This window comes from Streptomyces sp. ALB3 (assembly GCF_044385685.1).
In the GTDB taxonomy this organism is placed as follows: domain Bacteria; phylum Actinomycetota; class Actinomycetes; order Streptomycetales; family Streptomycetaceae; genus Streptomyces.
In genome coordinates, this window is record NZ_JBISCE010000041.1 from 115,343 (window position 1) to 171,621 (window position 56,279).

Sequence of the window (56,279 nt, forward strand, 5' to 3'; positions counted from 1 at the left end):
GCACCCTCCTCACCGCCACGGCGGCCACCGCCGCGGCCGCGGCGACCGGCGTCGCCGCTCTGCCCGGCAGCGCGCAGGCGGCCGTCTCCGGAACCTCGCCGGACAGCCGTCTCAAGCGGCTCATCGCCCGGATGAGCCTGGAGGAGAAGGTCGGCCAGCTCTTCGTGATGCGGGTGTACGGGCACTCCGCCACCGATCCCGACCAGGCGGACGTCGACGCCAACCTCGCCGAGATCGGGGTCCGCGACGCGGCCGAGCTGATCTCCACGTACCACGTCGGCGGCATCATCTACTTCGCCTGGGCGCACAACACCCGCGACCCGCACCAGATCGCCGACCTCTCCAACGGGATCCAGCGGGCCGGGCTCGCCGGGCCCACGCCACTGCCGCTCCTCGTCTCCACCGACCAGGAGCACGGCATCGTGTGCCGCGTCGGCGAGCCCGCGACACTGATGCCGGGCGCGATGGCCCTGGGTGCGGGCGGTTCCCGTTCCGACGCCCGCACGGCGGGGCGGATCGCGGGGGCCGAGCTGGCGGCGCTGGGCATCAACCAGAACTACGCGCCGGACGCGGACGTCAACGTCAACCCGGCCAATCCCGTCATCGGGGTCCGTTCCTTCGGTTCCGACCCGGAGTCGGTCGCGGGGCTGGTCGCCGCGCAGGTGAAGGGGTACCAGAGCGCCCAGATCGCCTCCACCGCCAAGCACTTCCCCGGCCACGGGGACACCAGCACGGACAGCCACACCGGCCTGCCCTACATCCACCACACCCGCGAGCAGTGGGCCGAGCTGGACGCCCCGCCCTTCCGGGCGGCCGTCGCCGCCGGCATCGACTCGATCATGACGGCGCACATCGTGGTACCCGCCCTCGACCCCTCGGAGGACCCGGCCACCCTGTCCCGCCCGATCCTGACCGGCATCCTGCGCGAGGAGCTCGGATTCGAGGGGGTCGTGGTCACCGACGCCCTGGGGATGGAGGGCGTGCGCACGAAGTACGGCGACGAGCGCGTCCCCGTCCTCGCGCTGCTGGCCGGGGTCGACCAGCTGCTCAACCCGCCGGACCTGAAGGTCGCCTGGAACGCCGTCCTGAACGCCGTGCGGGGCGGCGAGATCAGCGAGGCCCGCATCGAGGAATCGATCCTGCGCATCCTGCGGCTGAAGTCCCGGCTGGGGCTGTTCCGCGACCCGTACGTCACCCACCGGGGTGTGGACCGCGTCGTCGGCGTCCCGTCCCATCTCGCCGCCGCCGACCGGATCGCCGAGCGGACCACCACGCTGCTGGCCGACGACGGCGCGCTGCTGCCCCTCTCCCGCCGCTCCCACCGGAACCTGCTGGTGGCCGGCGCGGATCCGGCCTCCCCCTCCGGCACGACCGGTCCACCGACCGCCACGCTCGCCGCGGCCTTCCAGGAACTGGGGTACACGGCGACCGCGCTGTCCACCGGCACGGCACCCTCCGCCGCGAAGATCGCCGAGGCAGTGGCGGCGGCGGAGGGCAAGGACGCGGTGGTCGTGGGCACGTACAACGTGACGGCGACCAGCTCGCAGCGCACCCTGGTCAGCGCCCTCGCGGCGACCGGCGTCCCGGTGATCACGCTCGCGATCCGCAATCCGTACGACGTCGCCCACCTGGCCGGAACGGGCTGTGCCGCGAGCCTCGCGTCGTACTCCTGGACGGACGTGGAGCTGCGGGCCGCCGCTCGTGTGATCGCGGGACGGGCCCAGCCGGAGGGCAGGCTGCCGGTCCCGGTCCAGCGGGCGGACGCCCCCGCACAGACGCTGTACCCCGTCGGCCACGGACTGTCGTACCGGAGACACACGGCCCCCTCGCCGTGACCACCTGACGGGGACAGGCCGACGGGCCGCGCCCGCCGGGTGTGATCAGCACCCGGCGCGCGCGGCCCGCTCCGGCTTCCCGGGGCCCGGCTAGGGCCGCAGTGTGCCCCGGTCCCGCTGGAGTTCGGCATCGCGCACGTCCAGGCGCGCGTCGAACGTCGCGAGGGGCTTCGCCTTGGCGGGGTCGGCCTCGACGGCAGCGGGCGCGACCCCGGCCCAGCGCAGGATGGCCGCGGTGGCCCTGGCCTTCTCGTCGGCGACGAGTCCGGCGACCTTGGCCCCGTGGTTGCCGCCCGGCACGGTGTACACGTAGCTGTCCCGCGCGCCCTTGCCGAGACGGAAGGGCTCGGCGCCCCACGGGTCGTTCTCGCCGTAGACGTACAGCATGTGCCTGGCGTTGTTCCTGACCCAGCTGTCCACGTCCCGCATGGCGGCGGGCTGGAACTTCATCGGGATGGAGCGCGGCACGAAGTTGCGCGGCGGCTGGTAGCCGTAGCGGCTCAGGTTCCCCAGCCAGGGCTGCTGGATGTCGGGCGAACCCAGCTGGGTGCCCGCCTGGTAGTAGTAGGGCGTGTAGGTCCCCAGCCCCTGGTCGGCGTAGGCGGAGAAGCCCGAGATGCCGTCGATGGAGTCCCAGATCTCCTGGTCGGTGGCGTTCTCTGCGTCGGCCGGGACGGCCGCGCAGTCGGCGAGCAGGCTGTACTGCCAGAACGCCCAGACGTAGTCCATGACGACGGCCTCGTACGCCTTGTCGAGCGTGCCGACGGTGTCGAAGGTCAGGCCGTTCTCGGCGGCGTACGCCTCGTACTTCTTCTCCAGAGGTCCACGGCGGACGAGTGCCTCGCGCTGGACACCGCCCAGCCGGTCCCGGCACTCCTCGGTACCGACGCGTGCGAAGAACCGGTCGTACGCCGAATCCTCTTTGTCGACCACGTCGTTGGGGGCCACGTAGGCGACGACGCCGTCCATGTCCTTCGGGTAGAAGCGCTCGAAGTAGGTTGCGGTCATGCCGCCCTTGGAGCCGCCGGTGCTGAGCCAGTTCTCGGAGTAGATCTTCTTCAGCGCCGTGAAGACCCGGTGCTGGTCACTGGCGGCCTGCCAGATGTCGAGCTTCGACCAGTCGGCGGGCGCCGGGCGGGACGGGGTGAAGAACCGGTACTCCAGGGAGACCTGGTTGCCGTCGACGATCTGCGTCGGCTCGCTGCGGCTGGGGTTGGTCGAGACGTTGTAGCCGCTGGTGAAGAAGACCGTGGGGCGGGTCGTGTCCTTGTGCAGCAGCGTGACGCGCTGCTGGAAGGTGCCCTTGGACGGGCGCCTGTGGTCGACCGGCTGGGTGTAGTCGAGGACGAAGAAGCGGTAGCCGGGATAGGGCTTCTCCTCGGTCAGACTCATTCCCGGGATGGCCAGGATGCGGTCCTTGATGTCCTCGCTGCTGGTGGAGCTGCTCTGCTTCGCGGCCGGTTGTGCGGCGGTGGCCGCTCCCGCCGAGGCTCCGGTCGCACTCACTGTGCCTATGAGCACCGCGAGCGACAGAACGCCTCTGAGCACCTTGCGCATGCACCCTCCCGTTGATTCACGACAGTCGCCGTGAACCTAGCGGGGGTGACACCTGCCACGCCAGACCCGTCCGCACGTCAGCACAGGATCCACCCGGTGGAGCCGGAGGAGCCACCGACGGAACCCGAGGCGCGCACACAGCGGTTCAGCGCGTGCACCGTGACGGGGCCGGCCAGCTTGGTGAACCTGCCGCTGTCGACGACCGCACGGCCGCCGCGCGGCTGCAACGACACCTTCATCGCCCGGCGTGCGCCCGGCTTCTTGGCGACGGTGACGGCGCACGCGTAGGCACGGCTCTTGTAGACGCGCAGCGAACCGGTGGAGAACGTCACCGTCTTGACCAGCCGCCCCGAGCAGGCCGACGCGGCCTGGGCCGGGGCCGCCCCGGCGGGGCCCAGCACCAGGGCGACGGCACCGAGCAGCGGCAGGACGAGGAGCGCCGCCGCCAGGCGCCGGCCCGCCCGCCCTCGCGGCCGCCTCGATGACGCCCGCGCTCTCACCACACCGTCCACCACGACCACTCCACCCGCCCATCGGAACACACTGCCCGCCTTCACACACACGTACGCACGGGTGTACGACGCGGGAGGAGGCCTCCCGGGTTCCGGAACGAGGCACCCGAACGCGGCCGAGGGCGTCACACGCCCGCCGGGGCGTCCTCCCCTATGCCTTCCCCCATGTCCTCTCCTATGAAGGTGCGCCACAGCCGGGCGTACGTGCCTCCCCTGGCGAGCAGTTCCTCGTGCGTGCCGTCCTCGGCGACCCTTCCCCCGTCCATCACCACGACCCGGTCCGCGCGGGCGGCCGTCGTCAGCCGGTGGGCGACCACCAGGGTGGTGCGCCGGCCCGCGAGGCGGTCCGTGGCCTGGTTGACCTGGGCCTCACTGGCGAGGTCGAGGGACGCGGTCGCCTCGTCGAGCAGCAGGATGTCGGGGTCGACCAGCTCGGCGCGGGCGAGCGCGATCAGCTGGCGCTGGCCGGCCGAGAGGTTGCGGCCCCGCTCGGCGACCTCGTGCAGATAGCCGTCCTCCAGGGTGGCGATCATGTCGTGCGCGCCGACGGCCCTGGCCGCCGCCTCCACCTGGGCGTCGGTGGCGTCCGGGAGCCCGTACGCGATGGCGTCGCGGACCGTCCCCTCGAACAGGTAGGCCTCCTGCGGTACGACTCCGAGCCGGTGCCGGTACGCCGTCCTGTCGAGCCGGCGCAGGTCCGTGCCGTCCGCCGTGACCCGGCCGCTCGTCGGGTCGTAGAAGCGGGCGACGAGCTTGACCAGCGTGGACTTGCCCGCTCCCGTCTCACCGACGAAGGCGACCGTCTGGCCCGCGGGGATCCGCAGGTCGACGCCGGTGAGGGCCTCCTCGTCGTCGGCGTAGGCGAACGACACGTCCTCGAACGCGATCTCGCCGCGCAGCGACGTCACGCGCAGCGGGTCGTCATGGTCGGCCGTGGACGTCGGCTCCCGCAGGAGTTCCTGGATCCGCCCGAGGGACACGCTGGCCTGCTGGTAGCCGTCGAAGACCTGGGACAGCTGCTGCACCGGGGCGAAGAACAGGTCGATGTAGAGCAGGTAGGCGACCAGCGCGCCCGTGGTCAGCGTGCCGTCGTCGACACGGCCCGCGCCGACGATCAGCACGGCGGCCGCCGCGACCGAGGCCAGCAGCTGCACGAACGGGAAGTAGACGGAGATCAGCCACTGCCCCCGCACCCTCGCCTGACGGTAGTGGTCGCTGCGCTCCGCGAACCTCTCGGCACCGTCGCGCTCGCGCCGGAACGCCTGCACGATCCGCAGCCCGGAGACGGACTCCTGGAGGTCGGCGTTGACGACACTGATGCGCGTCCGGGCGAGCTCGTACGCCTTGACGCTCTTGCGGCGGAAGAAGAACGTGCCGACGATCAGGACCGGCAGCGTCGCGAAGACGACCAGCGCCAGCTGGATGTCGAGGACGAGCAGCACCACGGTGATGCCGAAGAAGGTGACGAGGGAGACGAAGGCGGTGACCAGGCCGGTCTGCAGGAACGTGGACAGCGCGTCCACGTCCGTCGTCATCCGGGTCATGATCCTGCCGGTCAGCTCGCGCTCGTAGTAGTCGAGGCCGAGCCGCTGGAGCTGCGCGAAGATCTTGAGACGCAGGGAGTACAGCACGCGCTCCCCGGTGCGGCCCGTCATCCGGGTCTCACCGATCTGGGCCGCCCACTGGACGAGCACGGCGAGCAGACCGAGACCGGCCGCCGCCCAGACCGCGCCGAGCGCCATCTTCGTGACGCCGTCGTCGATGCCGTGCCGGATCAGCACGGGCAGGAGCAGGCCCATGCCCGCGTCCACGGCGACCAGCGCCAGGCTCACCAGCAGCGGACGGCCGAAGCCGTGGAGCAGCCGGCGCAGGCCGTACGACTTCTCCGGGCGCACCGCGCTCGCCTCGTCGATGCCGGGGGCGTCGGTGGCGGGCGGGAGCGCGTCGACCTGGGCGAGCAGCTCGGGCGTCGCGGGCATGCCGGCGGCCGCCGGGTCGCGCTGCTCCTCCTTGCGGATCCACAGCGCCGGGGTGACGCCGCGCTCGGCGTCGAACTCGGCGTCCAGCTCCTCCTGGAGCGCGCGGTCGTCCTCGGGCGCCGCGGCGGGCGACGGCTGGTGCCCGGGGGAGCTGCCGCCCATCTCGTCCGGGTCGGTGAGGAGCCGGCGGTAGAGCGCCGAACGGCGTTCGAGCTCCGCGTGCGTACCGACGTCGGCGAGCCGTCCGCGGTCGAGGACGGCGATGCGGTCGGCGAGGCCGAGCGTGGACCGGCGGTGGGCTATCAGCAGGGTCGTGCGGCCCTCCATGACCCGCGCGAGGACCTCGTGGATCTCGTGTTCGACCCGTGCGTCGACCGCTGAGGTGGCGTCGTCGAGGAGCAGCAGGCGGGGGTCGGTGAGGAGGGCGCGGGCCAGCGCCACACGCTGGCGCTGGCCACCGGAGAGGGTGAGGCCGTGCTCGCCGACCTTGGTGTCGTAGCCCTCGGGCAGGGCGGAGATGAAGCCGTGCGCCTGGGCCGCTCGCGCGGCTGCCTCGATCTGTTCCCGGGTGGCGCCCGGGTATCCGTAGGCGATGTTCGCGCCGACGGACTCGGAGAAGAGGAAGCTGTCCTCGGGTACGAGCCCGATGGCGGCCCGCAGCGAGTCCTGGGTCAGCTCCCGGACGTCGTGGCCGCCGACCAGGACGGCACCGTGCGACACGTCGTAGAAGCGGGGCAGCAGGAGGGAGACGGTGGACTTGCCACTGCCCGAGGCACCCACGACGGCCACCGTCTCACCCGGTTCGATGGTGAGGGAGAACCCGTCCAGGACCGGACGGTCCTCGTCGTAGCCGAAGCGGACGTCGTCGAACTCCACGCGCGCCGGGGCGTCGGCCGGGAGCGTCTTGGTGCCGTCGGCCATGGACGGCTCGGTGTCGATCAGTTCCAGGACGCGCTCCACACCGGCTCGGGCCTGCTGGCCGACGGTGAGGACCATGGCGAGCATCCGGACCGGGCCGACGAGCTGGGCGAGGTAGGTGGAGAAGGCGACGAACGTGCCGAGCGTGATCTCACCCCGGGTGGCGAGCCAGCCGCCGAGGGCCAGCATCGCGACCTGGCCGAGCGCGGGGACGGCCTGGAGCGCCGGGGTGTAGCGGGAGTTCAGCCGGATGGTGCGCAGCCGGCCGGCGAAGAGCCTGCGGCTGACCTCACGGAGCTTGCCGGTCTCCTGTTCCTCCTGGCCGAACCCCTTGACGACCCGGACCCCGGAGACGGCCCCGTCGACCACTCCGGCGACGGCGGCGGCCTGGCTCTGGGCGTACCAGGTGGCGGGGAAGAGACGGGCCTTGGAGCGGCGCGCGATGAACCACAGCGCCGGGGCGACGGCGAGGGCGACGAGGGTCAGGGGCAGCGACAGCCACGCCATGATCACCAGGGAGATGACGAAGAGCAGGATGTTCCCGATGGTCATCGGGAGCATGAAGAGGAGGCCCTGGATCAGCTGCAGGTCACTGGTCGCCCGTCCGACGACCTGCCCGGTGGAGAGCTCGTCCTGCCTCTTCCCGTCGAGCCGGGTGAGGGTGCCGTACATCTCGGTCCGCAGATCGTGCTGTACGTCCAGGGCGAGCCGCCCGCCGTAGTAGCGGCGGACGAAGGTGGCGACGTAGACGAGGACGGCCGCCGCGATGAGAAGGCCGGTCCACACGCCCAGGGACCGGGTGTGGTTGCCGACGACGTCGTCGATGATGACCTTGGTGATGAGGGGCACGAGCGCCATCACGGCCATGCCCGCGAGGGACGAGCCCAGCGCCAGCACCACGTTGCGGCGATAGCGCCACGCGTACGCGCTCAGCCTCCGGGCCCAGCCCTGCTGCTCCGCGGCCGACTGCCGCGCGGGGTGCCTCCCCGCGCCGTCCTTCTCCGCGCCCTTGACCTCCGCGCCCACCACCCGTGCCTCCTGTTCCGCCCCGACTCCCCGCCTGACCTACCGCAAGTCCCCAACGCGGCGGGCTGCGGATTTCATCCTTCCGCAACAATTCCCGGCCGGCGGGCCAGGGGCCGGCGGGCTGAGCGGTTCCGGGGAGCGCCGGGGTAGGGATGGCCGCGCGCACCGGGATCAAGGGAACGGGGAAGCCGATGGCGAACGACCTCAGGGCGGAGGCGTACCTCTGCGGCCGGCTGTACGCGGCACTGGCGGAGCTGCAGAGGCTGGGCGAGGGGGAGCATCACTCGCTCGGCCGGCCGGACGTCGTACGGAAGCTGGCCCTGGAGCCGTCGAAGCACCTGACCAGGCGCCTGCATCTGGCCGGCAAGTACCTGCAAGGGGCCAGGAACAGGGGCCGGGGCGGCCCGGCGGCCGTGGTGTTCAGGTCACTGCCGGATCTGCTGCCCGCCGGGAGGGACCTGCCGGGTTCCCTGCGCGACTCCGGCCTCCAGGAGCGCTTCCACGAGGGCCGCACCGCGCAGGAGGCGGCGATCGGCAGGACCGCCGGAGCGGGGTGAGGCGTGCGCGGCCGGGGGTGAGGCGGAGGCGGCCGGCCCGGCTGTTCCCCGGGCCGGCCGCACGAACCCGTCCTAGAGGTGCGTCGGCTCGAACATCCTCAGCAGCGCGGGGAGCACCACCACCGAGGGGCCGGGGGCCGCCAGGGCCTTGCCGAGGTCGGCGGCCAGGGTCTCGGGCGTCGTACGGACCGCGGGGACGCCGAAGGACTCGGCGAGGGCCACGAAGTCCGGGCGGGAGAGCTCGGTCGCCGTGGCTTCGCCGAAGGCGCCCGTCATGTACTCGCGCAGGATGCCGTAGCCCCCGTCGTCGACGATCAGCCAGGTGACGGGCAGGTCGTACTGCCGCACGGTGGCCAGCTCGGCGATCGAGTACATCGCTCCGCCGTCGCCGGAGACCGCGAGGACCGGCCTGGTGCGGTCGGCGGCGGCGGCACCGATGGCGGCCGGGAAGCCGTAGCCGAGACCGCCGGCCCCCTGCGCCGAGTGCATGGTGTTGGGCTGTCGGGCGTCGAAGGCGGACCAGGCCCAGTAGGCGAGGATCGTCATGTCCCAGAAGCTGGGTGACGTGTCGGGCAGCGCCTCACGGACCGAGGCGAGCACCTGCTGTTCCAGCGTGAGGTCCTGCGCCGCGATCCGGTCGTGGACCCGCTCCAGCAGCGCGCGGACGCGCTCCGGCGCGTCGTCGTCCTCCCGGGGCTCCACGGCGTCCAGGAGGCCGGCGAGGGCCTCGCGCGCGTCGGAGTGGATGCCGAGCGCGGGGTGGTTGGACTCCAGCTTCCCGGCGTCCGCCTCGATCTGGATGATCCGGCCGCGCGGGGCGAACGTGTGGTAGTTCGAGGAGAGCTCGCCCAGCCCTGAGCCGACGACCAGGAGGACGTCGGCCGACTCCAGGAAGTCCGTGGTGTACCGGTCCTCCAGCCAGGACCGGAGCGACAGCGGGTGCTCCCACGGGAAGGCGCCCTTGCCGCCGAAGGTGGTGACGACCGGAGCGTTGATCTTCTCCGCGAGCGCGCGCAGCTTGCCGGACGCGTCGGACCGTACGACTCCGCCGCCCGCGATGATCGCCGGACGCTCGGCGTCCGACAGCAGGCGGGCGGCCACGAGGGTCAGCTCCGGGCGCGGGTACAGGTCGCGCGGGGTGGCGTCGAGCGCGCTCACGGCGGGCAGGAGCGTCCCGGCGAGCAGCACGTCCTGCGGGATCTCCACCCAGACCGGGCCGTGCGGGGCGGTCAGCGCGGACTCCCAGGCCGCGGCGATCGCGGACGGGATCTGGGAGGCCGTGCGCACGGTGTGCACGGACTTCACGATGTCGCGGAAGGACGCCTTCTGGTCGCGGAGCTCGTGCAGGTAGCCGTGGCGTCCGCCGCCGAGCCCGGCCGTGGGGATCTGGCTGGAGATCGCCAGCACGGGCGCCGAGGCGGCGGCGGCCTCCTGGAGCGCGGCCAGGGAGGTCAGGGCGCCCGGGCCGGTGGAGAGCAGCAGGGGCGCCACCTCACCGGTGATCCGTCCGTAGGCGTCGGCGGCGAAGCCCGCGTTGTTCTCGACGCGCAGACCGACGTACGAGAGCGAGGAGCGGCGCAGCGCGTCGAACATGCCGAGAGCGTGCTGCCCGGGCAGTCCGAAGACGGTGGTGGCGCCGAGGCCCTGGAGGGTCTCGACGACCAGGTCCCCGCCGTTGCGTCCGGGCGGGGGGTTCAGGGCGGCCTCGGCCTGCGCGGCGGTGAGCTGCGGCCGGTCGTCGTGGTCGTGACTCACTGGGTGCGGCCCTCCGCGATCTGGCGGGACATGATCGTCGTCAGCTCGTACGCCGTGTGCGAGGCGGCGACGGACGTGATCTCCGCGTGATCGTACGCCGGGGCGACCTCGACCAGGTCGGCCGAGACGAGGTGGCAGGAGGACAGCCCGCGCAGGATCTCCAGGAGCTCGCGCGAGGTGAGGCCGCCGGCCTCGGGGGTCCCGGTGCCGGGGGCGTGCGCGGGGTCGAGCACGTCGATGTCGATGGAGATGTAGAGCGGGCGGTCACCGATGCGCTGCCGCAGCTGGTCGGCGATCTCGTCGACGCCGCGCCGCATGACGTCGGCGGAGGTCACGATGCCGAAGCCCATCTTGGCGTCGTCGGTGAGGTCCTTCTTGCCGTACAGCGGCCCGCGGGTACCGACGTGCGACAGCGCCTCGGTGTCGAGGATGCCCTCCTCGACGGCCCGGCGGAACGGGGTGCCGTGGGTGTACTCGGCGCCGAAGTAGGTGTCCCAGGTGTCCAGGTGCGCGTCGAAGTGGAGCAGGGCGACGGGGCCGTGCTTCTTGGCGACCGAACGCAGCAGGGGCAGCGCGATGGTGTGGTCGCCGCCGAGCGTCATGAGCCGGGCTCCCGTGCCGAGCAGGTCGTCGGCGGCGGCCTCGACGGTCTCCACGGCCTCGTTGATGTTGAAGGGGTTCGCGGCGATGTCACCCGCGTCCGCGACCTGGGCGAGAGCGAAGGGCGAGGCGTCCTGCGCCGGGTTGTAGGGCCGCAGGAGCCGCGAGGCCTCGCGGATCGCGTTGCCGCCGAAGCGGGCCCCGGGACGGTAGGAGACCCCGCTGTCGAAGGGCACGCCGACCACGGCGACGTCGGCGGAGCCGACCTCGTCGAGCCGGGGCAGCCTGGCGAACGTCGCGGGTCCGGCGTACCGCGGGACACGGGAGGAGTCGACGGGGCCGCGCGGCGCTTCGTTGCTGCTCATGGGTGCGAGTGCCTTTCGTTGGACCATGCACGCCGTGTGGGCGTTCATGCGCTGTCGAGTTTCTCAGGGTCCGGACCGGGCCCCTGACACCGGTGGCCGGACGGTCAGACGGTGACGGGGTCCGGGGTGGCCGGCTCGTCGTCGGTCCCCCGCCCGGCGAGCCGCTCGCGCCAGGCCGCCAGTACGGCCGCGTCGGTCGGCTTCGTGGCCAGCGACACGACGACGTACACCGCGAGCGAGGCGAGCAGCCCGTAGTAGACCGGTTCGTTGGCGAGGATGCCGTAGGCCGCCATCAGCCCGGTCACCGCGACACCACCGACGGCCACGGCCGCCAGCGCGCCCGCCGCGGTGCCACGGCGCCAGAGCAGACCGCCGAGGATCGGTACGAGCAGCCCGCCGACCAGCAGGTTGTAGGCGACGGTCAGGGCCTCGACGACGTCGTTGAGCGCGATGGCGATGACGATGACGGCGACGCCCATGAGCAGGATGAAGGCCCGGTTGCCCTTCACCTCGTCGCGTTCCTCCCCGCCGTCCCCGGCGACCACGCCGCGCAGGCGCGACCAGATGTCGTTGTTGGCGACGGTCGCGCAGGCGATCAGGGCGCCGGAGGAGGTGGACATCACCGCGGCGAGCGCGGCGGCCAGCACCAGTCCCCGCACACCGACGGGCAGTTCGTCCTTGACGATCGTCGCGAAGGCCGCGTCGGCGCTGGGCAGCGTCGGGTACATCACCTTGGCCGCCGTGCCGATGACGGCACCGGCGACCGCGTAGACGAGGCAGTAGGTGCCCGCGACGGTGCCGCCCCAGCGTGCCGTCCGGTCGCTGCGGGCGGTGAACACACGCTGCCAGATGTCCTGGCCGATCAGCATGCCGAAGGTGTAGATCAGGACGTACGTGAAGATCGTCTCGCCGCCGATGCCCAGCGGGTCGAAGTACTCCGTGGGCAGCTGCGCCTTCATCTCGCTGAAGCCGCCCGCCTTGACCACGGCGATCGGCAGGAGGAGGAGCAGGACACCGATGGTCTTGACGACGAACTGCACCATGTCGGTGATCGTGATCGACCACATGCCGCCGAGCGTCGAGTACGCGACGACGATGGTGCCGCCGAGGATGATCGCCACGGTCCGGTTCACGTCGAACAGGACGTCGAAGATGGTGGCGTAGGCGATCGTCGAGGTGACGGCGAGCATCAGCGTGTACGCCCACATGACGACACCGGAGATGACCCCGGCCCGGCCGCCGTAACGCAGGTCGAGCATCTCGGAGACGGTGTAGACCTTCAGCCGGGCGATGCGGGCCGAGAAGAACACGGACAGGGCGAGCAGTCCGAGGCCGATCGTGAAGACCATCCAGGCGCCGGAGAGCCCGTACTGGTAGCCGAGGCCCACACCGCCGATCGTCGAGGCCCCGCCGAGGACGATCGCGGCCATGGTCCCGGAGTACATCCAGGGGCCGAGCCGCCGCCCGGCGACCAGGAACTCGCTCTTGGACTTGGCGCGGCGCATGCCCCACCAGCCCATGGCGAGCATGCCGGCCAGATAGACCACGATCACCGCGTAGTCGACAGCCATGGGCTTTCCTCCGTCTCGTTTCCGCTCAGGGGTCGGGTGTGGTGATGAAGACGGTAGGTGGCCGGAAGCCGACGCTGAAGTGTACGTTTCCTCCATCCTCACCCCGCAGATCGGATGGATCGTCCATGCCGGACTCCCCTGCCGGACCTCCCGCCCCTCCCATCGCCCTGGCCGGGCTGCTGGCCAGGGAGGAGCTCGGGCTGCGACGGATCGCCGGCCCGGACCACGCGGACCTGCTGTGGGTGCACACCTCGGAGATGGCCGACCCGTATCCGTACCTGCTCGGCGGCGAGCTCCTGCTGACCGCGGGCGTCCAGCTCACGGACGCGGACACCTATGTGGGCCGGCTGGTCGAGGCCGGGGCCGCGGCGCTCGGCTTCGGGGTGGCGCCGGTGTACGACACCGTGCCGGCGGCCCTGGTCGAGGCGTGCGACCGGCACGGGCTGCCGTTGCTGGAGGTGCCTCGCGAGACCCGCTTCGCCGCCATCGCCCAGGCGGTGTGGCGGCTCATGGCGGAGGCGCGGCACCGGGAGCTGCGCCGCGTGACCCGGGCGCAGCAGGCCCTGGCGACGGCGGCGGCCCGCCCGGACCCGGTGCCCGCGGTGCTGCGGCAGCTCGCCGTACAGCTGGACGGCCGGGTCGCGCTCCTCACGGCGGACGGCGAGGTGCTGCACACGGCGGGCGGGCGGACCGCACCGGACGTGCGGACGGCGCTGGCCCGGCTGGCCCGGGTGGTGGCTCCCACGGCGCCGCACACCGCCGCCTCCGCCCGGAAGCCGAGTCCGTCGTCGGCGACCGACACCAGGGACGGCACCCATCTGTTCGCGTACGCGCTCGGCGGCGGGCAGGGACTGGCCCTCGCCCTGGCGACGCCCCGGCGCGACTCCGGTGACCACACCGTCACGGGGATCGCCGTCGTGCTGCTCTCGCTGCTCACCGCCCCGCACCAGGGCGCCGACGCGGCGGGCCGCTCGGCGGCGCTGGTGCGGCTCATGCTGGGCGCCGCCCCGGGGGACGTGGCCCCGCTGCTGGACGACGGCGACTCCTGGACGGTGGTCCACGCCCGCCGCGCCGACGGCACCCCGGCCGGCCCGCTGAACGCCGGGGCCCTGGGGGCGGCGCTGGGCTCCGCGCTGTCGGACGTGGAGCGGGAGACCGTACGGGTCCTGCTTCCGGGCGTCCGCGAGGCGGTGGCCCCGCAGCCCGGCTGGACCCTGGGCGTGTCCGAGCCCGTTCCGGCCGGCGCCCTGCCCGACGCCGACGCCCAGGCGTCCCGCGCCCTGGGCCACGCGGAGGCGACCCGTAGGCCGCTGACCAGGCACCGCGCCGGTCGCGAGGGGCTGGCCGCCCTGGTCCCGGCCGGCCTCGCCGAAGCCCACGCCCGCACCCTCCTGGCCCCCCTCACCGCACCCCTGGCCGAGACCCTGCGCTGCTGGCTGAGCCTGCACGGCAGCTGGGACCGCACGGCGGTGGCCCTGAAGGTCCACCGCAACACGGTCCGCCAGCGCGTCGCCCGGTGCGCGGCGCTGCTGGACATGGACCTGGACGACATGGACGTACGGACGGAGCTGTGGTTCGCGCTGCGGGGGCGCACGTCCTGAACCGCCCTCGGGCGTGCTCCGCCGACGCGTTCCCGTCTCGCCGCGGCCGGCCGGCGCTCCGAGTGGCAGGCGTCGCACGAACATAGGTATGGGTACTCATGCCGCAGCCACCCTCCCGGCGGCATCGTGTGCCTCACACCGACCAATATGGTTTTCTCACAACGGAGTTAGAGATGGCTGCCACGCCGCGCCCCCTGTCCCGGTCCCTTCGCCGCAACCTGGTGAACCCCGCCGCCCTGGGCTACCTGGCCGTGGTGGCGGCTGTCGGGACATGGGTCGGGCTCGACACACTCCTCGTCGAGCAGACGGACGGCAGTTTCGCCGGGGTCTGGCTGTTCCTCGTGACCGCCCCCACCTCGCTGCTGTTCGCCGCCCTTCCCGGTTCGCTGCCGCTCGCCGGTGTCGCCGTCGGGGCCCTCGTCCAGGCGCTGGCGCTCGGTGCCGCCTACCGCTGGGCTCGCGGGCGGACGGCGCGGCGGACCGCCGGCGCCGGCGCCTGAGGAAGGGGTCAGGACACCGGAAGGGAGAGTCGAAGGTATGGCGAGATGCGGGAAGTGCGGGGCCGGGAAGCGCCGTTGGCCCCGTTCCTGTCCGAGGTGCCGTCCCGGGGCGGCGGACCGGGGGGACCAGGCCATGGACGCCGCCGAGCTGGCCGTCGAGACGGGACTGCTCGGCTGGATCGGGCGAGGCTTCGTGGGCGTCGTGCGACTGGTACTGCGCGCGATGGGCTGACCACTGCCGCGTCAGCGCACCCCTCGCACGAGGAGGCCTACCCCGGCGGACGGGCCGGGGCGGCGTCGCTCGCGTCAGGCCTCAGGGACATCCGCACCAGTGTCCCGGACTCGCTGATCAGCAGGTCCGGCACATGGTCCTCGTAGAAGCGGATCTGTCCGATGACACCCTCGGTGCCGGAGTGCCGCGCCAGCCGCTCGAGAAGCGGGTCCAGCTCGGGGAGGCACTCCGCGTGCACCTCCTGCCGCACGGTCAGAGCCCATCCGCCGTCCGCCCGGCACAGCTCGCCCACCAGCACCCCTCCGATGCGCGCCGCCGGCCCCCGCCCGGCGAGGAGGGGGAACGCGTCCTGCGGTCCGGCCGGTTCGTCCTCCGGCGTCTCCGCCGCTCCGTCCGTCCACCCGGTGCCGGTATCGGCAGCGATGCCGAGATGCCGTCTCAGCTCGTCCACGACGGTGCCCGGCACCGTGGCGCGGAGGTGGAGAGCGAGGTCGACTGCGTAGAGGTCACCCATCCCGGCAGCCTAGGCAATGCGCCGGGGAGGAAACAGGGAGGAGGCGACCGAGGACGGTCTGCTAGGCATAGGACCCCCAGCCCAGCCGAGACGAACGGGATGCCATGCCACGCGTCGTAGAACTCATCCGCTCCACCGCCCTGTCCGACGTGGCCGAGTACGCCTACGCCGCCACCGCACCCGCCGACGCACGGCTGATCTTCCTCGCCGGGGCGTGCCCGCTGAACGAGGACGGGTCCACGGCGGCCGTCGGCGACTACGCCGGCCAGGCGGCGAAGGCGGTCGAGAACATGCGGACCGCTCTCGCGGCGGCGGGAGCCGGTCTGGAGGACGTCGTCAGCACGCGCGTGCTGGTCGCCTCCACGCGGCAGGAGGACCTGGTCACCGCCTGGAAGGTGGTCCGGGACGCCTTCGGCGAGCACGACGTGCCGAGCACGCTGCTCGGCGTCACCGTTCTCGGATACCACGACCAACTCGTGGAGATCGAGGGCGTCGCCGCCGTCTCCGACTCCTGACCGCCCGGCAGCCCCGCCCTCCGCCGTGAGCCGGAGGGCGGCAGGCTCCTCCACGACGCCCTCCCCCGCACCTCCCCGGTTCAGCGGCGTGCTCGATGCGGGGCATGCGGTGTCCCACCGCTTGTCTGTTCCCACCGCTGGGTGAGCTCCGGATCGTGCGCCCGCTGGGTGTCGTGACCGGGCAGCCGCACGGCTGAACCGCGCCTCCCCGCCCTGGCCCGCCGGCCTTCACCGGCGGGCCAGGGCGCCGCCCACGCCCGGGTGCCGCCGGTGCCGGCGCGGCGGTGGCTCACTGCACGCGTGCGGACGTCCGGCCACCGCTCTCCTCGTCGTCGCTGTCGTCGCCCGGGACGTGGACGTCGAAGACGTTGATGTTGATCTCGACGACCTCCAGCCCTGTCATCGTCTCCACCGCGTCCGTCACCTGAGCCCTGATCCGGTCGGCCAGCTCATGGATCGGGATGCCGTACTCGACCTCGATGTCGACGTCGACCGCGGTCTGCGACTCCCCCACCTCGACCTTCACCCCGCGTCCGCCACCGGAGGAACCGCCCACGCGTCCCGCCACGGCGCCTATCGCCTTGGACGCTCCCCGGCCCACCGAGTGCACGCCGTCCGTCTCGCGGATGGCGATTCCGGCGATGGTCGCCACCACGCCGTCGGCGATGGTGGTCCTGCCACGCCCTGACCGCTCACCGTTCCTGCCTGTGGTTGCGCTCCCGCCCAGGGACTCGACATCAGCCATGACTGCCTCACAGAGGGTTGTTGCGACGAGGCTGCTCGGGGCCTCGCCGGCTCCTCATCTCACTGTGCGCCTGCCCGCCGCCGCCCGCCATCGATGTGTACGGGGCGCTCCGCCGGCTCACTCTCCGCTGTCGGGAGCGCCCTCGGCCGCCCCGGAAGCACCGCCTCCATCCCCGCGGGGATCCGGCGTGCTCAGCATCACCCTGGACAGTCGCCGTGACCCCCGGGTAACTTTTGACCAGGACTGAGCAAGCGCTTAGCCACTGCGACCGACGCTGAAGCTGACACCAGGAGGCATCCCGTGCGCCGTACGGTTTACAACGAGGACCACGAGGCGTTCCGGGAGACCATCCGCGCCTTCATCGAGTCCGAGGTCGTCCCCGTCTACGACGAGTGGTTCGCGGCGGGCCAGGCGCCTCGCGACTTCTACTACAAGCTCGCCGAGCTGGGCATCTTCGGCATCGAGGTGCCCGAGGAGTACGGCGGCGCGGGCGTGGAGTCCTTCAAGTTCGAGGCGATCCTGTACGAGGAGACCGCCCGCGCGGGCATCTCGTTCGGCGGCTCCGGGGTGCACGTCCTGCTCTGCCTGCCGTACCTCAAGGCGTACGCGACCGAGGAGCAGAAGAAGCGCTGGCTGCCGGACTTCGTCTCCGGCAAGTCCATGTACGCGATAGCCATGACCGAGCCGGGCACCGGTTCGGACCTGGCCGGCATGAAGACGACCGCCAAGCTCTCCGAGGACGGCACGCACTACGTCCTCAACGGCGCCAAGACCTTCATCACCGGCGGTGTGCACGCCGACAAGGTCATCGTCTGCGCCCGCACGGACGCCCCCAAGGCCGACGACCGCCGGCACGGCATCTCGCTCCTGGTGGTCGACACCAAGTCCGAGGGCTACTCCGTCGGCCGCAAGCTCGACAAGCTCGGCCTGAAGGTGTCCGACACCGCCGAGCTGGCCTTCGTCGACGTCAAGGTGCCCGTCGAGGACCTGCTGGGCGAGGAGAACAAGGGCTTCTCCTACCTGGGCCAGAACCTCCCGCAGGAGCGTCTGGGCATCGCCGTCGGCGCGTACGCGCAGGCGAAGGCCGCCGTGCGGTTCGCCCAGCAGTACACGCAGGACCGCACCGTCTTCGGGAAGCCGGTGGCGTCGTTCCAGAACACCAAGTTCGAACTGGCCGCCTGCAAGGCCGAGGTCGACGCGGCCGAGGCGGTCTGCGACCGGGCGATCGAGGCGCTGGACGCCGGCGAGCTCACGCCCGCCGAGGCCGCCTCGGCGAAGCTGTTCTGCACCGAGGTCGCGCACCGCGTGATCGACCGCTGCCTCCAGCTGCACGGCGGCTACGGCTTCATGAACGAGTACCCGATCGCCCGCCTGTACACGGACAACCGGGTCAACCGCATCTACGGCGGCACCAGCGAGGTCATGAAGTCGATCATCGCCAAGTCCATGGGTCTCTGAGAACGGCTGCGTTTCTCCCCCATGAGCGCAGCACTCGACTCCCTGCTCGATCTGCTCGACCTGGAGCAGATCGAGCAGGACATCTTCCGGGGCATGAGCCGTTCGGCGGTCGTGCCCCGCGTCTTCGGCGGCCAGGTCGCGGCCCAGGCCCTGGTCGCCGCCGGGCGCACGGTCCCCGACGACCGGGGCGCCCATTCACTGCACGCGTACTTCCTGCGCCCCGGGGACCCCGGGGCGCCGATCGTCTACAGCGTGGACCGGATCCGGGACGGGCGGTCCTTCACCACCCGGCGGGTCGTCGCCGTCCAGCACGGCAAGCCAATCTTCCACCTCTCGGCCTCGTTCCAGGTCCACGAGGAAGGCATGGACCACCAGGCGGTCATGCCCCCGGCCCCGGACCCGGAGACGCTGCCCACGGCGGCCCGGATGCTGCCCGCGTACGCGGACCGCTTCGCCGACCCGCGCATGGTGGACCGGCTGCTGGAGGCCCGCGCCGCGGTCGACCTGCGCTACGTCGACGCCCCGCCGTTCGCCACCGCCGGCGAACCGCGGGAGCCCCGCTCCCAGGTCTGGTTCCGGACGCACGGCAAGCTGGCGGACGACCCCCTGCTGCACGTGTGCATGGCGACGTACGTCTCCGACATGACCCTGCTCGACTCCGTCCTGCTCGCCCACGGGCGGGGCGGCTGGTCGGTCGGTGACGTGGTGGGCGCCAGCCTGGACCACGCGATGTGGTTCCACCGCCCCTTCCGGGCGGACGAGTGGCTGCTGTACGACCAGGAGTCGCCCTCCTCCTCCGGAGGGCGCGGTCTCGGCCAGGCCAGGATCTGGACGGCCGACGGGAAGCTGGCCATCACCGTCATCCAGGAGGGTCTGGTCCGCGTCCCGAGGGACTGAAGCCGCACATTCGGACATACTGCCCTCCATGAGCGACGCCACGCGTGACGGCCGGACCGAGGGCGGTGAGTCCGCGGTCACCGTCGTCGTCGCGGCGGCCGCCAACCTCGGAATCGCGGCGGCGAAGCTGGTGGCGGGGCTGATCAGCGGGTCGAGCGCCATGCTCTCGGAAGCCGCGCACTCGGTCGCCGACACCGTCACCGAGGTCATGCTCCTCACCGCCCTCAGGCGCAGCGAGAAGCCTGCGGACGAGGACCATCCGCTGGGTTACGGACCCGAGCGCTACATCTGGGCGATGCTCGCCGCCGTCGCGACGTTCGTCGGCGGCGCGGTGTTCTCCCTGTACGACGGCGTCCACACGCTGATCGAGGGGGAGGAACTCGGCGATCCGCTCGTCTCGTACCTCGTGCTCGCGGTCGCCTTCCTGCTGGAGGGCTTCTCGCTGCGCACGGGTGTCCGGCAGGTGCGGGGCGAGGCCGCCCGGCTGCGGATGCCCGCGCCGCGCTACCTGCGCCGGACCCCCGACACGGCGGTCAAGGCCGTGGTGATGGAGGACTCGGCGGCCCTGGCCGGACTGCTCCTGGCGGCCGGCGGCCTGCTCGGCGGGCAGCTCTCCGGATCCGGCGTCTGGGACGGGATCGCCTCGGTCCTCATCGGCGTACTGCTGGTGTACGTGGCATGGGTGCTCTGCCGGTCCAACGCCCAGCTGCTCATCGGCCGGCCGCTCCCGGCCGGGATGCGGGCCGGGGTGCGTGAGGAGCTGTTGTCCGTGCCGCACATCGTCGAGGTGGTGGAGCTGACCACGCTGATCCAGGGCCCATCGGAACTGCTGGTCGCCGCGAAGATCGATTTCCGGGACGCGTCGACGGCCGCGCAGATCGAGTGGGCGTGCGAGGAGGCGGAGCAGCAGTTGCGGGAGCGCTACCCGTCGATCCAGCGGGTGTACCTGGATCCGACACCGGGGCGCGCGCAGCGGTCGGCGGCGCGCTCCGGCGGCTGAGACGGGCGCGGGGCGGTCCGGGAGGAGCCGGTCGTGCGCCGGAATGTGAGAGTGCCGCGTGAGACGGGGTCGGCGCTCGCCGCGACGGGTAGGACCGGGGCGATCCCTTTCCCACTCCAGGAGGACCGGCAGTGCCTCAGCATCCCGCCCCCATCGTCCTTGACCCCGCCGCCCGCGACGCTGACGCCGAGCACGAGCTGTTACGCGCCCAGGGCCCCGCGACACGTATCGACATCCTCGGAGTGGAGGCCTGGTCCGTGTCCGACCCGGCCCTGCTGAAGGAGCTGCTGACCAGTCCTGACGTGTCCAAGGACGCGCGTCGGCACTGGCCCGGCTTCGAGGAGGCCGCCCGGACGTGGCCGCTGGCCCTGTGGATCGCCGCGGCGAACATGTTCACCGCGTACGGAGGCGACCACCGCCGTCTGCGCCGGATCGTCGCCCCCGCGTTCAGTGCCCGGCGCATCGCGGCGCTGAGGCCGACGGTCGACGGGATCGTGGAGGGCCTCCTGGACGGTCTGGAGACCACTCCCCCGGGTGACGTGGCGGACCTCCGGGACCGGTTCGCCTATCCGCTGCCCATAGCGGTCATCGGCCGGCTCCTGGGGGTCCCCGACGACCGCGCCAACGAGTTCCGCGTCCTGGTCAACGACGTGTTCGCCACCACGCTGACCCCCGAGGAGGCCGCTGCCAACGCCGGGCAGCTGTACTCCATGCTCGACGCGCTGATCGCCGCCAAACGGGCCGAGCCGGGTGAGGACATGGCGTCGGTGCTGATCGCCCTGGGCGAGGAGGGCGTCGACGGGCAGAAGCTGGCGGAGGAGGAGTTGCGCGACACGCTCCTGCTGATGATCAACGCGGGTTACGAGACCACCGTCAACCTGATCGACCAGGGCATCACGACCCTGCTGACCGACCCCGGCCAGCTCGCCCACGTCCGTGAGGGCCGCGCGTCGTGGCTGGACGTGGTGGAGGAGACCCTGCGCCACTCCCCGCCGGTCAAGCACCTGCCCCTGCGGTACGCCGTCGCCGACATCCCGCTGCCCGACGGGCGGACCATCGCCAAGGGCGACGCGATCCTCGCCTCCTACGCCGCCGCCAACCGCCATCCGGGATGGCATCGCGACCCGCACACCTTCGACGTCACCCGGATCACGAAGGAGCACCTCGCCTTCGGCCACGGGATCCACTTCTGCCTCGGTGCGGCGCTGGCCAGGATGGAGGGGGAGGCCGCGCTGAGTGCCTTCTTCGCCCGCTTCCCGGACGCCGAACTGGTGCCGGAGGCCGGGGACATGGGACCGGTGGCCTCACTGATCAGCAACGGCCACCGGTCACTGCCCGTCCGCCTGCGGCCACGCGAGGACCGACGGGCGCGGACCCGCTGACCCACCAGCCGTCCGTCCGGGCGTCACGCCCGGTCGGCGGAGGGAAGCAGCCCGGCAGCGTCCAGCAGGTAGTCGGTCATCGGGTCGTAGTAGCGCGGGTCGGCGACATGGTCGTCCAGCGGCACGGTGACCTGGAGGGTGCCCTCCGCCTCGCCCAGGAAGAGGGCGGGGTCGTTGCAGTCCGCGTAGCCGATCGAGTCGATCCCGCGCTGCCCCGCACACCCGGCCCAGCCGTGGTCGGCCACGACCAGGTCGGGCTGCGGCCGGCCCTCGCGCTCCAGGCCGTCCAGGATGGCGGCCATCGGGACCGGGGAGTGCGTGTGCCACAGGGTCGCGCCCCGCTCCAGCACCGCGACGTCGGCGAACTGGAAGACCATGCCCTCGTCGGCCATGAGGCCCCCGGGGATGCGTACGATCTCGCAGCCGGCGGCCCGCAGGGCGTTCGCGGTCTGCCGGTGCACGTCGAGGAGTCCGCCCGGGTGCCCGGTCGCGAGCAGCACCCGTTCCCTGCCCGCCGCCGCCTTCCGCAGCCGGGCCGCCATGCGGTCGAGGGCGTCGACCGTCAGCTCCGGGTCGATGGTGTCCTGCCCCTGCCGGTGCTCCGGGTCGTCGTTGACGCCGCAGCGCTCCGCCATCACGGCCAGCACGTCCTGCTCGTCGAGCCAGCGGTCGCCGAGCTCCAGCCCCAGCCAGAAGTGGCGGTTGCCGTTGGCGAGCTGACGGTAGTGGGAGAGGTTGTTGTCGCGGGGCGTGGCGACGTCGCCCGCGATACGGGTGCGGACGAGGTGCTCGACGAGGGCAGCGCGGCTGGGTATCGGCATGCACCCATTGTGCCGTCGGCGACGCACTGTGTGCCCGGTGTCTCGTACGGCGGAACCCTGGACCGCGGGTGCCGCACGCTCACACGGCCCGGGCCGGCACCCGGCCCCCGGCGACGGACCCGTCACCGTCCGACGCCACGGGGTGCGGGACGGCCTGCGGGACGGTGGCGGCGGGACGGACCCTGCCCCGGCCCGCCATCCGGCAGCCGAGGCACCCGGGGTGGCCGTGGCGGGCCGCGGTGTCGCGGGAGCGCCAGTCCTGCTGGTCCCTGGGGCGCGGCCCCGTGGGCTTGCCCCACCCCGCCAGGTGCAGTGCCCAGCAGGTCAGGGCGGCCAGCACGACGACCGCGAGGCCGAGCACCAGCAGCGCGGCGGACGTGGTGATCACGGCCGCCCCCAGCACCGCGCCGCCCGTGACACCGATGGCGGTACCGGTCCAGCCGGCCACGGTGTGGCCCAGGTCGTGGTCACCATGTGCGCTCACGTCGGCTCCTCGGAATGTGATAGTTCAGCGACCGGGATTCGGCCCGGGACCAATAGCTTACGAGCTAAGTTACTTAGATCCTAAGGGGAATCTGCGTGGACGGCAAGAAGCGCCCGGAGGCGACGGCCGACCAGGCGCTGCGGGCGATGGACCGCATGATCGCGCTCGCCCAGTTCGGGCAGCACGACATCGCCGGGCGGCTGGGCCTGAACACCACCGACCTGACCTGCCTGGGGTTCGTGATGGAGGCCGCCATGGCCGGAACGTCACTCACGGCCGGTGACCTCGCCGAGCGGGCACGGCTGACCACCGGCGCGGTGACAGGCGTACTCAACCGCCTGGAGAAGGCCGGTTACGCACACCGGCGGCCGGTCCCGGGAGACCGGCGCCGGGTGCACGTCGTGATGGAGGAGTCGGCGCAGGCGCGCGTCCTGGAGGTGTACGGCCCGTTCTACGCCCGCCTGGGCGTCCTGTTCACCGACTACGGGCCCCAGGAGATCGCGGTACTGACGGACTGGTTCACCCGCGCGCGGGCGGCCATGCAGGAGTCGCTCGACGAGATCAGGGGCGTGAAGGACGAGGAGGGGGCCTGACGGGCCGCCGGGTCAGGCCGCCGCCGCCTCGAAGGCGCCCCGCGCCAGGCGGTGCAGCAGGGCCGCCGTGGCCGTGCGGTCCGGGAGGGCCTCGGGCCGGGTCAGGTGAGGGGTGGAGTTCAGCAGCCCGAACACCGCGTGCACGGTGACGCGGGCCTCGTTCTCCGCGAGGGCGGGGTAGAGGGCGCGGACGGCCTCGACCCAGACCTCCACGTACTGCCGCTGGAGCTGGCGCACGCGCTTGCGGTCGGAGTCCCGCAGGCGGTCCAGCTCGCGGTCGTGCAGGGTGATCAGCGGGCGGTCGTCCAGGGCGAAGTCGATGTGCCCCTCGATGAGGGCGTCGAGGAGCGCGCCGGGGGAACCGTCCCGGGAGGCGCCGTCCTCGGTGACGCGCAGCCTGCCGCCGGCCAGCAGGCGCTCGCTGATACCGACGAGCAGCTCGGCGAGCATCGCGTCCTTGCCGGGGAAGTGGCGGTAGAGGCCGGGGCCGCTGATCCCGACCGCCGCCCCTATCTCGTCGACCCCGACACCGTGGAAGCCGCGCTCGGCGAACAGGCGCGCCGCCTCCCTGAGGATCTGCTCACGGCGGGTGGGGGCCGCGACTCGGGCGGCGGCATGGGTGCTCATGGGGATTCATTCTAGACAGGCGGGTTAGCGCTCGTTAACCTGAGCGCCAGGCGCGTTAACGCTCATTAACTCTTATCCGGCTCAGCGGTACGGCAAGGGGGCTCGACAGGATGCAGCAGGCACCGGTCCTGGTGAGCGCGGCCGATCCCGCCTCGGAGGCCTGGCAGGCCAACGAGGCGGCGCATCACGCGCTCGCCGAGGAGCTGCGCACGCGGCTCGCCACGGCACGGCTCGGCGGGGGTGAGAAGGCCCGCGCCCGGCATGTGGCGCGCGGCAAGCTGCTGCCCCGCGAGCGGGTGGACACCCTGCTCGATCCGGGCTCGCCCTTCCTGGAGCTCGCGCCTCTCGCGGCCGAGGGGCTGTACGGGGGCGCGGCTCCGGCCGCCGGGGTGATCGCCGGGATCGGACGGGTCAGCGGCCGGGAGTGCGTGATCGTCGCCAACGACGCGACCGTCAAGGGCGGCACGTACTACCCGATGACGGTGAAGAAGCACCTCCGGGCCCAGGAGGTCGCCCTGGAGAACCGGCTGCCGTGCCTGTACCTGGTGGACTCGGGGGGTGCGTTCCTCCCGATGCAGGACGAGGTGTTCCCCGACCGGGACCACTTCGGGCGGATCTTCTACAACCAGGCCAGGATGTCGGGCGCCGGCATCCCGCAGATCGCGGCGGTGCTCGGCTCGTGCACGGCGGGCGGGGCGTACGTCCCCGCGATGAGCGACGAGGCCGTCATCGTCCGGAACCAGGGCACCATCTTCCTGGGCGGCCCTCCGCTCGTGAAGGCGGCCACCGGTGAGGTCGTCACGGCGGAGGAGCTGGGCGGCGGCGAGGTCCACTCCCGCACGTCCGGGGTCACCGACCACCTCGCCGAGGACGACGCGCACGCGCTGCGGATCGTGCGGAACATCGTCGCGACCCTGCCCGCGCGTGCCCCGCTCCCCTGGTCCGTGGAGCCCGCCGAGGAGCCGAAGGCGGATCCCGCGGGCCTGTACGGGGCGGTGCCCGTCGATTCCCGCACGCCCTACGACGTGCGGGAGGTCATCGCCCGGGTGGTGGACGGCTCGCGCTTCCAGGAGTTCAAGGCCGAGTACGGCCAGACGCTGATCACCGGCTTCGCCCGGATCCACGGCCACCCCGTCGGCATCGTCGCCAACAACGGCATCCTGTTCTCGGAGTCCGCCCAGAAGGGCGCCCACTTCATCGAGCTGTGCGACCAGCGGGGCGTCCCGCTCGTCTTCCTCCAGAACATCTCCGGCTTCATGGTCGGCCGGGACTACGAGGCCGGGGGCATCGCCAAGCACGGCGCCAAGATGGTCACGGCCGTGGCGTGCACCCGCGTCCCGAAGCTGACGGTCGTCGTCGGCGGGTCGTACGGCGCCGGGAACTACTCCATGTGCGGCCGGGCCTACGGACCCCGTTTCCTCTGGATGTGGCCGAACGCGAAGATCTCGGTCATGGGCGGCGAGCAGGCCGCCTCGGTCCTCGCCACCGTCAAGCGCGACCAGATCGAGGGCCGCGGCGAGGAGTGGCCCGCCGAGGAGGAAGAGGCCTTCAAGGACCCGGTCCGCGCGCAGTACGAGCAGCAGGGCAGCGCCTACTACGCCACCGCCCGGCTCTGGGACGACGGCGTGATCGACCCGGTGGAGACCCGGCAGGTGCTGGGGCTCGCCCTGACCGCGTGTGCCAACGCCCCGCTGGGCGACCCCCAGTTCGGCGTCTTCCGGATGTGATGTGAGGACCTCCATGTTCAGCACTGTTCTGGTCGCCAACCGTGGCGAGATCGCGGTCCGGGTCATCCGGACCCTGCGCGAGCTCGGCGTACGGTCGGTCGCCGTCTTCAGCGACGCCGACGCGGACGCCCGGCACGTACGGGAGGCGGATACGGCGGTCCGGATCGGGCCCGCCCCCGCCGCGGAGAGCTATCTGTCGGTGGAGCGGCTGCTGGACGCCGCCCGCCGCACCGGCGCCGAGGCGGTCCACCCCGGATACGGCTTCCTCGCCGAGAACGCGGGCTTCGCCCAGGCGTGCGCGGAGGCGGGGCTCGTCTTCATCGGCCCGCCCGCATCGGCGATCTCCCTGATGGGCGACAAGATCCGCGCCAAGGAGACCGTGGCCACGGCCGGGGTCCCGGTGGTGCCCGGTTCCTCCGGCAGCGGGCTCACCGACGCCCGACTGGCGGCGGCCGCGCGGGAGATCGGCATGCCCGTGCTGCTGAAGCCGTCGGCGGGCGGTGGCGGCAAGGGCATGCGGCTGGTGCGCGAGGAGTCGCTGCTGGCCGACGAGATCGCGGCGGCCCGGCGCGAGGCGCGCGCCTCCTTCGGCGACGACACGCTCCTGGTGGAGCGGTGGGTCGACCGGCCACGCCACATCGAGATCCAGGTCCTGGCCGACGGCCACGGCGGCGTGGTCCATCTGGGCGAGCGCGAGTGCTCGCTCCAGCGCCGGCACCAGAAGATCATCGAGGAGGCGCCCTCGGTGCTGCTCGACGGGGCGACGCGCGCGGCGATGGGCGAGGCCGCCGTACAGGCCGCCCGGTCCTGCGGGTACGTCGGCGCGGGCACGGTCGAGTTCATCGTCCCGGGCAGCGACCCGTCCTCGTACTACTTCATGGAGATGAACACCCGCCTCCAGGTCGAGCACCCGGTCACCGAGCTGATCACCGGCCTCGACCTGGTGGAGTGGCAGCTGCGGGTCGCCTCCGGCGAGCGGCTGCCGTACACGCAGGCGGACATCACACTGACGGGTCACGCCGTCGAGGCGCGGGTCTGTGCCGAGGACCCGGCGCGCGGCTTCCTGCCGTCCGGCGGCACGGTCCTCGCCCTGCACGAGCCGGCGGGCGGCGGGGTCCGGACGGACTCGGGGCTCAGCGAGGGCGTGCCGGTCGGCAGCACGTACGACCCGATGCTCTCGAAGGTCATCGCGTACGGTCCCGACCGGCCCACGGCACTGCGCCGGCTCCGGGCGGCGCTGGCGGACACGGTGGTGCTGGGCGTGCCGACGAACGCCGGGTTCCTGCGCCGGCTGCTCGCCCATCCGGCGGTGGTCGCGGGCGAGCTGGACACCGGCCTCGTGGAGCGGGAGGCGGACGGCCTGGTGCCGGACGGGGTGCCGGAGGAGGTGTACGCGGCGGCGGCGCTGCTGCGGCAGCCGCGTCCGGCGCCGGGCGCGGCCTGGGTCGACCCGTTCTCGGTGCCCAGCGGCTGGCGGCTGGGCGGCACGCCCGCGGAAACCTTCCACCACTTCAGGGTCCCGGGCCACGATCCCGTGCGCGTGGGTGTGCGTACGGCCGCGGGGGGCACCGCCGGGCTGACGTTCGGCCACGCCGGGGACCGGCGGGAGCCCGCGGACCCGTGCGGCCCGGTGCCGTCGCTGCCGGGCGCGGAGAGGTCCCGGCTGGTCGAGGCGTCCGGGCGGCGTGTCGTCGTCGAACTCGACGGACTGACCCACACGTTCAGCCGGGCCGCCTCCCCGGACGGGGTGTGGCTCGGCCGGGACGGTGACGCCTGGCACGTCCAGGACCACGACCCGGTGGAGGCGTCCCTCAGCGGCGCCGCGCGATCGGGCGTGGACACACTCGCCGCGCCCATGCCCGGGACCGTCACGGTGGTGAAGGTCGCGGTCGGGGACGAGGTGGTGGCCGGGCAGAGCCTGCTGGTGGTCGAGGCGATGAAGATGGAGCACGTCATCTCCGCCCCGCACGCCGGAACCGTCACCGAGCTGGACGTGACCGCCGGTGCCACGGTCGCCATGGACCAGATCCTGGCCGTGGTGGCCCCGAGGGAGGAATCGTGACCGGCTCCGGACTGCCCATGACGGTGCGGGCGCCCGGGCTGCCGCCCCGGGTCCGTATCCATGAGGTCGGCGCCCGCGACGGACTGCAGAACGAGAAGTCCGTCGTACCGACCGAGGTGAAGGCGGAGTTCGTCCGGCGTCTCGCGGAGGCCGGGCTCTCCACCATCGAGGCGACCAGCTTCGTCCACCCGAAGTGGGTGCCCCAGCTGGCGGACGCGGAACAGCTGTACCCGATGCTCGGGGAGATCGCGGACGTCGGGGACGTGGCCCTGCCCGTCCTCGTCCCGAACGAGCGGGGCCTGGACCGGGCGCTGGCACTCGGTGCCCGGTCGATCGCGGTGTTCGGGTCGGCGACCGAGACGTTCGCCGCGCGCAACCTCAACCGCACGGTGGACGAGTCGCTCGCCATGTTCGAGCCGGTCGTGGCCCGCGCCAAGGACGCCGGGGTGCACGTACGCGGCTACCTCTCGATGTGCTTCGGCGACCCGTGGGAGGGCGCCGTTCCCGTCGGACAGGTCGTGAGGGTCGCCAGGGCGCTGACGGACCTCGGCTGCGACGAGCTCTCGCTCGGCGACACGATCGGCGTGGCCACCCCGGGCCATGTGCGGGAGCTGCTCACCCGGCTGAACGAGCGGGGCGTGCACACCGACAGCCTCGGGGTGCACTTCCACGACACGTACGGCCAGGCACTCTCCAACACCCTGGCCGCGCTCCAGCACGGTGTGACGACGGTGGACGCCTCGGCCGGCGGCCTCGGCGGCTGCCCGTACGCGAAGAGCGCGACCGGGAATCTCGCCACCGAGGATCTCGTGTGGATGCTCGACGGCCTCGGTGTCGAAACCGGGGTCGATCTCGGCACACTCACCGCCACAAGCGTGTGGATGGCCGAACAGCTGGGCCGCCCGAGCCCTTCCCGTACCGTCCGCGCGCTGTCCCACAAGGAGTGAAGCACCCATGTCCCTTGACCACCGGCTGACCGCCGAGCACGAGGAACTGCGCCGCACCGTCGAGGAGTTCGCACACGATGTGATCGCCCCGAAGATCGGCGACTTCTACGAGCGCCACGAGTTCCCGTACGAGATCGTGCGGGAGATGGGGCGCATGGGCCTGTTCGGCCTGCCCTTCCCCGAGGAGTACGGCGGCATGGGCGGCGACTACCTCGCCCTCGGGATCGCCCTGGAGGAGCTGGCCCGGGTCGACTCCTCCGTGGCGATCACCCTGGAGGCCGGGGTGTCGCTCGGCGCCATGCCGGTCTACCGCTTCGGGACCGAGGAGCAGAAGCAGCGGTGGCTGCCGAGGCTCTGCTCGGGCGACGCCCTCGGCGCGTTCGGGCTGACCGAGCCGGACGGCGGTTCGGACGCGGGCGGCACGCGGACGACGGCCGTGCTGGACGAGGCCGCCGGCGAGTGGGTGATCAACGGCTCCAAGTGCTTCATCACCAACTCCGGTACGGACATCACGGAGCTGGTCACCGTGACGGCGGTGACCGGCCGCAAGGAGAACGGCGCCCCGCGCATCTCCGCGATCATCGTCCCGTCGGGCACCCCCGGCTTCACGGTGGCCGCCCCGTACTCCAAGGTCGGCTGGAACGCCTCGGACACCCGTGAGCTGTCCTTCTCCGACGTCCGCGTCCCGGCGGCGAACCTCCTGGGCGAGGAGGGCCGTGGCTACGCGCAGTTCCTGCGGATCCTGGACGAGGGCCGGGTCGCGATCTCGGCGCTCTCGACGGGCCTGGCGCAGGGCTGTGTGGACGAGTCGCTGAAGTACGCGAAGGAGCGGCACGCCTTCGGGAAGCCGATCGGCGCCAACCAGGCCATCCAGTTCAAGATCGCGGACATGGAGACGCGGGCGCACATGGCGCGCGTCGGCTGGCGCGACGCCGCCTCGCGGCTGGTGGCAGGCGAGCCGTTCAAGAAGGAGGCGGCGATCGCGAAGCTGTACTCGTCGACGGTGGCGGTGGACAACGCCCGCGAGGCGACGCAGATCCACGGCGGCTACGGCTTCATGAACGAGTACCCGGTGGCCCGCATGTGGCGCGACTCCAAGATCCTGGAGATCGGCGAGGGCACGAGCGAGGTCCAGCGCATGCTGATCGCCCGGGAGCTGGGCATGGACGCCTGAGACACCGAGGGCCCCTCATGCCGGCCCTGCGGGCGGACCGGGACCACGAACCGTTCTTCACCATGCTCGGCCAGACCTCCGGACGGGTGCCCGCCCTCGACGACCCCTGGGCGAGGATCATCGGAGTACAGCGGGAGCTCGTGCGGACCGGCCACCACAGGGGCCCCTCCCCCATCGACATCCTCATCACTCTCACAGCCCGGCAGCACCGGCTCACCGTGCTGCACGTGGACGACGACTTCCGCGCGATCGCGAAAGTGTGCCCGGACATCGACATGCTGCGCCTCCCGCCGGCCACCGGCTGAGCCCGGACGTCCACGACAGCCGCCTTCCCTGGTCACGGGGGAGGCGGCTTTCCCGCGGGCCGGTAACGGAACGACAGCTCCCCCTTGCCCTCCCCACCTGCGATATGTGAGGTTAGGCTAGCCTTCCCTCGAATTCGCAGCGGGCGCCCCTGGGGCGCGTACGAAAGCAGACACACTCATGCCCAACCTCCGGACCAGCTCCCTCTCCCGCCGCGGCCTGCTGGCCGCCGGTGGCGCCGTCGGCCTCGGCGCCGTCCTCGCAGCCTGCGGCGACGGTGGCGAGAAGGACTCCGCCTCGGGCTCGGGTGCGGAGAAATCCGGCCCCTGGTCCTTCAAGGACGACCGCGGACAGACGGTGAAGGCCGACTCCGCGCCGAAGAACATCGTCGCGTTCATCGGTGTCGCCGCCGCGCTCCACGACTACGGCGTCGAGGTGAAGGGCGTCTTCGGTCCGACGAAGACCTCCGACGGCAAGGCCGACGTGCAGGCCGGAGACCTGGACATCAACAAGGTCGAGGTGCTCGGCAACGTCTGGGGCGAGTTCAACGTCGAGAAGTACGCCGGTCTCGCGCCGGAACTCCTCGTCACCGCCATGTGGGAGAAGGACGCCCTCTGGTACGTGCCGGACCAGTCCAAGGACAAGATCCTGAAGCTGGCCCCGAGCGTCGCCCTGTGGGCCGCGCAGACCACGGTCCCGAAGGCGATCCAGCGGCACGAGGACCTCGCCGCCTCCCTCGGCGCCGACGTCAGGTCCAAGAAGGTCACCGACGCCAAGGCCGCGTTCGAGAAGGCGGCGGCCCGGCTGCGCGCCGCCGCCAAGTCCAAGCCGAACATCAAGGTCATGGTCGGCTCGGCGAGCCAGGACCTCTTCTACGTGTCCCTCGCCAAGACGTCCGCCGACACCCTGTACTTCCAGGAGCTCGGCGTGCAGTTCGTCGAGCCGAAGGTCAACGCGGCCGGCTTCTTCGAGGAGCTGAGCTGGGAGAACGTCGACAAGTACGGCGCCGACATCATCATGATGGACAACCGCTCCTCGGCCCTCCAGCCCGAAGCCCTGACCTCCAAGCCGACCTGGGCCGGACTGCCCGCCGTCAAGGCCGGCCAGGTCGTCCCGCGCACCACGGAGCCCATCTACTCCTACGACAAGTGCGCGCCGATCCTCGACGCCCTCGCCGAGGCCATCGAGAAGGCCAAGAAGGTCAGCTGACCTACCGCCCGGCCGGGAGTGACTCCCGGCCGGGCCCCGCCGTTCCGGTTCCCGGGAGGACCCCGCATGACGACCGCGACCGCACCCGCCGTCGCCCCTTTCCGGTTCTTCGGCCTGACGGTCCTGCGGACCCGCCGACTGAGCCCGTCGATGCGGAGGATCACCTTCGGCGGGCCGGGGAGCGAGGGCTTCGTCGCCGGCGGCCGGGACCAGAGCCTCTCGCTCTTCCTGCCCCACCCGGGCCAGGCCGAGGCCGTCGTCCCGGTCGACGAGAACGGTGAGTGGTTCCAGGCCTGGCGTGCCCTGCCCGCCGACGTCCGGGCGGTCATGCGTTCGTACACCGTGCGTGCCCAGCGGTACGCCGCGGACGGCTCGACCGAGATCGACGTCGACTTCGCCCTGCACGAGCACGGCGGACCGGCCTGCCGCTGGGCGGAGGCCGCCGCCCCCGGGCAGCGGCTCACCGTGCTGGGCCCCACCGGCGAGAACAACACCGGGGTCCGCTTCCAGCCGCCGCAGGACACCGGGTGGGTGCTGATCTGCGCCGACGGGACGGCACTGCCCGCCGCCTCGGCCGCCCTGGAGTGGCTGCCGGCCGGGATCAGGGCCAGGGTCTGGCTGGAGGTCCCGCACACCGGGGACCGGCTGGAGATCCGCACCGAGGCCGACGCCCACATCACCTGGCTCGTGCGGGACGAGGGCGCGCCCTCCGCGGTGGACGCCGTGCGCGCCGCCGAACTGCCCGACGGCACCCCTTACGCGTGGATCGCGGGTGAGGCCTCAGGGGTGCGCGGGCTGCGCCGCCACCTCGTCCGTGAGCGGGAGTTCGACCGCGGGCGCGTCACCTTCACCGGCTACTGGCGGCGGGGCCTGAGTGAGGAGCAGCTGAGGGAGGAAGCGGCGCGAGCGGCCGCGTGACGCACCTGCGCGTCTTGTGGGGGTGCTGTGACGGACCCTCCGGAGGGCGGGAGTCGCGAAAGTCATTAGGTTAGCCTTACCTAACCAAGACATCGCGCCCCGTCCCCCCGATCCCTGCCCGGCGGGCCGCGACGACGTCCCCACCCGGGAGGCCCCCCACATGCGTTCCCACCTGCTCAACCGCACCACGGCGGAGGACTACCGTCGCTCCGTCACCGCGGGAGTCGAACAGGTCGCAGCCAGACTCGCCTCCACCGAGAGGCCGTTCACCGGCATGGGCGTCGACGCCCTCGCCCCCGTCGTCGACGCCATCGACCTCGACCGGCCGCTCGGCGACACGGCCGCCGCCCTGGACGAACTCGGCGAGGTGTACCTGCGAGACGCCGTCTACTTCCACCACCCCCGCTATCTCGCCCACCTCAACTGCCCGGTGGTCATCCCCGCGGTGGTCGGCGAGGCGGTGCTCTCCGCGGTCAACTCCTCGCTGGACACCTGGGACCAGAGCATCGGCGGCACCCTGATCGAGCGCCGGCTGATCGACTGGACGGCGGCCCGCATCGGGCTCGGCCCCGCGGCGGACGGCGTCTTCACCAGCGGTGGCACGCAGTCCAACCTGCAGGCCCTGCTGCTGGCCCGCCAGGAGGCCAAGCTCCGCCCCGAGGAGTTCACCCGGCTGCGGATCCTCACTTCCGAGTGCAGCCACTTCAGCGTGCAGAAGTCGGCCGGACTCCTCGGCCTCGGCACCGGCTCCGTCGTGTCCGTCCCCGTCGACCGCGAGAAGCGCATGCGGACCGTCGCGCTCGCGGCGGCACTCGAACGCTGCGCGGCGGAGGGCTCCGTACCGATGGCGGTCGTCGCCACCGCCGGGACCACGGACTTCGGCTCCATCGACCCGCTGCCGGAGATCGCCGCACTCTGCGAGCGGTACGCCACCTGGATGCACGTCGACGCCGCGTACGGGTGCGGACTGCTCGCCTCCCCCACGCGGCGCGGTCTCGTCGACGGCATCGAGCACGCCGACTCCGTCACCGTGGACTTCCACAAGTCGTTCTTCCAGCCCGTGAGTTCGTCCGCCGTACTGGTCCGTGACCGGGCCACCCTGCGCCACGCGACGTACCACGCGGAGTACCTGAATCCGGAGCGCACCGTCGAGGAGCGCATCCCCAACCAGGTGGACAAGTCCCTCCAGACCACCCGCAGGTTCGACGCGCTGAAGCTGTGGATGACGCTGCGCACCATGGGCGCGGACGGCGTGGGCGGGCTCTTCGACGAGGTGTGCGACCTGGCCGCCGAGGGCTGGCGGCTGCTGGCCGCCGACCCTCGCTACGACGTCGTCGTGGAGCCGCAGCTGTCCACGCTGGTGTTCCGCTACGTCCCGGCCGGCATCCGGACGCCCGCCGACATCGACCGGGCCAATCTCCACGCCCGCAAGGCCCTCTTCGCCTCGGGGGAGGCCGTGGTCGCGGGCACGAAGGTGGGCGACCGCCAGTACCTGAAGTTCACCCTGCTCAACCCCGGGACGACCACGGCCGACATCACCGCCGTCCTCGACCTGATAGCCGGCCACGCCGAGCAGTACCTGGGAGGGTCCCTTGACCGCGCTTCCTGAGCCCTCAGCCGCTCCGTACGACTTCGCCGGGATCGGGCTCGGTCCGTTCAACCTCGGACTCGCCTGCCTGACGGAACCCGTCGAGGAGCTGAACGGGGTGTTCCTGGAGTCCAAGCCGGACTTCGAGTGGCACTCGGGGATGTTCCTCGAAGGCGCCCACCTGCAGACGCCGTTCATGTCGGACCTGGTGACGATGGCCGACCCGACCTCCCCCTACTCCTTCCTGAACTACCTGAAGGAGCGGGGCAGGCTCTACTCGTTCTACATCCGGGAGAACTTCTACCCGCTGCGCACCGAGTACAACGACTACTGCCGGTGGGCGGCGGCCAAGCTGAGCAGTATCCGTTTCAACCAAACCGTACAGTCGGTTACGTACGACGAGTGTGAGGGCCTCTACACGGTCCACACAACCGGCAGCGCGTTCCGCGCCCGGCACCTCGTCCTGGGCACGGGCACCCCGCCGCACATTCCGGAGGCCTGCCGGGGCCTGGGCGGCGACTTCCTGCACAACTCCCGTTACCTGCAGGAGAAGGCGGCACTGCAGTCCAAGAAGTCGATCACGCTGGTGGGCAGCGGGCAGAGCGCGGCGGAGATCTACTACGACCTGCTCTCCGAGATCGACGTGCACGGATACCGGCTGAACTGGGTGACGCGCTCCCCCCGGTTCTTCCCCCTGGAGTACACCAAGCTCACGCTGGAGATGACCTCGCCGGAGTACGTGGACTACTTCCACGCGCTGCCCGAGGACACCCGCTACCGGCTGGAGACCGGCCAGAAGGGCCTCTTCAAGGGCATCGACGGCGAGCTCGTCGACTCGATCTTCGACCTGCTCTACCGGAAGAACCTGGCGGGCCCCGTCCCCACCCGCCTGCTCACCAACTCCTCGCTGGACAGCGCGCGGTACGACGGGCCGACGGGGACGTACACGCTGGGTCTGCGCCAGGAGGAGCAGGGCAGGGACTACGAGCTCGACAGCGAGGGCCTGATCCTCGCCACCGGCTACCGGTACGCCGCACCGGCCTTCCTGGAGCCCGTCACCGACCGGATACGGCACGACGGCCGGGGCCGCTTCGACGTCGCCCGCAACTACAGCATCGACACCACCGGGCGCGGGATCTTCCTCCAGAACGCCGGGGTGCACACCCACTCGATCACCTCACCCGACCTGGGCATGGGTGCCTACCGCAACGCGTACATCATCGGCGAACTGCTCGGCCGTGAGTACTACCCGGTCGAGAAGTCCGTCGCCTTCCAGGAGTTCGCCGTATGACCAGCACGAAACCGCTCGGCACGTTCACCGTCCGCCCCCTGGACCTCTCCCCCGCCCCGGCGGGCCGCAGGTCCGACACCGAACTGGTCCACGCGTGGGTCACCCACCCCAGGTCGGCCTTCTGGATGATGGGGGACGCCCGGCCGGAGGACGTCGAGCGGGAGTACACGGCCATAGCCGCGCACCCGCACCACGACGCCTTCATGGGACTGCACGACGGCCGCCCCGCCTTCCTGATGGAGCGCTACGACCCCACGGAGGTCGAGCTCAAGGGGCTGTACGAGGCGGAGCCCGGCGACGTCGGGATGCACTTCCTGGTCGCCCCGCCGGAGACTCCCGTGCACGGCTTCACCCGGGCCGTGATCACGGCCGTCATGGAGACGCTGTTCGCCGACCCGCTGGTGCGCAGGGTCGTCGTCGAACCCGACGTCACCAACACCGCGGTACACGCGCTGAACAAGGCCGTCGGCTTCGAGGTGGTCCGGGAGATCACCAAGCCGGAGAAACAGGCCCTGCTCAGCACCTGCACCCGCGAGCAGTTCGAGGCAGCGACCACTGGAGCCGGACGATGACCACGACCCCCGCGACCGCCGCCGCCGTCGGCCACCTCACCCCGGAACGCTGGGCCGTCGCCGGCCGGCTGCTGATCCGCAAGGCGCTGGCCGAGTTCTCCCACGAACGGCTGCTGGTCCCCGTCCCGGCCGGGGACGGCCTCTACGGCGTGCGGAGCGACGACCAGGCGGTCGAGTACCGCTTCGCCGCCCGCCGCTTCGCGCTGGACCACTGGCAGGTCGACGCCGGGTCGATCACGCGTCACCGGCACGGCTCGGAGCTCCCGCTGGACGCGCTGGAGTTCTTCGTCGAGCTGCGCTCCACGCTGGGGCTCTCGGCGGAGGTCCTGCCCGTGTACCTGGAGGAGATCTCCTCCACACTGGCCGGAACCGCGTACAAACTGACCAAGGAACCGACCGCGTCCGCAGAGCTCGCCGTGGCCGGTTTCCAGGCCATCGAGACCGGCATGACCGAAGGGCACCCCTGCTTTGTCGCCAACAACGGGCGGCTCGGCTTCGGGGTCGGTGAATACCGTGCGTACGCCCCAGAGGCGGCGGCCGGAATCAAGCTGGTCTGGCTGGCCGCCAGGCGCGATCGCGCCACCTTCACGGCGGGCGCCGGGCTGGACTACGCCACGCTCATCGCGGGCGAGATCGGCGAGGAGACGCGCGCCCGGTTCGCCGCCAGGATGGGCGGCCTCGGGCTCGACCTCGACGACTACCTGCTGATCCCGGTGCACCCCTGGCAGTGGTGGAACAAGCTCGCCGTCACCTTCGCCGGCGAGGTGGCACAGCGGCACCTGGTCTGCCTGGGCGAGGGAGAGGACTCCTATCTGGCCCAGCAGTCGATCCGGACCTTCTTCAACGCCGACCACCCCGGGAAGCACTACGTCAAGACGGCGCTCTCCGTGCTGAACATGGGCTTCATGCGGGGGCTCTCCGCCGCGTACATGGAGGCGACCCCCGCGATCAACGACTGGCTGGCCGGCCTGATCGAGCGCGACGACCTGCTGCGCGGGACCGGCTTCTCGATCATCCGGGAGCGGGCCGCCATCGGCTACCGCCACCGGGCCTACGAGGCGGCGACCGCCAAGGGGTCCCCGTACCTGAAGATGCTGGCCGCCCTGTGGCGGGAGAGCCCGGTCCCGTCCCTGGCCCCGGGCGAGCGGCTGGCGACGATGGCCGCACTGCTCCACACCGACGGCGAGGGCCGCTCGGTGGCGGGCGCGCTGATCACCGAGTCGGGTCTGGACCCGGCCGACTGGCTGCGGCGCTACCTGGACGCGTACCTGGTGCCGGTGCTGCACAGCTTCTACGCGTACGACCTGGTGTTCATGCCGCACGGCGAGAACGTGATCCTGGTGATCGAGGACGGTGTCGTCCGACGGACCGTGTTCAAGGACATCGCCGAGGAGATCGCGGTCATGGACCCGGACGCGGTGCTGCCGCCCCAGGTCGAGCGGATCCGCGCCGACGTCCCGGAGGACATGAAACTGCTGTCGGTGTTCACCGACGTCTTCGACTGCTTCCTCCGCTTCCTGGGAGCGGACCTGGCCACGGAGGGGGTCCTCGACGAGGAGGCCTTCTGGCGGACGGTCGCGGAGTGCGTCCGGGGCTACCAGCAGTCGGTGCCGCACCTCGCGGACAAGTTCGAGCAGTACGACCTGTTCACGGAGGAGTTCGCGCTGTCCTGCCTGAACCGGCTGCAGCTGCGCGACAACCGGCAGATGGTCGACCTGGACGACCCGGCGGGCGCGCTCCAGCTGACCGGCAGGCTGAGGAACCCGATCGCGGACCACTGAGCCCGGTGTCCGGCCCCGCTCTCCCGGGCGGGGCCGGACAAGGACCTAAGGGTCATCTCAGACATAAACACTCCAGAGGGTGAGGTTCCTGCCCGATATCGGGCAGATTTCTTGCGTAACTTCTCCGATCCACGCAATATCGACGAGTGCTCGAACGCCGCCCCACGCATGACGACCTCATCGACCACCTCGTACGCTCCACCGCGCTCCAGCGCGGCGAGGCCGCCCGGGTGATCCTCGACGTGCTGGCGTACTTCGACGAGACGACCGAGGACTTCGTCCGGCGCCGCCACCGCGAGATGCAGGCCGGCGGCCTGGTGAACCCGGAGATCTTCGAGCGGATCGCAGCCGAGCTGCCGCACCGCGCGGTGGCACCGCAGGAGCTCTCGCTCCGGCAGCTGCGCCGCATCGTCTACGGCTGAACGGGACGGACGGCCGGGCACAGGACTTGTACGTCGATGGAGGGGCAGAGACATGTGCGGAATCGTCGGATACATCGGGAAGCGTGACGTGGCTCCGCTGCTGCTGGAGGGCCTGCAGCGGCTGGAGTACCGGGGCTACGACTCCGCGGGCATCGTCATCACGGGCAAGGCTCCCGCGGGCAAGCCGGGCGCACTGAAGATGGTCAAGGCCAAGGGCCGGGTCCGGGAGCTGGAGTCCCGCGTACCCAAGCGCTTCGCCGGCACCACCGGCATCGCCCACACCCGCTGGGCCACCCACGGCGCCCCGAGCGACGAGAACGCGCACCCGCACCTGGACGCGGAGAACAAGGTCGCCGTCGTCCACAACGGCATCATCGACAACGCCTCCGAGCTCCGCGCGAAGCTCGTCGCCGACGGGGTCGAGTTCCTCTCCGAGACCGACACCGAGGTGCTGGTGCACCTGATCTCCCGTTCCCAGGCCGTCACGCTGGAGGAGAAGGTCCGCGAGGCACTGAAGTCCGTCGAGGGCACGTACGGCATCGCCGTCCTGCACGCCGACTTCAACGACCGGATCGTCGTCGCCCGCAACGGCTCCCCGGTCGTGCTCGGCATCGGTGAGAAGGAGATGTTCGTCGCCTCCGACGTGGCGGCCCTGGTCACGCACACCCGCCAGATCGTCACCCTCGACGACGGCGAGATGGCCACCCTCAAGGCCGACGACTTCCGTACGTACACCACGGAGGGCTCGACCACGACCGCCACGCCGACCACCGTCGAGTGGGAGGCCGAGTCGTACGACATGGGCGGCCACGACACCTACATGCACAAGGAGATCTCCGAGCAGGCCGACGCCGTGGACCGCGTGCTGCGCGGCCGCATCGACGACCGCTTCTCCACCGTCCACCTGGGCGGCCTGAACCTGGACGCCCGCGAGGCCCGCGGGGTCCGCCGGATCAAGATCCTGGGCTGCGGCACCTCGTACCACGCGGGACTGATCGGCGCCGGCCTCATCGAGGAGCTGGCCCGCATCCCCGCGGACGCGGAGCCCGCGTCCGAGTTCCGCTACCGCAACCCCGTCGTGGACCCGGACACCCTGTACGTCGCCGTCTCGCAGTCCGGGGAGACCTACGACGTGCTGGCGGCCGTGCAGGAGCTCAAGCGCAAGGGCGCGCGCGTCCTGGGCGTCGTGAACGTCGTCGGCTCGGCGATCGCACGCGAGGCGGACGGCGGCATGTACGTGCACGCGGGCCCCGAGGTCTGCGTCGTCTCCACCAAGTGCTTCACCAACACCGTGGTGGCCTTCGCCCTGCTCGCCCTGCACCTGGGCCGCATCCGCGACCTGTCGGTGTCCGACGGCAAGCGGATCATCGAGGGCCTGCGCAGGCTGCCGGAGCAGATCGGTCAGATCCTCGAGTCGGAGGACGAGATCAAGAAGCTGGCCGAGGAGTACGCGGGCGCCCAGTCGATGATGTTCATCGGCCGTGTGCGGGGCTACCCGGTCGCGCTGGAGGCCTCCCTGAAGCTCAAGGAGATCTCGTACATCCACGCCGAGGCCTACCCCGCCTCGGAGCTCAAGCACGGCCCCCTCGCGCTCATCGAGCCGGCACTCCCCACGGTCGCGATCGTCCCCGACGACGACCTGCTGGAGAAGAACCGCGCGGCGCTGGAGGAGATCAAGGCCCGCAGCGGACGGATTCTCGCGGTCGCCCACCGCGAGCAGGAGAAGGCCGACCACACGATCGTCGTCCCGAAGAACGAGAACGAGCTGGACCCCATCCTGATGGGCATCCCGCTGCAGCTGCTCGCCTACCACACGGCCCTGGCGATGGGCCGTGACATCGACAAGCCGCGCAACCTGGCGAAGTCGGTCACCGTCGAGTAGTCGCGCCCGCACCGCCGCGTGCGGACACCCGGAAAGGCTCCTGACGCGACGTCAGGAGCCTTTCGCGGTTCAGGGGATGACGATGACCGGGCGCTGGGCGCGGCGCGCGAGACGGCCGGCCACGGAGCCGAAGATCCGGCCCACGATGCCGTGCGTCGACCCGACGACGATCGCGTCGGCCGAATACTCCCGGCCGACCTCCTCCAGCTCGTGGCAGATGTCCCCGCCGCGCTCCACGAGCACCCAGGGCACCTCGGCGAGATAGTCCGCGCACGCCAGCTCCAGGCCCAGGACCTCGGTGCGGTGGTCGGGCACATCGACGAAGACGGGCGGCTCGCAGCCCGCCCAGACCGTGGTCGGCAGCCGGTTCGCCACATGGACGATGATCAGCCCGGAGCTGTGCCGGCTGGCCATTCCGATGGCGTACGCCAGGGCGCGCTCGCTGGACATGGAACCGTCGAAACCGACCACGACCCCATGACGGAACGCGGGGTCGCAGGAAGGGCGCGACTCTCCGACCGTCCGCGGTTCCGACCCGGGGTCGGCTACCTGCTTGCGGTCTGCGGGTTCAGGGATTTCGTGACCGGCCATCGGTGTCTCGGCGAAGAGAGTCCTCGTGAGGAGGGAGCGGTTGTGTAGGTGTACCTGCGAGCGGTGAAGCTGTGTCCGGGAAACATCTTCCCAACCCCCTACCCTCAAGGGTACGGCGCCACCCCTCCACTGCCCAGCCCTCGCACAGCGCAGGCGGCAATGGGGGGAGCATGCCCGAGACGGCCCCGTATGGCAATGCCGGTTGCGTCGTACATCCAGCTCGTGGACGCTTCAACGGATCCCTGGGCACGTCCTCCGGTCCGCTCCAGCGGCGACCCGGACGAGGCGGCCGAATGCGCCATCAGCCCCTCCCGGCCGGCCCGTCACACCCCGCCATCGCGCGACTGCGCATCGTTCCCCTCCGGGGTCCACGCGGCATCGAGAGGCCCTGGAGGCGCATGGACGCCCCGGCCGAGGGGGGCGTACGCCGGTCACATGACTGGAATCCGCGCACGCAACCATCGGTTTTCAGCCAACTTCCCCTCCACCTCCTTTTATTGGCCTCGGAGCCGCCTACCCCACGTGCCACCAGGCAGGAATAGACCGCGCGGTACGCTTTGACCCTACGGGGACGGGCCATGATCGCGATGCGCACTTCCCTGTGGGGGCTCACGGGTGAAACGCTCGTGATCGAACGCTTCGCGCCAAGTTGCCTTGTCGACATAGTGCCGGTGGGGGAACGTGTCACGTCGGGTCCATGGGACGCAGTAGATTCGATCTTGAATCTCGAGGACTGGGGACGCGTGCGAGACCGAGGGGAAACGTGCAGGAGCGACAGGCCCGTAGGGACCAGGAAGACGCGAACACCGAGGGGGGCTTAGCGTCATGAGCCAGGACTCCGCCACCGCAACGGAGGCCGCACGGAAACTGACCGGGCGGCGACGCCGAGAAGTCGTAGCCGTGCTGCTGTTCAGTGGCGGCCCTATTTTCGAGAGCTCCATTCCGCTCTCAGTTTTCGGGATCGACCGGCAGGACGCGGGAGTTCCCCGCTACCGCCTGCTGGTCTGCGGGGGCGAGGAAGGGCCGCTGCGCACCACCGGCGGGCTCGAACTCAGCGCGCCGTACGGCCTGGAGGCGATCAGCAGGGCCGGCACCGTCGTGGTGCCCGCCTGGCGGTCCATCACCTCCCCGCCGCCCGCCGAGGCTTTGGACGCGCTGCGCCGCGCCCATGAGGAGGGTGCCCGCATCGTCGGACTCTGCACGGGGGCCTTCGTCCTCGCCGCAGCCGGCCTGCTCGACGGCCGCCCGGCCACCACGCACTGGATGTACGCACCGACGCTGGCCAAGCGCTATCCGTCGGTGCACGTCGATCCGCGTGAGCTGTTCGTCGACGACGGCGATGTGCTCACCTCGGCCGGGACTGCGGCCGGAATCGATCTGTGCCTCCACATAGTCCGTACCGACCACGGCACCGAGGCGGCCGGGGCCCTGGCCCGCCGGCTGGTCGTACCGCCGCGGCGCAGCGGGGGTCAGGAGCGCTACCTCGACAGGTCTTTACCCGAAGAGATCGGCTCGGACCCGCTCGCCGAGGTCGTGGCCTGGGCCCTGGAGCACCTCCACGAGCAGTTCGACGTGGAGACCCTGGCGGCGCGCGCCTACATGAGCCGGCGGACCTTCGACCGCAGGTTCCGCTCGCTCACGGGCAGCGCGCCTCTCCAGTGGCTCATCACCCAGCGCGTGCTGCAGGCACAGCGCCTGCTCGAGACCTCCGACTACTCGGTCGACGAGGTCGCGGGCCGCTGCGGCTTCCGCTCGCCGGTCGCGCTGCGCGGGCACTTCCGCCGCCAGCTGGGCTCCTCCCCCGCCGCGTACCGGGCCGCCTACCGGGCCCGCCGTCCGCAGGGCGGGGCGCTGGAGAGCGTCACCACGGTGCTGGAGACGTCCGTGCCCGTCCAGGGCACGGCGGCGGGCCGGCGGGCCGCCGCGGCGTCCTCGTCCGGTCTGTCGCCGGTGACGGCGGCCGCCCCTCCGGGCGGCTCCGTGGAGCGCCTCGTACCGGGTCCCGAGGCGTACGCTCCGGGCCGCCCGGCCCTGCCGGGGCAGCGCAGCGCCCCGTAGGGTGGGGCGCATGAACGACCGTATGGTGTGGATCGACTGCGAGATGACCGGGCTCTCGCTGACGGACGACGCACTCGTCGAGGTGGCGGCCCTGGTCACCGACTCGGAACTGAACGTGCTCGGTGAAGGGGTGGACATCGTGATCCGCCCTCCGGACGCGGCCCTGGAGACGATGCCCGAGGTGGTGCGGCAGATGCACACCGCCTCGGGCCTCCTCGACGAGCTGGCGGGGGGCACGACCCTGGCGGACGCCGAGGAGCGTGTCCTGGCGTACGTCCGCGAGCACGTGAAGGAGCCGGGCAAGGCCCCGCTGTGCGGAAACTCGGTCGGCACCGACCGGGGCTTCCTGGCGCGTGACATGCCGTCGCTGGAGGGTTTCCTCCACTACCGGATCGTCGATGTGTCCTCGGTCAAGGAGCTGGCGCGCCGCTGGTACCCGAGGGCGTACTTCAACAGTCCGGACAAGAACGGCAACCACCGGGCGCTCGCCGACATCCGGGACTCCATCACGGAGCTGCGCTACTACCGGGACGCGGTCTTCGTGCCGCAGCCCGGCCCGGATTCCGTACGCGCCAAGGAGATCGCGGCGCGCCACACGCCGCCCGCCGGGCAGTAGGCGCCCAGCCGCTGGTCACGGGCCCTCCGGGGCCCGTGGACCCGTCCCGGAGAACGCGGGCGCGAGCACCCGCTCGGACCCTGTACACTTTTTCTCGGCCGGTCAGTGAAGCGACCGGGCGACATGGTGGGTATAGCTCAGCTGGCAGAGCACCTGGTTGTGGTCCAGGATGTCGCGGGTTCAAGTCCCGTTACTCACCCTTGCGTGATCAAGGCCCGGCCTGCGGAAGCAGGCCGGGCCTTCGTCGTGACCGAGGTCCTCGCCCTGTGAGGCAATACGGTACGTCTCGCCTCGTTGGATCGGGGGCCCCGGAGCCTCAGGGGTCCCGGGCATCCGGTCTCCTTCGCCCCCGCCACCTCACCCGGGCATCCGGTCTCCCCCACCCCGGCACGCGAGGGCGCGGGCGCCGGGGCAGCCGCCGCCGCGAGCCGGCCGGGCGGCCGGACACCCCGCCGTGCGCGCCCGGCCGGGCGGCGGTCACCTCCGCCCGCCTCCCACCCCGGGCAGGACTCCGTCCGGAGCCCGCCGGCAGTGACGCCCGCCACACGGGCCGTCGCCCCGCATGCCGGGCCGCTCACCGGGCATCCGGCTGTACGGGCCCTGCCGCGCTTCCCCCGACGCGGCAGGGCCTCCTCGCGTGCGCCCGGCGATCCGGCCAGGGGCCGGGGCCCGGGACCGCACGCCAAAAATCCGCAGCTGTGTGGAAGGCGTGATGAGGCGTCAGGCATACGTTCGGATCTCATGGGCACGCGGAGTGCATCCCCCGAACGAACAGCTGACCGGACGGACCCGACAGGAAGCCACGATGACGCACGGCAGGTGAAACACATGGCGACGACCGAGAACAACAAGAGCGACCACGGCGGCAACGGCCGGGTCGATGTCTCCACGGCGATGCGAAACGCAGCCGAACAACTTGCCGCACTCCTCCAGCGCGAACCCGATTCGGTCTCTTCGCTGAATGCGACGGACGACGGCTGGACGGCGGATGTGGAAGTCGTCGAGATCGAGAAGATCCCCGACACCATGAGCGTCATGGCCTCCTATCGCGTGAGGCTCGACGGCCAGGGCCAACTCGTGGGCTACGAACGAATTCGACGGTACTCGCGAGGGCAGGTCGACCGCTGAGCCGGTCCGCCTCCGAGCAGCCGTATCCGAGTGAACAACTCATTGGAAGGAAGACCGACCATGAGTCTCGTACAGCAGAGCAACGCCGCCTCCAACAGCGGTGGCGGTTCCGGAAATCTCTACGACGTCCTTGAGCTCATTCTCGACAGGGGGCTCGTCATCGATGCCTTCGTTCGTGTCTCGCTCGTCGGTATCGAGATCCTCAAGATCGACGTACGTGTCGTGGTGGCCAGCGTGGACACGTATCTGCGCTTCGCCGAGGCGTGCAACCGGCTGGACCTGGAGTCGGGCCGCAAGGCTCCGGCCCAGCTCACCGACATAGTCGGGGACACGGTCGAGAGCGGCGCCAAGGGCAAGTCGAAAGGCGCCCTGACCGGCGCGGTCGAAGCTTTCACGGACTCCCTCCAGGGCGGCCGGGACAGCTCCGACGACAAGGAGAAGGAGAAGCGGCCGGCGCGCAAGACCTCCGCTTCGAGCAGCAGCCGCCGCACGTCCCAGCGCGGGGAGGAGTAACACATGCCGACCTACATCTACGCCATCACCGCGGCCGATCACCCGCTGCGGCTGGACGGCCTGTCCGGGGTCGGGGAACCGGCGTCGGACCTGCGCACCGTCAAGACGGGCGCTCTCGGCGCGGTGGTCAGTGACACGCCGGCCGAACTGCGGGCGAAGCGACGTGACCTCGTCGCTCACCAGAGCGTGCTGGAGCGGCTGATGGCCGACGGCGCGGCCCTGCCGATGCGCTTCGGCCTCGTGGGGCCGGACGACGACCAGGTGCGCGCCGCGCTCGAGCAGGGGAAGGACAGCTACACGGCTCGCCTCTCCGAGCTGGACGGCCGCCTCGAGTACAACGTGAAGGTCTCGCGTGACGAGGAGAGCATGCTGCGGGAGATCCTCACCGAATCGTCCGAGGCCCGGCGGCTCAGCGAGTACACCCGGGAGAACCCGGGCGCGCAGGACCAGATGATGGCCCTCGGCGAGCTCGTGTCGCGCGAGATCCAGGCGAGGCAGGAAGCAGTGGGACGGGACGTCGCGGCCGCGCTGGCGGACGCCGCGGAAAGGGTCTCCGAGGGAGAGCCCACGAAGACCCATTTCCTGAACGTCTCCTATCTCGTACGGCGCGACGAGGCCTCCGCCTTCGCGCAGGCGGTGCACGAGGAGGCGGAGCGCAGGGGCGACGACTACACGTTCGCGCTCAACGGCCCGCTCCCCCCGTACAGCTTCGTCTGACATTCGTCCCTCGCGGAGGGGAGGCACTCGCTCATGGGGCTCATATCCCAGCTGCTCACTTTTCCGCTCGCGCCGATGCGCGGCACGGTCTGGGTTCTCGACCAGGTGGTGCAGGCCGCCGAACGCGAGCACTACGACCCCGGCCCCGTACGTACGCAACTGGCCGAGCTGGAACGTGAACTGCTGAGCGGGGACATCGACGAAGAAGAGTTCGACCGGCGCGAGGACGAATTGCTGGACTGGCTCGCCGAGTGCGAGACCTACCAGAGACGCCTGAACGACCATTCATGATCTTTGGAGATTGAGGTGCACAGCAGATGACCGGCAACGCGAAGATAGGTGCGGCCCTCGTGGGCGGCTACCTACTGGGACGCACGAAGAAGGCCAAACTGGCCATCGGCTTCGGGATGTTCCTGGCGGGCAAGAAGCTGAGCCTGGACCCGAAGCAGCTCGGCAGGATGCTGGCCGAGTCGCCGCTCCTCGGCACCGTCAACGACCAGGTCCGCAAGGAGTTGGTGGGTGCCACGAAGACGGCCGCCACCAATGCCCTCACACAGCGGGCCACGGGGCTCGCCGACTCGCTGCGCAAGCGCACCCAGGAACTCGAGGACCCCTCCGGCACGCAGGAGCGTGACGACGAGGACGACGAGGACGACAGCGCGGAGGAGGACCTCGACGCGCGGGACGACGAGGAATCCGAGGACTCCCGCGACTCCGACGACTCCGACGACTCCGACGACGAGGAGAAGCAGGCCCCGCGCCGCAGGACGGCCAAGAAGACGGCCAAGTCCGCGGGCGGAGCCGCCTCCGGGGCCCGTAGGACCGCGTCCGGAGGCGCCCGGAAGAAGGCCGCTTCGAGCACGCGCAAGACCGCCTCCGGGGCCCGTAGGACCGCCTCGTCGAGCACGCGCCGGGACCGGGGTGGCAGCAATGGCTGACACCGCATTCAGCAAGCTGAAGGACGACGTGGCGAAGAACCCCGCCACCGACCGTCTCAAGGAAGAACTCCAGAACTACGTGCGGGCACGCGCCCTGCACACGGTCACCAACCTGGGCCACAGGCTCGGCGAGGGGGTCGGCAAGCTCGCGGACGGCAAGGACGCCCCCGGCGGCGCGGTGAAGAGCCTCGCCAAGGGCGGCAAGGCGCTGGGTGAGGGCAAGTCGCCGGCTCAGGCCGCCGTCAGCGCCGGCGCCTCCCATGTGAAGGACGCCATCAAGGACAAGGTCAAGGGTTTGTTCGGCAAGGGGCGCAAGGGCGGCGGCGGCAAGTCGAAGAGCGTCACGATCACCGAGGACATCGACGTCGGTGTGCCGGTGCGCGAGGCCTACGACCAGTGGACGCAGTTCCAGGAGTTCAGCACCTTCGCCAAGGGCGTCGTGAGTGTCGAGAAGGCCGACGACACCAGCAGCAACTGGAAGGTGAAGGTCGCCAAGTCCACGCGTAGCTGGAAGGCGAACGTCACGGAGCAGGTTCCGGACGAGCGGATCACCTGGACGACCGAGGGCGCCAAGGGGACCGTCAAGGGGGTGGTGACGTTCCACGCCATCACCGACAACCTCACGCGGGTCCTGCTGGTCCTCGAGTACTTCCCGAAGGGGCTGTTCGAGAAGACCGGCAACATCTGGCGCGCCCAGGGCCGCAGGGCCCGCCTCGATCTGAAGCTGTACCGCAAGTTCATCATGATGCGCGGCGAGGCGACCGACGGCTGGCGCGGTGAGATCCGTGACGGCGAGGTCGTGGTGGACCACGACGAGGCGGTCGAGAACGAGGAGGCCCGCGCCGAGGAGGAGAACGGCTCCGACGACACGGAGGAGCACGGGCGCGACGACGAGGCGGACGCTGAACACGGCGACGAGCCCGGTGACGAGCCTGACGGCGAGGACGACGGCGAGGAGCCCGCCGCGGAGTACGACGACGAGGAACTCCCCCCGGAGGACGAGGCCTACGAGGACGAGGACGCGGAGGACGAGGAGGACGAGGACGGCGACGCCCCCGCCGACGAGCCCCGCTCCGAGGACGAGGAGGACGAGGACGCGGAGGAGGAGCCCGTCGAGGACGAGCCCGTCGAGGAGGAGCCCGTCGAGGACGAGGAAGAGGAAGAGGAACCGGCTCCGCGCACCCGACGCCGCACCGCTTCCGCACGCAGCTGACATGCTCCGCCCACAGCACGAGGGGACTGATCCGACGTGACCGATTCACTGGCCGGCCGTATGGGGGCCTCTTCGGCGGCGTCCCCGTACGGCCAGCAGCAGTCCTCCGCCAATCTGGCCGACATCCTCGAACGCGTCCTGGACAAGGGCGTCGTCATCGCGGGTGACATCCAGATCAATCTGCTCGATATCGAACTCCTGACGATCAAGCTGCGGTTGCTGGTCGCATCCGTGGACAAGGCCAAGGAGATGGGCATCGACTGGTGGGAGCACGACCCCTCGCTCTCCTCCCGGGCCCGTCCCGCACAGGGTGCAGAGGTGCGCGGCGCTTCCCGGGACGGCTCGGCGGTGGACCAGGTGGAGGCGGAGAACGCGCGGCTGCGGGCGGAGATAGCCGAGCTGAGGGCCGCCGTGGGGCTACCCGCCGCCTCGGCCGCCGGGACGGGCCAGGACGCGCTTCCCGAGCGTGCCGAGACGGGGAGCACGGAAGGTGAGGAGTCGAAGTGAGCGCGGAAGTGGACCCGTCGACGGTCCCGGCGATGTCCTACGTCTACGCCGTCAGCCGGGCGGGGACGCCTCTCGAGGCGGCACTCGCGGGACAGCCGGCCCTGGAGGGCGGGGCGCTGCGGGCGGTCCGTGCCGGGGAGCTGATGGCCCTGGTCTCGTCCGTGCCCTCCGCCTCGTACGGGACCGAGGGCGTGAAGGCGCAGATGGAGGATCTCGGCCGGCTCGAAGTGCTGGCGCGGACCCACCACGCGGTCGTCGAGGCGGCCTACGAGCACGCGACCGTACTGCCCATGCGCCTGGTGACGGTCTACCTCGACGACGAGCGCGTACGGGCGATGCTCGGTGAGCGCGAGCCGGACTTCACCGCGCTGCTCGGCCGCCTCGAAGGCCACGTCGAGCTCGGTGTGAAGGTCTACGCCGACCCCCGCGAGGCGGTGGCGGTGAGCAGCCGGGCGCCGGACACGGACACGGCCGTGAGCCCCGGCCGGGCGTACCTCCAGAAGCGCCGTGCCCAGCAGCAGAACCACCGTCGGACGTACCGGGCGGCGGGGTCGGTGGCCGCCGAGGTGGCCGCCCGGGTGGCCGGGATCGCCGAGGCGCACGTCGCGCACCGTCCTCAGCAGGGCGACCTGGCGCAGGCGGCGGGCGAGAACATCGTCAACCACGCCTACCTGGTCCACGGCGCACGGGCCGACGCGTTCCGCGCGGCCCTCGCCGGGCTCGCCGAGGACGTACCGGGCGTGCGCGTCGAGATCACCGGACCCTGGGCGCCGTACTCCTTCGCGACACCGCCCGCGGCGGGCGGTGGTGAGCCGCGATGAACGACGAACTGAGCACGGCCATGCCCGGCGCGGGTTTCGCCGAACCCCGCGCCGGGCTCTCCGGCGCACCCGACTCCGTCGAGTCGCTGGCGGGGCGTCAGGTGGCGCTCATCGACCTGCTGGACCGGCTGCTGAACGGCGGTGCGGTGCTCACGGGCGACCTGGTTCTCTCCGTCGCCGACGTCGATCTCGTGCACATCAATCTGAGAGCGGTGATCCGGTCGATCACGTCGGACGAACCCGCGCCGTGGTGAGGACGTACGCATGCCCCCGCACGGTGACGGCATATGAGCGAGGAGCGGTCCATGGGTGAGGTAACCGGGGAAGCACAGCCGGGTTCGCGGACAGCGGACCTCCAGGAGGTCGCGCAGGCGGCGGCACGGGCCTTCGACCTCGTGCCCGCTGGACCCGACGAACCGGGTACGCGCGGCGGGCTGGCCCAGCGCCTGGAGACCGACCCGGAGACGGTGGAACGCGACCTCATCAAGCTGGTGCTGACGATCGTCGAGCTGTTGCGCCAGTTGATGGAGCGCACGGCTCTGCACCGGGTCGACGTGGGCGATCTCCGTGAGGACCAGGAGGAGCGCATCGGGATGACCCTGATGATCCTCCAGGACCGGATGGCGGAGCTCTGCGAGCGCTACGACCTGACCATGGAGGACCTCAACCTGGATCTGGGGCCCCTTGGTTCGCTGCTCCCCCGGGATTCCGGCTGAATCACGCCTCCCCGTTTCGAGCCACGCATCGAGGTAACACGAACACCATGACTGCAGAGAGCGAAGAAACCAAGAAGAATGTGAACGGTTCTGCGGCGAAGGCCGGTACGGGTGCCCGGACGGCCACCGCCAAGGGGCGCCAGGCCACCGCGGCGGCCGGAGACCAGGCCAAGTCCGGCTCGGCGGTCGCAGCCTCGAAGGCCAAGTCATCGGCGCAGGACGCCAAGTCCTCGGCGAAGGAAGCCGCCGCGTCGGCGGAGACCGGTGTGCGGTCGGCCGGCCTGGCGACGAAGCGGGCCGCTGTCTCCGGCTGGGACACGGGCCGCCAGACCGTCATGGACACGGCGGGCAAGGTGACGTCCACCGCGAGCACCGCCTGGACCGTGGTCAAGCACCGCAAGGCCATAGCCGTGGGCGCCGCCGCGGGTCTCGGTGGTCTCGTCGGCGGCGCGTTCGCCCTCGGACGCCAGACGGCCAAGACCCATGTGGGGCCGATCACCCGCCTCACCGGCGGCCGGCTCTGACCGGACCGCTGATACCTGACCCCCGGAGGGCCGACAGAACACTGTCGGCCCTCCTTCCGTCGCTCGACGAAGTCACGACGCCGGGAGCGCCGGAACCTCTCGGCCCCCGGGAGAGCGCGCGGCGGGCCGCCCGACCGCCTTCCCGCTCATCTCAGCGTGCGTGCCGGCTCCGGCGGTGGCGCGCCTCAGGACGAGTCGCGTACCACGAGCTCCGTGGGCAGCACGATCCGCGGGCGCTCCTGGAGGCCGTCGCCCGACGAACGGTTGGCGATCTCCTGGAGCAGGACGCGGGTCATGGTCCGGCCCATCTCCTCGATCGGCTGGCGCACGCTGGTGAGGGGCGGGTCCATGTGGCGGGCCACCGCGGAGTCGTCGAAGCCGATCAGCGCCACGTCGTCCGGGATGCGGCGGCCCGACTCCCGCAGGACCTGGCGGGCGCCCGCCGCCATCACGTCGGAGGCGGCGAAGACGGCGTCCACGTCGGGGCGGCGGTCCAGCAGCTCCCGCATCGCACGGGCGCCGCCCTCCTCGCTGAAGTCCGCGGGCGCGATCAGCCGCTCGTCGGGATCCAGGCCGGCCGCGGCGACGGCCTTGCGGTAGCCGTCCAGGCGGCGCTGTGCGCCGTAGACGTCCAGGCGGCCGGTGATCGTGGCGATCGAGCGGCGGCCTCGCGATATGAAGTGGTCGACGGCCGCGCGGGCCCCCTCGAAGTTGTCGGAGTCGACCGAGGGCAGCGTCTCCGCCGCGTGCCGGCGGCCGGAGATCACCGAGGGCATCCCGAGCTGTTCGAGCAGGTCCGGCAGCGGGTCGTCGGCGTGGACGGAGACCAGGAGCACTCCGTCGACGCGGTGCGCGGTCAGGTACTGGGCGAGCCGGCGGCGCTCGCGGTCGTTGCCGGCGAGGGTCAGCAGCAGCTGCATCTCGGTGTCGGCGAGGGCCGCCCCGACGCCCCGCACGATGTCGGAGAAGTACGGCTCCGCGAAGAACCGGGTCTCGGACTCGGGGACGACGAGGGCGATGGCGTCCGTGCGGTTGCCCGCGAGCGCGCGCGCCGCGCGGTTGGGGACGTAGCCCAGCTCGGCGACGGCCGCCTCGACGGCTTCCCGGGTCTGTGCGCTGACCCGCGGCGAGCCGTTGATGACGCGTGAAGCCGTGCCTCGCCCGACTCCGGCCCGGGCCGCTACCTCTTCGAGCGTGGGCCGCCCGCCACTCCGTACTCGCGCTGCCGCCATGGCTGCCTCCCGTTCGCGGTCAATTTCTCACAGCGGCCTGGCCAAACCAAGTCCCACCGTCCGATCCCTAGACACTTGTCCGACCCATCGGTCCTCCGCAGCGCCACACCTCTTGGGAGCGCTCCCAAGCCTAAGGGGTCCTGATGACGGACACGTAAGGCGGGCCGGGGATCCCGGAGGCCGGCCCGCCCGGGGCGGCAACGAGAACGGGACCCGGCGAAGTGCCGGGTCCCGCTGTCGGTGGCGTCCGGGGTCAGGCTGTCCCGACCGGAGGCAGGGCGTGGCGCCGGATCACGTCGGAGTACCAGTGGGCGCTCGTCTTGGGGATGCGGCGCTGGGAGGCGTAGTCGACGTACACCGCACCGAAGCGCTTCGAATATCCGTACGCCCACTCGAAGTTGTCCATCAGGGACCAGAGGAAGTAGCCGCGGACGTCCGCCCCGTCGGCGATGGCCCGCTGCACGGCGTCGATGTGGCCGTGCAGGTAGGCGACGCGCTCGGGGTCCTCGACCTTGCCCTCGGGCGAGACGTAGTCGTCGAAGGCCGCGCCGTTCTCGGTGACCATCAGCGGGAGGCCGGGGTGGTCCCTGGTGACGTCCATGAGGAGGCTGTAGAGCCCGTTCGGGTCGATCGACCAGTCCATCGCGGTGCGCGCCTTCCCTTCGGGGAGGTGGAAGGCGACGTGCTCCGAACCGGGCCACGGCGAATGGTCGCTGGCACCGTGGGCGTCGCTGCGCGCGTAGTCCGCGCCCTGCACCGGGGTCGAGACCAGCGTCGGCGTGTAGTAGTTGATGCCGAGGGCGTCCACCGGGCGGGAGATGGCGGCGAGGTCGCCGTCCTGGACCAGCTTCGACCAGTCCACCAGGTGCGAGGTGTCGGCGATCAGGTCCTCGGGGTACTCACCGCGCAGCATCGGGCCGGTGAAGATCCGGTTGCCGACCGCGTCGATGCGGCGGGCGGCGTCCGCGTCGGCCTCGCTGCCGGTCAGCGGGCGGACCTGGTGGAGATTGAGGGTGACCGAGGTCTGCGCAGCAGCGGGGAGTTGGGCGCGCAGTACCTCGATCGCCCGGCCATGGGCGAGGTTCAGGTGATGGGCCGCCTGCAGCGCTGCTGCGGGCTCGGTGCGGCCGGGAGCGTGCACGCCGGAGCCGTAGCCGAGGTAGGCCGAGCACCAGGGCTCGTTGAGAGTGGTCCACATGCCGACGCGGTCGCCGAGGGCACCGGAGACGATGGCCGCGTAGTCGGCGAACCGGTCGGCGGTGACGCGCTCGGGCCAGCCGCCCGCGTCTTCGAGCTCCTGGGGCAGGTCCCAGTGGTAGAGGGTGGCGACGGGCATGATCCCCGCGTCCAGCAGCTCGTCCACGAGCTTGCGGTAGAAGTCCAGGCCGCGCTCGACGGCGGGGCCGCGGCCGGTGGGCTGGACCCTGGACCAGGACACCGAGAAGCGGTAGGCCTTCAGTCCGAGCTGCTTCATGAGCGCGACGTCGTCGCGGTAGCGGTGGTAGTGGTCGGCGGCGATGTCGCCGGTGTCGCCGTTGCGCACCTTGCCGGGTGTACGGCTGAAGGTGTCCCAGATCGACGGCGTGCGGCCGTCCTCGGCGGCGGCGCCCTCGACCTGGTAGGAGGCGGTCGCCGCGCCCCAGATGAAGCCCGTGGGGAACTGTGTCTCGGGCGCCTGCTTCGGGGTGGTGTCGGGTCGTACGGCAGTCATGCGGGAGCGCTCCCATGGGTGGAGGGACAAGGACGGGAAGTACGGGCGCCCCGGCCCCGCGCGGCCTGCGGTCGGACAGGCCGCGCGGGACGGCCGGAGGCCGACCGGGGACGGGACAGCGGGGCCGGGATAGGACCGGGGAGGTACGGCGGGCCGGGTCAGCCCTTGACGGCGCCGGACATGATTCCCCCGACGATCTGCTTGCCGAAGATCACGAAGACGACGAGCAGCGGCAGGGTACTGATGAGCGCGCCGGCCATGACGATGCTCTGGTCGGGCACGTACGACGCGCTCAGCTGGCCGAGGGCCACCTGGAGGGTCGGGTTCTGCTGGTTCAGAGCGAGGTAGGGCCAGAAGAAGTCGTTCCAGGCCTGGACGAAGGTGAGCATGCCGAGCACCATCATGGCCGGTCGGGCGACAGGAAGCACGATGCTCCACACGATGCGGAGGTTGTTCGCACCGTCGACCCTGCCCGCCTCGATCAGCTCGTACGGCAGCGCCTCCAGGAGGTACTGGCGCATGAAGAACACACCGAACGCGCTCACCAGGGTCGGGAAGATCACCGACTCCAGCTGACCGCCCCACCCGATGTCCGACATCATCATGAACAGCGGTACGACGCTGAGCTGCGGGGGGATGGTCAGTGTGGCGATGACCGCCGTCATCAGCACGCCACGGCCCTTGAAACGCATCTTGGCGAAGGCGTAACCGGCCAGGGTGCAGAAGAACAGGGTCGCCAGGGTGATGCTGGAGGACACGATCACCGTGTTGACGATGGCCTTGCCGAGGTTCGCCTGTTCCCAGGCCGCCTCGAGGTTGTTGAACAGGTTGCCGCCGGGGATGAGCGGCGGTGTCGTGTCCAGCACCTCTTCCTGCGTGCGGGACGCGGCGACGAGCGTCCAGTACAGCGGGAACAGCGAGCCGATGCCGACGACGGCGAGGGCGATGTAGGCGAAGGGGCCGGCGTGGTGCTGGCGGCCCGCGCCGGGCTTGAACCTGCGGCGCCGCGGGGGCTCACCGCGGACCGGGGCCTTGGCGACGTGCCGGTGGTCCGGCGCGGTCATGGGGCTGGTGGTGGTCATGTGTATCGCTCCCCGTCAGGCCGCGGTCTTGCGCGCGAGGCGCCCGATGAACCAGTTGATCGCGGCAATGAGCAGCAGCAGGACGAGCATGGCCCAGGCGACTGCGGCGGCCGGACCGAGATGCCCGAGGTTCCAGCCGTAGTTGTAGAGGTAGATGCTGAGCGTCTCGTACTGGTGCTCGGTGCCGCCCTGCGCTCCGTTGGCGCCGCCCTCGAGCAGGAGGGGCTCACCGAACAGCTGCATCGAGCCGATGGTCGAGATGACGATCGTGAAGAGGATCGTCGGCCGCAGTGCGGGAATCGTCACGTTGCGGAACTGCTGCCAGCGCGAGGCTCCGTCGAGCGACGCGGCCTCGTACAGATCGGACGGGACGGCCTGCATCGCGGCGAGGTAGATCAGCGTGTTGTAGCCCGTCCAGCGCCAGATGACGATGATGGCGATGGCGATGTTGGACGTCCAGTGCCCGTTGACCCAGTTGGTCTCGCCGGCGCCGAAGAAGCCGAGGACCCAGTTCAGCAGTCCGCCGTCGGCCCGGAACACCAGGGCGAAGACCAGCGCGGCGGAGGCGACCGAGGTGGCGTACGGGGTGAGGATGATGGTGCGCCAGAAGGTGCTCGCCCGGAGCTTGTAGTTCAGCAGGTGGGCGAGGCCCAGCGCCACCATCAGCTGCGGGACGGTCGAGATGACGCCGATGATGAAGGTGTTGCTGACCGCGGTCCAGAACTCGTCGTCCTGGAGGATGGTGCTGAAGTTCTCCCAGCCGACCCATTCCATCTGGTCGAGGCCGGTCATCTCGACCCGGTGCAGGGCGATCCAGCCGGTGTAGACCAGCGGGTAGAGCCCGAAGGCTCCGAACACGAGGAAGAAGGGGGCGATGTAGGCGTACGGCGACGCCTTGTCGTCGAAGCGCCACAGGCGGCTGCGCCAGGCCTGGCGGCCGGGAGTCATGGGCTTCGGGGCCCGGCGGCTCGGCCGTGGGCCGTGTGCGCCCCGGGTGGGGGTGGTGGTTGCCACAGGTGGGAGTCCTTCCCTGGGGTGTGCCGACACCGCAGGGGCAGGCCGGACCTCTGGTCAGGTCCGGCGGAGGTGTCGGAGAAGGTGCGCGGTACCGGCGGGGTAACCGGCACCGGTGCGGGCCGGCCGGGACGCGTGGAAGTCGTCCCGGCCGCCCGCACCGGCGAGGATCAGCCGATCACCTTGTCGATCGACTCGGTCGCCGCCTTCCAGGCGTCGTCCGGCTTGGTGCCACGCTGCTCCATGTTGTTGATCTGGGTCGAGATGGTGTCCTTGATGACACCGTCCTTCGGGCCGAGCACGGCTGCGGGGATGACCTGGGCCTCCTCGGCGTAGATCTCACCGATCGGGGCGTTGTTGAAGTACTCGAGCTTGGCGGTCTTCACCTCGGGGAGCTCGTAGGCGCCCTTGTTCGACGGGAAGAGACCGGCCGCCTTGAACACGGCGGCCTGCTGCTCGGGCGCGGTCAGCCACTTGACGAGCTCACCGGCCTCCTTGACGTGCTTGCCCTTCGCGGGCACGGAGAGGAACGAACCGCCCCAGTTGGCCGCGGTCTTGCCCGGGGTGAGGGCGATGTCCCACTTGCCCTTGAACTTGTCACCGGAGTAGGTGGAGATCTGCGCCGCCATCCAGGCGGGGCAGGCGACGGTGGCGATGCTGCCCTTGCGCAGGGCCGCCTGCCACGGCGGGCTGAACTGGGCCAGGCCCTGCGTCAGCTTCTTGTCGACCGCCTCGGTGGCGAGCTTCCAGCCCGCCTTGACGCCGGCGCTCTCCTTGTAGATCGGCTCGCCGGCCTTGGAGTAGTACTGCTCGGAGTCGGAGCTGACCACGCCGTTGTACATGGCACTGGCGGAGTCCATGAAGAAGGTGTCCTTGGGCGCCTTCTTCTTGTACTCCTCACCGAGCGCGAGGTAGTCCTCCCAGCCACCGGCCAGCTTCGCGGCGACTTCCTCGCGGTCGGCCGGCAGCCCGGCCTGC

The 56,279-nt window shown here is 71.3% G+C and carries 53 protein-coding genes and 1 tRNA gene (2 of these 54 running past the window's edge); 37 read left to right on the forward strand and 17 right to left on the reverse strand.

Going from position 1 to position 56,279, the window contains the following annotated elements; genetic code table 11:
* Positions 1-1,835, forward strand: partial view of a glycoside hydrolase family 3 protein gene (locus ACHFIV_RS26990; protein ID WP_398974200.1) — the 3' portion only. 22 nt of this gene lie to the left of the window's left edge; 1,835 of the gene's 1,857 nt are visible here — the last part of the coding sequence; the start codon falls outside the window, past its left edge; its stop codon occupies positions 1,833-1,835.
* A gap of 90 nt (positions 1,836-1,925) precedes the next feature.
* On the opposite strand, the gene ACHFIV_RS26995 is transcribed toward ACHFIV_RS26990, so the two are convergent.
* From ACHFIV_RS26995 to ACHFIV_RS27005, 3 genes are all read right to left on the reverse strand, one after another.
* A complete protein-coding gene (locus ACHFIV_RS26995) occupies positions 1,926-3,392 on the reverse strand; it encodes a S28 family serine protease (RefSeq protein ID WP_398974203.1) in 1,467 nt (488 codons plus the stop codon).
* 77 nt (positions 3,393-3,469) lie between these two features.
* Positions 3,470-3,913: a hypothetical protein gene (locus ACHFIV_RS27000; RefSeq protein WP_398974824.1), complete on the reverse strand. Its 444-nt coding sequence runs from the start codon at positions 3,911-3,913 to the stop codon at positions 3,470-3,472.
* Between the two features lie 116 nt (positions 3,914-4,029).
* Positions 4,030-7,827, reverse strand: coding sequence for an ABC transporter ATP-binding protein (locus ACHFIV_RS27005; protein ID WP_398974827.1), 3,798 nt, complete (start codon positions 7,825-7,827; stop codon positions 4,030-4,032).
* Between the two features lie 152 nt (positions 7,828-7,979).
* Between ACHFIV_RS27005 and ACHFIV_RS27010 the strand changes: the two genes are divergently transcribed.
* Complete coding sequence (locus tag ACHFIV_RS27010; RefSeq protein ID WP_398974205.1) at positions 7,980-8,384, forward strand: hypothetical protein; 405 nt, start codon at positions 7,980-7,982, stop codon at positions 8,382-8,384.
* A gap of 72 nt (positions 8,385-8,456) precedes the next feature.
* Here ACHFIV_RS27010 and ACHFIV_RS27015 read toward each other — a convergent pair whose 3' ends face one another.
* From ACHFIV_RS27015 to ACHFIV_RS27025, 3 genes are all read right to left on the reverse strand, one after another.
* A complete protein-coding gene (locus tag ACHFIV_RS27015; protein WP_398974207.1) occupies positions 8,457-10,139 on the reverse strand; it encodes a thiamine pyrophosphate-binding protein in 1,683 nt (560 codons plus the stop codon).
* The gene (speB, locus tag ACHFIV_RS27020) at positions 10,136-11,104 is read right to left on the reverse strand and encodes an agmatinase (RefSeq protein ID WP_398974210.1); all 969 of its coding nucleotides are present in this window, start codon (positions 11,102-11,104) and stop codon (positions 10,136-10,138) included. The genes ACHFIV_RS27015 and speB overlap by 4 nt, the downstream gene beginning before the upstream one ends.
* 104 nt (positions 11,105-11,208) lie before the next feature.
* Positions 11,209-12,675 carry a sodium:solute symporter gene (locus tag ACHFIV_RS27025; RefSeq protein WP_398974212.1) on the reverse strand — a complete coding sequence of 489 codons (1,467 nt, stop codon included), beginning with the start codon at positions 12,673-12,675 and terminating at the stop codon, positions 11,209-11,211.
* Positions 12,676-12,800: 125 nt separating this feature from the next.
* On the opposite strand from ACHFIV_RS27025, the gene ACHFIV_RS27030 reads away from it, so the two are divergent.
* Both ACHFIV_RS27030 and ACHFIV_RS27035 read left to right on the forward strand, forming a co-directional pair.
* Complete coding sequence (locus tag ACHFIV_RS27030) at positions 12,801-14,276, forward strand: PucR family transcriptional regulator ligand-binding domain-containing protein (RefSeq protein ID WP_398974215.1); 1,476 nt, start codon at positions 12,801-12,803, stop codon at positions 14,274-14,276.
* Between the two features lie 173 nt (positions 14,277-14,449).
* Positions 14,450-14,776 (forward strand): SCO4225 family membrane protein, encoded by a 327-nt coding sequence (locus tag ACHFIV_RS27035; RefSeq protein WP_398974218.1) that lies wholly within the window; start codon positions 14,450-14,452, stop codon positions 14,774-14,776.
* Between the two features lie 269 nt (positions 14,777-15,045).
* Here the strand turns inward: ACHFIV_RS27035 and ACHFIV_RS27040 are convergent, their stop codons facing one another.
* Positions 15,046-15,522, reverse strand: coding sequence for a hypothetical protein (locus tag ACHFIV_RS27040; protein WP_398974220.1), 477 nt, complete (start codon positions 15,520-15,522; stop codon positions 15,046-15,048).
* Between the two features lie 104 nt (positions 15,523-15,626).
* Between ACHFIV_RS27040 and ACHFIV_RS27045 the strand changes: the two genes are divergently transcribed.
* Entirely contained in the window at positions 15,627-16,037 is a 411-nt protein-coding gene (locus ACHFIV_RS27045; protein ID WP_398974223.1) for a RidA family protein, read from the forward strand.
* Positions 16,038-16,326: 289 nt separating this feature from the next.
* On the opposite strand, the gene ACHFIV_RS27050 is transcribed toward ACHFIV_RS27045, so the two are convergent.
* Positions 16,327-16,782, reverse strand: a complete 456-nt coding sequence (locus tag ACHFIV_RS27050) for an Asp23/Gls24 family envelope stress response protein (RefSeq protein WP_398974225.1) — start codon at positions 16,780-16,782, stop codon at positions 16,327-16,329.
* A gap of 300 nt (positions 16,783-17,082) precedes the next feature.
* Between ACHFIV_RS27050 and ACHFIV_RS27055 the strand changes: the two genes are divergently transcribed.
* The 4 genes from ACHFIV_RS27055 (at position 17,083) to ACHFIV_RS27070 (ending at position 21,519) form a co-directional block, all read left to right on the forward strand.
* Positions 17,083-18,240, forward strand: coding sequence for an acyl-CoA dehydrogenase family protein (locus ACHFIV_RS27055; RefSeq protein WP_398974228.1), 1,158 nt, complete (start codon positions 17,083-17,085; stop codon positions 18,238-18,240).
* A gap of 21 nt (positions 18,241-18,261) precedes the next feature.
* The gene (locus ACHFIV_RS27060) at positions 18,262-19,137 is read left to right on the forward strand and encodes an acyl-CoA thioesterase (protein WP_398974231.1); all 876 of its coding nucleotides are present in this window, start codon (positions 18,262-18,264) and stop codon (positions 19,135-19,137) included.
* Between the two features lie 28 nt (positions 19,138-19,165).
* A complete protein-coding gene (locus ACHFIV_RS27065) occupies positions 19,166-20,137 on the forward strand; it encodes a cation diffusion facilitator family transporter (protein WP_398974234.1) in 972 nt (323 codons plus the stop codon).
* A gap of 131 nt (positions 20,138-20,268) precedes the next feature.
* The gene (locus ACHFIV_RS27070; RefSeq protein ID WP_398974237.1) at positions 20,269-21,519 is read left to right on the forward strand and encodes a cytochrome P450; all 1,251 of its coding nucleotides are present in this window, start codon (positions 20,269-20,271) and stop codon (positions 21,517-21,519) included.
* Between the two features lie 23 nt (positions 21,520-21,542).
* Here the strand turns inward: ACHFIV_RS27070 and ACHFIV_RS27075 are convergent, their stop codons facing one another.
* Positions 21,543-22,340 (reverse strand): phosphatase, encoded by a 798-nt coding sequence (locus ACHFIV_RS27075; protein ID WP_398974239.1) that lies wholly within the window; start codon positions 22,338-22,340, stop codon positions 21,543-21,545.
* A 79-nt stretch (positions 22,341-22,419) separates the two neighbouring features.
* Entirely contained in the window at positions 22,420-22,824 is a 405-nt protein-coding gene (locus ACHFIV_RS27080; RefSeq protein WP_398974242.1) for an HGxxPAAW family protein, read from the reverse strand.
* Positions 22,825-22,919: 95 nt separating this feature from the next.
* Between ACHFIV_RS27080 and ACHFIV_RS27085 the strand changes: the two genes are divergently transcribed.
* Entirely contained in the window at positions 22,920-23,417 is a 498-nt protein-coding gene (locus tag ACHFIV_RS27085) for a MarR family winged helix-turn-helix transcriptional regulator (protein WP_398974245.1), read from the forward strand.
* Positions 23,418-23,429: 12 nt separating this feature from the next.
* Here the strand turns inward: ACHFIV_RS27085 and ACHFIV_RS27090 are convergent, their stop codons facing one another.
* On the reverse strand, positions 23,430-24,044 hold the full coding sequence (locus tag ACHFIV_RS27090; protein WP_398974247.1) for an SACE_7040 family transcriptional regulator: 615 nt from the start codon (positions 24,042-24,044) through the stop codon (positions 23,430-23,432).
* Positions 24,045-24,154: 110 nt separating this feature from the next.
* On the opposite strand from ACHFIV_RS27090, the gene ACHFIV_RS27095 reads away from it, so the two are divergent.
* From ACHFIV_RS27095 to glmS, 13 genes are all read left to right on the forward strand, one after another.
* Entirely contained in the window at positions 24,155-25,771 is a 1,617-nt protein-coding gene (locus ACHFIV_RS27095; protein ID WP_398974250.1) for a carboxyl transferase domain-containing protein, read from the forward strand.
* A gap of 13 nt (positions 25,772-25,784) precedes the next feature.
* Entirely contained in the window at positions 25,785-27,833 is a 2,049-nt protein-coding gene (locus tag ACHFIV_RS27100; protein ID WP_398974252.1) for an ATP-binding protein, read from the forward strand.
* 17 nt (positions 27,834-27,850) lie between these two features.
* The gene (locus tag ACHFIV_RS27105) at positions 27,851-28,780 is read left to right on the forward strand and encodes a hydroxymethylglutaryl-CoA lyase (RefSeq protein WP_398974830.1); all 930 of its coding nucleotides are present in this window, start codon (positions 27,851-27,853) and stop codon (positions 28,778-28,780) included.
* 7 nt (positions 28,781-28,787) lie between these two features.
* Positions 28,788-29,954, forward strand: coding sequence for an acyl-CoA dehydrogenase family protein (locus tag ACHFIV_RS27110; RefSeq protein ID WP_398974254.1), 1,167 nt, complete (start codon positions 28,788-28,790; stop codon positions 29,952-29,954).
* A gap of 17 nt (positions 29,955-29,971) precedes the next feature.
* Complete coding sequence (locus tag ACHFIV_RS27115; RefSeq protein WP_398974257.1) at positions 29,972-30,259, forward strand: hypothetical protein; 288 nt, start codon at positions 29,972-29,974, stop codon at positions 30,257-30,259.
* Between the two features lie 178 nt (positions 30,260-30,437).
* The gene (locus ACHFIV_RS27120; protein WP_398974259.1) at positions 30,438-31,466 is read left to right on the forward strand and encodes an ABC transporter substrate-binding protein; all 1,029 of its coding nucleotides are present in this window, start codon (positions 30,438-30,440) and stop codon (positions 31,464-31,466) included.
* A gap of 66 nt (positions 31,467-31,532) precedes the next feature.
* Positions 31,533-32,384, forward strand: coding sequence for a siderophore-interacting protein (locus tag ACHFIV_RS27125; protein ID WP_398974263.1), 852 nt, complete (start codon positions 31,533-31,535; stop codon positions 32,382-32,384).
* A 160-nt stretch (positions 32,385-32,544) separates the two neighbouring features.
* Entirely contained in the window at positions 32,545-33,993 is a 1,449-nt protein-coding gene (locus ACHFIV_RS27130; protein ID WP_398974266.1) for a pyridoxal phosphate-dependent decarboxylase family protein, read from the forward strand.
* The gene (locus tag ACHFIV_RS27135; RefSeq protein ID WP_398974269.1) at positions 33,977-35,263 is read left to right on the forward strand and encodes a lysine N(6)-hydroxylase/L-ornithine N(5)-oxygenase family protein; all 1,287 of its coding nucleotides are present in this window, start codon (positions 33,977-33,979) and stop codon (positions 35,261-35,263) included. The genes ACHFIV_RS27130 and ACHFIV_RS27135 overlap by 17 nt, the downstream gene beginning before the upstream one ends.
* The gene (locus ACHFIV_RS27140) at positions 35,260-35,835 is read left to right on the forward strand and encodes a GNAT family N-acetyltransferase (protein WP_398974272.1); all 576 of its coding nucleotides are present in this window, start codon (positions 35,260-35,262) and stop codon (positions 35,833-35,835) included. Before ACHFIV_RS27135 ends, ACHFIV_RS27140 begins: the two co-directional genes overlap by 4 nt.
* Complete coding sequence (locus tag ACHFIV_RS27145; protein WP_398974274.1) at positions 35,832-37,616, forward strand: IucA/IucC family protein; 1,785 nt, start codon at positions 35,832-35,834, stop codon at positions 37,614-37,616. Before ACHFIV_RS27140 ends, ACHFIV_RS27145 begins: the two co-directional genes overlap by 4 nt.
* A 146-nt stretch (positions 37,617-37,762) precedes the next feature.
* Positions 37,763-38,038, forward strand: a complete 276-nt coding sequence (locus tag ACHFIV_RS27150; RefSeq protein WP_398974277.1) for a hypothetical protein — start codon at positions 37,763-37,765, stop codon at positions 38,036-38,038.
* A 52-nt stretch (positions 38,039-38,090) separates the two neighbouring features.
* A complete protein-coding gene (glmS, locus tag ACHFIV_RS27155; protein WP_398974280.1) occupies positions 38,091-39,920 on the forward strand; it encodes a glutamine--fructose-6-phosphate transaminase (isomerizing) in 1,830 nt (609 codons plus the stop codon).
* Positions 39,921-39,989: 69 nt separating this feature from the next.
* Here glmS and ACHFIV_RS27160 read toward each other — a convergent pair whose 3' ends face one another.
* On the reverse strand, positions 39,990-40,511 hold the full coding sequence (locus ACHFIV_RS27160; protein WP_398974283.1) for a universal stress protein: 522 nt from the start codon (positions 40,509-40,511) through the stop codon (positions 39,990-39,992).
* Positions 40,512-41,336: 825 nt separating this feature from the next.
* On the opposite strand from ACHFIV_RS27160, the gene ACHFIV_RS27165 reads away from it, so the two are divergent.
* From ACHFIV_RS27165 to ACHFIV_RS27230, 14 genes are all read left to right on the forward strand, one after another.
* Complete coding sequence (locus ACHFIV_RS27165; protein ID WP_398974285.1) at positions 41,337-42,569, forward strand: helix-turn-helix domain-containing protein; 1,233 nt, start codon at positions 41,337-41,339, stop codon at positions 42,567-42,569.
* Between the two features lie 10 nt (positions 42,570-42,579).
* Positions 42,580-43,185: an oligoribonuclease gene (gene orn, locus ACHFIV_RS27170; RefSeq protein WP_398974287.1), complete on the forward strand. Its 606-nt coding sequence runs from the start codon at positions 42,580-42,582 to the stop codon at positions 43,183-43,185.
* A gap of 126 nt (positions 43,186-43,311) precedes the next feature.
* Positions 43,312-43,384: transfer RNA gene (locus tag ACHFIV_RS27175), tRNA-His, on the forward strand.
* Between the two features lie 629 nt (positions 43,385-44,013).
* On the forward strand, positions 44,014-44,313 hold the full coding sequence (locus tag ACHFIV_RS27180; RefSeq protein ID WP_398974289.1) for a gas vesicle protein: 300 nt from the start codon (positions 44,014-44,016) through the stop codon (positions 44,311-44,313).
* 60 nt (positions 44,314-44,373) lie between these two features.
* Positions 44,374-44,826, forward strand: a complete 453-nt coding sequence (locus ACHFIV_RS27185) for a gas vesicle structural protein GvpA (protein ID WP_398974291.1) — start codon at positions 44,374-44,376, stop codon at positions 44,824-44,826.
* A 3-nt stretch (positions 44,827-44,829) separates the two neighbouring features.
* Positions 44,830-45,543 (forward strand): GvpL/GvpF family gas vesicle protein, encoded by a 714-nt coding sequence (locus tag ACHFIV_RS27190; RefSeq protein ID WP_398974294.1) that lies wholly within the window; start codon positions 44,830-44,832, stop codon positions 45,541-45,543.
* A 33-nt stretch (positions 45,544-45,576) separates the two neighbouring features.
* Positions 45,577-45,834: a gas vesicle protein GvpG gene (locus ACHFIV_RS27195; RefSeq protein WP_398974296.1), complete on the forward strand. Its 258-nt coding sequence runs from the start codon at positions 45,577-45,579 to the stop codon at positions 45,832-45,834.
* A gap of 26 nt (positions 45,835-45,860) precedes the next feature.
* Positions 45,861-46,481 (forward strand): hypothetical protein, encoded by a 621-nt coding sequence (locus ACHFIV_RS27200; protein ID WP_398974299.1) that lies wholly within the window; start codon positions 45,861-45,863, stop codon positions 46,479-46,481.
* Entirely contained in the window at positions 46,474-47,694 is a 1,221-nt protein-coding gene (locus ACHFIV_RS27205; protein WP_398974302.1) for an SRPBCC family protein, read from the forward strand. Before ACHFIV_RS27200 ends, ACHFIV_RS27205 begins: the two co-directional genes overlap by 8 nt.
* 36 nt (positions 47,695-47,730) lie before the next feature.
* On the forward strand, positions 47,731-48,201 hold the full coding sequence (locus ACHFIV_RS27210) for a gas vesicle protein GvpJ (protein ID WP_398974304.1): 471 nt from the start codon (positions 47,731-47,733) through the stop codon (positions 48,199-48,201).
* Positions 48,198-49,022: a GvpL/GvpF family gas vesicle protein gene (locus tag ACHFIV_RS27215; protein ID WP_398974307.1), complete on the forward strand. Its 825-nt coding sequence runs from the start codon at positions 48,198-48,200 to the stop codon at positions 49,020-49,022. The genes ACHFIV_RS27210 and ACHFIV_RS27215 overlap by 4 nt, the downstream gene beginning before the upstream one ends.
* 20 nt (positions 49,023-49,042) lie before the next feature.
* Entirely contained in the window at positions 49,043-49,276 is a 234-nt protein-coding gene (locus tag ACHFIV_RS27220; RefSeq protein WP_398974832.1) for a gas vesicle protein, read from the forward strand.
* A gap of 51 nt (positions 49,277-49,327) precedes the next feature.
* The gene (locus tag ACHFIV_RS27225) at positions 49,328-49,738 is read left to right on the forward strand and encodes a gas vesicle protein K (protein ID WP_398974310.1); all 411 of its coding nucleotides are present in this window, start codon (positions 49,328-49,330) and stop codon (positions 49,736-49,738) included.
* A 47-nt stretch (positions 49,739-49,785) separates the two neighbouring features.
* Entirely contained in the window at positions 49,786-50,262 is a 477-nt protein-coding gene (locus tag ACHFIV_RS27230) for a hypothetical protein (protein WP_398974312.1), read from the forward strand.
* Between the two features lie 185 nt (positions 50,263-50,447).
* Here the strand turns inward: ACHFIV_RS27230 and ACHFIV_RS27235 are convergent, their stop codons facing one another.
* The 5 genes from ACHFIV_RS27235 to ACHFIV_RS27255 form a co-directional block, all read right to left on the reverse strand.
* Positions 50,448-51,494: a LacI family DNA-binding transcriptional regulator gene (locus ACHFIV_RS27235; RefSeq protein ID WP_398974315.1), complete on the reverse strand. Its 1,047-nt coding sequence runs from the start codon at positions 51,492-51,494 to the stop codon at positions 50,448-50,450.
* Positions 51,495-51,747: 253 nt separating this feature from the next.
* Positions 51,748-53,205 (reverse strand): GH1 family beta-glucosidase, encoded by a 1,458-nt coding sequence (locus ACHFIV_RS27240; protein WP_398974317.1) that lies wholly within the window; start codon positions 53,203-53,205, stop codon positions 51,748-51,750.
* A 158-nt stretch (positions 53,206-53,363) separates the two neighbouring features.
* The gene (locus tag ACHFIV_RS27245) at positions 53,364-54,287 is read right to left on the reverse strand and encodes a carbohydrate ABC transporter permease (protein WP_398974320.1); all 924 of its coding nucleotides are present in this window, start codon (positions 54,285-54,287) and stop codon (positions 53,364-53,366) included.
* A gap of 15 nt (positions 54,288-54,302) precedes the next feature.
* Complete coding sequence (locus ACHFIV_RS27250) at positions 54,303-55,301, reverse strand: carbohydrate ABC transporter permease (RefSeq protein ID WP_398974323.1); 999 nt, start codon at positions 55,299-55,301, stop codon at positions 54,303-54,305.
* A gap of 170 nt (positions 55,302-55,471) precedes the next feature.
* On the reverse strand, positions 55,472-56,279 hold the 3' portion of the coding sequence (locus tag ACHFIV_RS27255) for an ABC transporter substrate-binding protein (RefSeq protein WP_398974325.1). It continues 515 nt past the right edge of the window; only the last 808 of its 1,323 coding nucleotides appear in the window; its start codon lies off the right edge, out of view — the gene reads right to left on this strand; it ends in the stop codon at positions 55,472-55,474.

What these genes read in the sequence shown, in the direction of transcription:
- ACHFIV_RS27065 (WP_398974234.1), top strand. Translation starts at nt 19,166, where the DNA reads ATGAGCGACGCCACGCGTGACGGCCGGACCGAGGGCGGTGAGTCCGCG.
- ACHFIV_RS27185 (WP_398974291.1), top strand. Translation starts at nt 44,374, where the DNA reads ATGAGTCTCGTACAGCAGAGCAACGCCGCCTCCAACAGCGGTGGCGGT.
- ACHFIV_RS27090 (WP_398974247.1), bottom strand. Translation starts at nt 24,044, where the DNA reads ATGAGCACCCATGCCGCCGCCCGAGTCGCGGCCCCCACCCGCCGTGAG.
- ACHFIV_RS27240 (WP_398974317.1), bottom strand. Translation starts at nt 53,205, where the DNA reads ATGACTGCCGTACGACCCGACACCACCCCGAAGCAGGCGCCCGAGACA.
- ACHFIV_RS27180 (WP_398974289.1), top strand. Translation starts at nt 44,014, where the DNA reads ATGGCGACGACCGAGAACAACAAGAGCGACCACGGCGGCAACGGCCGG.
- ACHFIV_RS27220 (WP_398974832.1), top strand. Translation starts at nt 49,043, where the DNA reads ATGCCCGGCGCGGGTTTCGCCGAACCCCGCGCCGGGCTCTCCGGCGCA.
- ACHFIV_RS27045 (WP_398974223.1), top strand. Translation starts at nt 15,627, where the DNA reads ATGCCACGCGTCGTAGAACTCATCCGCTCCACCGCCCTGTCCGACGTG.
- ACHFIV_RS27105 (WP_398974830.1), top strand. Translation starts at nt 27,851, where the DNA reads ATGACGGTGCGGGCGCCCGGGCTGCCGCCCCGGGTCCGTATCCATGAG.
- ACHFIV_RS27060 (WP_398974231.1), top strand. Translation starts at nt 18,262, where the DNA reads ATGAGCGCAGCACTCGACTCCCTGCTCGATCTGCTCGACCTGGAGCAG.
- ACHFIV_RS26995 (WP_398974203.1), bottom strand. Translation starts at nt 3,392, where the DNA reads ATGCGCAAGGTGCTCAGAGGCGTTCTGTCGCTCGCGGTGCTCATAGGC.
- orn (WP_398974287.1), top strand. Translation starts at nt 42,580, where the DNA reads ATGAACGACCGTATGGTGTGGATCGACTGCGAGATGACCGGGCTCTCG.
- speB (WP_398974210.1), bottom strand. Translation starts at nt 11,104, where the DNA reads ATGAGCAGCAACGAAGCGCCGCGCGGCCCCGTCGACTCCTCCCGTGTC.
- ACHFIV_RS27040 (WP_398974220.1), bottom strand. Translation starts at nt 15,522, where the DNA reads ATGGGTGACCTCTACGCAGTCGACCTCGCTCTCCACCTCCGCGCCACG.
- ACHFIV_RS27160 (WP_398974283.1), bottom strand. Translation starts at nt 40,511, where the DNA reads ATGGCCGGTCACGAAATCCCTGAACCCGCAGACCGCAAGCAGGTAGCC.
- ACHFIV_RS27075 (WP_398974239.1), bottom strand. Translation starts at nt 22,340, where the DNA reads ATGCCGATACCCAGCCGCGCTGCCCTCGTCGAGCACCTCGTCCGCACC.
- ACHFIV_RS27245 (WP_398974320.1), bottom strand. Translation starts at nt 54,287, where the DNA reads ATGACCACCACCAGCCCCATGACCGCGCCGGACCACCGGCACGTCGCC.
- ACHFIV_RS27120 (WP_398974259.1), top strand. Translation starts at nt 30,438, where the DNA reads ATGCCCAACCTCCGGACCAGCTCCCTCTCCCGCCGCGGCCTGCTGGCC.
- ACHFIV_RS27225 (WP_398974310.1), top strand. Translation starts at nt 49,328, where the DNA reads ATGGGTGAGGTAACCGGGGAAGCACAGCCGGGTTCGCGGACAGCGGAC.
- ACHFIV_RS27235 (WP_398974315.1), bottom strand. Translation starts at nt 51,494, where the DNA reads ATGGCGGCAGCGCGAGTACGGAGTGGCGGGCGGCCCACGCTCGAAGAG.
- ACHFIV_RS27035 (WP_398974218.1), top strand. Translation starts at nt 14,450, where the DNA reads ATGGCTGCCACGCCGCGCCCCCTGTCCCGGTCCCTTCGCCGCAACCTG.
- ACHFIV_RS27140 (WP_398974272.1), top strand. Translation starts at nt 35,260, where the DNA reads ATGACCAGCACGAAACCGCTCGGCACGTTCACCGTCCGCCCCCTGGAC.
- ACHFIV_RS27125 (WP_398974263.1), top strand. Translation starts at nt 31,533, where the DNA reads ATGACGACCGCGACCGCACCCGCCGTCGCCCCTTTCCGGTTCTTCGGC.
- ACHFIV_RS27050 (WP_398974225.1), bottom strand. Translation starts at nt 16,782, where the DNA reads ATGGCTGATGTCGAGTCCCTGGGCGGGAGCGCAACCACAGGCAGGAAC.
- ACHFIV_RS27025 (WP_398974212.1), bottom strand. Translation starts at nt 12,675, where the DNA reads ATGGCTGTCGACTACGCGGTGATCGTGGTCTATCTGGCCGGCATGCTC.
- ACHFIV_RS27030 (WP_398974215.1), top strand. Translation starts at nt 12,801, where the DNA reads ATGCCGGACTCCCCTGCCGGACCTCCCGCCCCTCCCATCGCCCTGGCC.
- ACHFIV_RS27230 (WP_398974312.1), top strand. Translation starts at nt 49,786, where the DNA reads ATGACTGCAGAGAGCGAAGAAACCAAGAAGAATGTGAACGGTTCTGCG.
- glmS (WP_398974280.1), top strand. Translation starts at nt 38,091, where the DNA reads ATGTGCGGAATCGTCGGATACATCGGGAAGCGTGACGTGGCTCCGCTG.
- ACHFIV_RS27130 (WP_398974266.1), top strand. Translation starts at nt 32,545, where the DNA reads ATGCGTTCCCACCTGCTCAACCGCACCACGGCGGAGGACTACCGTCGC.
- ACHFIV_RS27205 (WP_398974302.1), top strand. Translation starts at nt 46,474, where the DNA reads ATGGCTGACACCGCATTCAGCAAGCTGAAGGACGACGTGGCGAAGAAC.
- ACHFIV_RS27190 (WP_398974294.1), top strand. Translation starts at nt 44,830, where the DNA reads ATGCCGACCTACATCTACGCCATCACCGCGGCCGATCACCCGCTGCGG.
- ACHFIV_RS27195 (WP_398974296.1), top strand. Translation starts at nt 45,577, where the DNA reads ATGGGGCTCATATCCCAGCTGCTCACTTTTCCGCTCGCGCCGATGCGC.
- ACHFIV_RS27165 (WP_398974285.1), top strand. Translation starts at nt 41,337, where the DNA reads ATGAGCCAGGACTCCGCCACCGCAACGGAGGCCGCACGGAAACTGACC.
- ACHFIV_RS27010 (WP_398974205.1), top strand. Translation starts at nt 7,980, where the DNA reads ATGGCCGCGCGCACCGGGATCAAGGGAACGGGGAAGCCGATGGCGAAC.
- ACHFIV_RS27095 (WP_398974250.1), top strand. Translation starts at nt 24,155, where the DNA reads ATGCAGCAGGCACCGGTCCTGGTGAGCGCGGCCGATCCCGCCTCGGAG.
- ACHFIV_RS27100 (WP_398974252.1), top strand. Translation starts at nt 25,785, where the DNA reads ATGTTCAGCACTGTTCTGGTCGCCAACCGTGGCGAGATCGCGGTCCGG.
- ACHFIV_RS27110 (WP_398974254.1), top strand. Translation starts at nt 28,788, where the DNA reads ATGTCCCTTGACCACCGGCTGACCGCCGAGCACGAGGAACTGCGCCGC.
- ACHFIV_RS27145 (WP_398974274.1), top strand. Translation starts at nt 35,832, where the DNA reads ATGACCACGACCCCCGCGACCGCCGCCGCCGTCGGCCACCTCACCCCG.
- ACHFIV_RS27115 (WP_398974257.1), top strand. Translation starts at nt 29,972, where the DNA reads ATGCCGGCCCTGCGGGCGGACCGGGACCACGAACCGTTCTTCACCATG.
- ACHFIV_RS27200 (WP_398974299.1), top strand. Translation starts at nt 45,861, where the DNA reads ATGACCGGCAACGCGAAGATAGGTGCGGCCCTCGTGGGCGGCTACCTA.